This is a genomic window from Actibacterium mucosum KCTC 23349, from assembly GCF_000647975.1.
Lineage (GTDB): Bacteria > Pseudomonadota > Alphaproteobacteria > Rhodobacterales > Rhodobacteraceae > Actibacterium > Actibacterium mucosum.
The window spans coordinates 618,614-674,809 of sequence record NZ_JFKE01000001.1 but is presented as its reverse complement, the minus strand read 5'-3'; the positions used below and the strand labels follow the sequence as shown (position 1 = coordinate 674,809).

The following is a 56,196-nucleotide window of genomic DNA, read 5'->3' as shown; positions in this document are numbered from 1 at the left end:
GAACGGCGTGATCCACGTGATCGACCAAGTGATCCTGCCCTAACCCTGGGCCGCGCGGCCCGCCATACGAGCCGGGCCGCGCACTTCTCTTTCCTCAAAAATTAAAACTATAGGGAGGTTTGACATGGCAAACTTGTCAGAACTGGTGAGCGGATCACCGCAATTTTCAACTTTAAGAACGGTGGTCGTCATCGTTGATGCCCTGATACCAAGCTCGGATTTGGGATCGGCCTTGGCGGATCCTCACTCGGACCTGACGGTATTTGCGCCAACAAACGCAGCTTTTGGTGCTTTGGCCGTGGATCTAGGCTTTGCCGGTGATCCTTCAAACGAAAATGCCGTGATCAATTTCCTTCTTTCCAACGTGCCGGTTACGACATTGGAAGCGGTACTTTTGTATCACCTCTCATCCGGTTCACAGACAAGTTCTGACATCGCGCATGCCGGCAGCGTTCATACGCTTGGTGGTGGCACGATAACCGCGGATCTGCCGACACTTGTTGACGCCGAACCGGACCTGATCGACCCATCGCTGGTCTCTCTGGATATCCCTGCGGATAATGGCATTGTGCATGTCATCGACCGCGTTCTTTTGCCCGTCGACCTGCCCGGCAATGACGCTCCGACCATCGCCGGTATCGTGGCGGCAAGTGGCAGTGGGTTTGACGCCAATGGTGCAGACTTCGACATGCTTCTAGCCGCGGTTCAGGCCGCCGGTTTGGCCAAGACACTGGACGACGCTCATTTGGACTTGACCGCGTTCGCACCCACGGATCAGGCATTCGTCGATCTCGCCAGCGCCCTGGGCTATTCCGGCACCGACGAAGAAGGCGCATTCGGCTATTTGGTTGACGCGTTGACACTGATTGGCGGTGGCGACCCGATTCCGGTTCTAACTGCCATCCTTCAATACCATGTTGCACCCGAGTCGCTGCAAGCCAGCCAAGTGCTTGGCAGCACACAAATCGACACGCTTTTGGGAGCGACAATTGGCGTCGACGGCGCCACGCTGGTCGACAACGACCCTGATGTGCCGGATCCCAATATCATAGGCACCGACATTCAGGCATCTAATGGTGTCGTCCACGTTCTGGACGGTGTCTTGCTGCCTGTCGATGTATTGCAGTCGGATGGCTCAAACGACGTTGATCTTGTGATTGACGGCGATGGGTTCAGCTTTATCGCGACTGGTGCCGACGCCGACCTGATCGACGGCAATGGTGGACGCGACTTCATCTTTGCAGGGGCGGGTGACGACACAATCATCGGCGGCACCCAAAATGACGTTCTGTTTGGCGGTGCGGGTGCTGACCTGTTCATCTTCAACACCGGCGATGGCATCGACACCGTGTATGGGTTCCAAAGCGGGCAGGATCAGATTGACCTGTCGAACACCGGAGCGACGTCGATGCACGACATCGAGGTGACCAGCGGGATGTTCTTCACTCAAATCGAATATGGCGACGAAGACGCGATTTTCGTTATTCACTCTGCGATGGACGCGCCGATGACCGAAGACTTCATCTTCGCCGAGTTCTTTGTCTAAACTCTCAAAGCCCCGCAATTGCGGGGCTTTTTCGCATTGATACGCGGCGCCGCTGTCTGCAGGTTCTTTTTGCCTGATCAACTGGTGCGGAATTGCACCCAGATCGGCCGGTGGTCCGAGATATGGTATCGCATGAAAGCCTCGAATTCCTTGGGCGTGTGACTGTTCCACAAGTTGCTGAACAATGCGCCGTCAAAGTCAAACACCCCGTCGGCCTGATAGGCCTGTCCGGCGCCGCCGGGGAAAAAGGCCAACTGATCGTAATGCTTGCCCTCGGTGATCGTGGTACCAAGGCGCGATTGATGGGGTGGGATGTGAAGGCCGCGTTTGGTCAACGCATCAAAAATCTCGTCCCCGATCTCGGCCTTGGGCATGTTCAGATCACCGATCACAACCACGTTGTCCGAATAGGCCCGTCCGCGCTTGCGCCGAAGGTCCGCCCAACGCCCCAACCCGTAAGTCTCTAACGCGCGGCGGTTTACCGACTGCTTGCTGCCGGACCCGAAATAAAGATGCGCGTTGACCACCGTCACTACGAACCCGTCCTTGTCAAAGGCCACGGCATAGGGGTTGCGATCAAAACCACGAAACTTCTGCTCGATCCCTGGCAGTTTGACATAGCGATGCGAGGCCGGAGGCACGGCCACCTCGCCGGCAAGCCGCAACAGGTCGACCGTGTTGCCATCAAAGATATAGGCCATACGTTCGTCGTTACCGGCCTGGTCCGAGAATATGGCGTCATAGCCCGCTGGCAGCTCGTCAAGGATGCGGTTGAAATCGGTCAGGTCCTCTTTGACCTCTTGCACCGCCACAAGGTCGAACCAGCTGACAATCTCGGCCATCAACTCGATATCGGCATCGTCGCGCTTTTGTTCGGCGTCCCCAAGATTAGCGATGTTCCAACTGCCCAGCAGCAGCCGACCAGCGGTTTTGGCGGGTATCGCGCGTCCCGGTTTTGTGTCGCGCCATTGGCGCAGTGCGGTGATCTCGGTGGCGGGTGTGTATGAGAAATTGAAATTGGGTGCAGGAAATGGGGGCATGGTAAAACTCGGGAAATTGCTTGAAATGAATGCGCAACTATACCGCGAATCGCATGCAATCCCCAAAAAGGAAAAGCCCCGCAAACGCGGGGCTTTAGGTGGCTAGTGGACTACGGCGTCGTTTGGCGGCTCGCGCAGCGACTTGCCGACGCGGTCCCCAACCAGCAGACCATCCGCCCCGGCGCTGACCTGAACATGTGCTCCATCAAGGATATCGCCGCCCAACAGCGCCTCGGCCAATTGGTCCTGCAAGGCGCGCTGGATCACCCGCTTCAGCGGACGCGCGCCAAAGACCGGATCATAGCCTTCATCGGCTAGCCATTTCAGCGCCGCATCGTCCAGATCCAGTGTGATGTTGCGCCCGGCCAGACGTTTCTGCAGGCGCGCCAACTGGATAGCCACAATCCCATCCATATCGGCCCGGCCCAGCCGGTCGAAGATGATGGTTTCGTCCAGGCGGTTCAGGAACTCGGGCCGGAAATGCGCCCGCACCGCATCCATCACGTCGCGCCGCGCCTGCGCGCTGTCGGCGCCATCGGGCAACTGGCTGAGCGCCTGGCTGCCAAGGTTCGACGTCAGGATGATCAGCGTTTGCTTAAAGTCGACCGTGCGGCCCTGACCATCGGTCAGCACCCCGTCATCCAGCACCTGCAAAAGCACGTTGAACACATCCGGGTGCGCCTTTTCGACCTCGTCAAACAGCACAACCTGATAAGGCTTGCGCCGCACCGCCTCGGTCAGCACGCCGCCTTCGTCATAGCCGACATAACCCGGAGGCGCCCCGATCAGACGGGCCACCGCGTGCTTTTCCATAAACTCCGACATATCGATGCGCACCATCGCGCTGTCATCGTCGAACAGGTATTCGGCCACGGCCTTGGTCAGCTCGGTCTTGCCGACACCGGTGGGGCCAAGGAACAGGAAGCTGCCCAGCGGGCGGTTCTCGTCGTTCAGACCCGCGCGCGCCCGGCGCACGGCATTGGCCACGGCGGTCACGGCCTGGCTCTGGCCGATCACCCGCTTGCCGATCTCGTCTTCCATGCGCAACAGCTTCTCGCGTTCGCCTTCCAGCATCTTCGAGGTTGGGATACCCGTCCAGCGTTCCACCACCTGCGCGATCTGTTCGGGCCGCACCGCCTCTTCGACCATCAGGTCGTTTTCGGCTTCCTCTGCCTCGGTCAGCTTTTTCTCCAACTCGGGGATCACGCCGTAAGACAGCTCGCCCGCCTTGGCCAGGTTGCCGTCGCGCTTGGCGGCGTCCAGTTCGGCCCGCGCGCGGTCCAGCTGCTCTTTCAGCTCGCGCCCGCTTTCCAGCTTGTCCCGCTCGGCCTGCCATTTCGCCGTCAGACCTGCCGATTGCTGCTGCAATTCGGACAACTCCTTTTCCAGCTTGGTCAGACGATCCTTGCTGGCCGCGTCATCCTCTTTCTTCAGCGCCTCGGCCTCGATCTGCAGTTGCAGGATCTGGCGGTCCAGCGCGTCCAGCTCTTCGGGTTTGCTGTCTACCTCCATCCGCAAGCGGCTGGCGGCCTCGTCCACAAGGTCGATGGCCTTGTCGGGCAGGAACCGGTCGGTGATATAGCGATGGCTCAGCGTTGAGGCGGCAACCAGCGCGCTGTCGGAGATTCGCACGCCGTGGTGCAGTTCGTATTTCTCCTTGATGCCGCGCAGAATGCTGATCGTGTCCTCAACCGTCGGCTCATCCACCAGCACCGGCTGGAACCGCCGCGCAAGGGCTGCGTCCTTTTCCACGTGCTTGCGGTATTCGTCCAGCGTGGTGGCGCCCACACAGTGCAACTCGCCGCGCGCCAGCGCCGGTTTGATCAAGTTGGCCGCATCCATTGCGCCATCGGTTTTACCGGCGCCCACCAGCGTGTGCATCTCGTCGATGAACAGGATGACTTCGCCCGCGGCGGCCTCGATCTCTTTCAGGATGGATTTCAGGCGTTCCTCGAACTCGCCGCGATATTTCGCACCGGCAATCAGCGCACCCATATCCAGCGCCATCAGCTGCTTGTTGCGCAGGCTTTCGGGCACGTCGCCGTCGATGATGCGCAGGGCCAGCCCCTCGGCAATCGCGGTTTTACCCACGCCGGGTTCGCCGATCAGAACCGGGTTGTTCTTGGTGCGGCGCGACAGCACCTGCATGGCGCGGCGAATCTCCTCGTCACGGCCAATGATCGGGTCAATCTTGCCGTCCCGCGCCGCCTCGGTCAGGTCGCGCGCGTATTTCTTGAGCGCGTCATAGCCTTCCTCGGCGCTGGCGGTATCGGCCGTGCGGCCCTTGCGAATGTCGTTGATCGCGGCGTTCAGTTTCTGCGCCGATACGGCACCGGCCTCCAAGGCCTCGCGGGCCTTCGATTTCACCATGGCCAGCGCGGTCAGAATGCGTTCCACCGGCACAAAACTGTCGCCTGCCTTGGTGGCAACCTTCTCGGCCTCGGCCAGAACCTTGGCGGTTTGCTGATCCAGATAGGTCTGCCCGGCATCGCCCCCCACCTGCGGGATTTTCGACAGTGCCACGTCAACCGCCTCGACCACGCGGTCCGGCGCGCCGCCGGCGCGTTTGATCAGGTTGGCAGCCAGCCCCTGATCGTCATCAAGCAGTGCTTTCAGCAAATGTTCGGGTGCAAGCCGCTGATGGCTTTCCCGCATCGCAATCGTCTGAGCGGCCTGAATGAAACCGCGCGACCGTTCCGTGAACTTTTCCATGTTCATCGGCAATACTCCTCTTTTAAGCCCCCGATCCACTGCCCGCTTGGCGGCGCATGATTGTCGGGTCTTGCCCATGAAATCTGGCCATTGGTCACGAATAATTCAACCGTGCCAAGGCCCTCAAATGGCCACCAGATGACAAAAACCTCGAAATTTGGTACGATTGCGTTGCCGAAACGAGGGCGAATGCCCCGCCGGCCCAAGAGGAGGAGCAGATATGGAGATCATCAATGCGCGCGTCAGGCATGCGCGCCGGGCCCCCGAATTCGACATGGTCGAAGCGATCATAAGACTCAAGGTGCGGGACACGTTGCGCCCCATGCCGTATGACATGGACGTTTTGTCATTTGCGCCTGTCGCGCTGGCCAGAAAACCGGGCGCAATGCGTCAATATTTGATCGAAGCGGCCACTTCGCAGGCGTAACGCGCAAAAACGTCAGATAAGACGCAATTTGCGACAATTTCCCACGTGACGGTCGTTTGGGGGATGTTTATCCGCGTGCTTATGAGTGACGATCGCAAAGTGACCGATGTTCCGGGTCTGGTAGAGCAACCCATGCAAAACGCAAAGCTGAAGGCTTTGCTTGCTGCTCATGACGCCAAGGTGAACGAATGGAAAGAGGCCACCAGCACCCCGGCCAAAGCGCCGCAGGGCAAAGAGTGATTGCGGCCTTCTTGCGTGCGGGTTAGGACAACTCAACCCCAGCGACGGAGCCAACCCGATGACCAATGACCAACTGATCGTGGCACTGGACGTGCCAGATGCGCTTTCCGGCCTGAAACTGGCCAGCGAAATCGGCGACGCGGCGTCATTCTACAAGATTGGTCTGGGCATGCTGACGGGCGGTGGGCTGGCCCTTGCGCAGGAACTGAAAGACGAACACGGCAAGCGTATCTTTCTGGATATGAAGCTGTTCGACATAAGTGCGACGGTGGAAAAGGCGGTGCGCGGGTTGGCACAGTTCGATCTGGATTTCCTGACCGTGCATGGCGACCCGTACGTGGTGCGCGCCGCCAAGGAAGGCGCCGGGGCCAAGGACATGAAGATCTTGGCGGTTACCATCCTGACCTCGCTGGACCGGGCCGACCTGGACAGTGCCCTGATCCGCGACGGCGATATCAGCGAGCTGGTGGCCGAACGCGCCGCCCGCGCGTTAGAGGCCGGTGCTGACGGTGTAATCTGCTCGCCGCGCGAGGCCGCCCGGGTGCGGGCCTTGCCACAGGCAGACGGCAAGCTGATCGTCACGCCCGGCGTGCGCCCCGCCGGGGCCGAGCTGGGCGATCAAAAACGCGTGGCCACCCCGGCCAACGCCATTGCCGCCGGGGCCGACCACGTGGTTGTTGGCCGCCCTGTCTGGCAATCTGCCGATCCGCGCAAAACCGCGCTGGCCATCCAGGCTGAGCTGGCCTCGCCGCAAGCCGCACACCCCAACAGGTAGGGAACGATGATTGCCTATATCACCGTGGGCGCCAACGACATCGCCCTTGCGAAACGGTTCTATACCGCGTTCCTGCCCGCCTTGGGTTATGGCCTGAAAGAAGGCCCCGAGGGGCTGAGCTTTGCCTTGCCCGTCCCGCGCGGCCAAGCACCTGTTCATCCCGAGTTTTACGTCAAACCGCCCTTCGACGGGCAGTGCGCCTCGACCGGAAACGGGGCGATGGTGGCGTTTGAGGCGGACACCCAGCAACAGGTGCGCACGTTACACGCCGCCGCTTTGGCGGCCGGAGGCACCAACGAAGGCAACCCCGGCTTCCGTGACGCCTATAGCCCGAATTTCTTTGTTAGCTACCTGCGCGATCCGCAGGGCAACAAGATCGCCTTGTTTTCCAGCAATCCCAATGAACCGGGACGTGACGGTTAGAAGACTGTACCGTCCCGGATATACGCTTAACCCTCGTTGATGTCTTTATCGAAGGTTTTCACGCTGCCCCCTTTGAGACCGAAAAGGCGGCGCATCACGATCCATGCGGCCAACGAGACCAGTGCGAAGATCAGCAACAGGTAAGGCAGCGACGGCGCCAGACCGATGGCCAGAAGCACGCTGGTCACGCCCGCACCGACGGCGAAGCCCAAGAAGATGAAGCCGGGCGCAAAGACCTCCAGAATGGCCAGCGCAATCCCGGCTGCGGCCCAGATCCACCATTCGTTCCACATCAGCCGCGTCCTTTCAGCATCTTGAAGGCGTCACCAAAGGCCTCGATCGCGTTGGCGGGCACGATGACAACTTGCTTGCCCTCGCCCTGGCCAACGGTTGTCAGCGCCTCAACCTGTTTCAGGGCCACTTGATATTGGGCGGCTTCTATTCCGTTTTCGGCGATGGCCTTGGCCACAACCCCGGTCGCGTAAGCCTCTGCATCGGCAGTGATGCGGCGGGCTTTGGCTTTTTGCTCGGCCTCGTAAAGCTCGGCATCGGCGGCCAGCTCGACCGCCCGCTTTGACCCTTCTGCTTCGGTCACCTGCGCGCGGCGCGCGCGTTCGGCGTTCAATTGCTGCAGCATTGCATCGCGCGTGGCCTGATCAAGGTTCACATCCAGGATTTCGGCGCGCGTCACCTCGATCCCCCAATCGTCGACGGCGCTTTCTACCGAGACCTTGATGGTCGAGATCAGCTGCGCACGGTTCGACTGCACCTCGTCCAGCTCCATCTTGCCGATCTCGGCGCGGACGATCCCGGCCACCGTGGTTGCAATCGCGGCATCCACGTCCCGAATTCGGTACACCGTCTTCTCGGGCTCGGTGATGCGATAAAACACGCTGGTTTCAACCTTGACCAAAACGTTGTCGCTGGTGATGGCATCCTGTTCGGCATTTGGAAGCTGGCGCTCCAGAACCGAGATCTTGTGCGCAACGCGGTCCAGAAACGGCACGATCAGGTTGATCCCCGGCCCAAGCACAGACCGCAACCGGCCAAAGCGTTCCACGACATACTTTTCGGATTGTGGCACAATCCGAACGCCCAAAAGAATACAAAGAACAACAAACGCGGCCAGCAAAAGAACAACAAGGTTGCCGCCAATAAGGGATTCAATATCCATTGGTTACCTCCAATACTGCCGCAAGCATACGCAGTTTCTGTGCAGGCGGAAAACTTCTTTTGCACCACCGATCAGGGGTATATTGAAAGGGCAACCGCAGGATCCCATCATGCCCGCCCTTTGTCGCGACTGCCTGACAACCTTTGACGACGCACAGCGCTGCCCGTCCTGCGGCAGCCCGCGCGTGCTGCGGCACCCAGAGCTGTTTGACCTGACCATCGCGCATATGGATTGCGACGCGTTCTATGCCAGCGTCGAAAAACGCGACAATCCCGAACTGGCCGACAAGCCGGTGATCATCGGCGGCGGCAAGCGCGGCGTGGTCTCGACCGCGTGTTACGTGGCGCGCATCCGCGGGGTCCGCTCGGCCATGCCGATGTTTCAGGCGTTGAAACTGTGCCCCGATGCGGTGGTGATCCGCCCGCGCATGTCGGTTTATGCCGAGGTTTCGAAACAGATCCGCGCGATGATGGACGCGCTGACCCCGGTGGTAGAGCCGCTGTCGCTGGACGAGGCGTTCATGGACCTGACCGGAACCGAGAAACTGCACGGCGCGCCGCCCGCGGTGATGCTGGCTCGGCTGGTCAAGCGCATGAAAGACGAGCTGGGCGTGACCGGGTCGGTCGGGTTAAGCCACAACAAGTTTCTGGCCAAGGTTGCGTCCGACCTGGACAAGCCGCGTGGCTTTTCGGTGATCGGCAAGGCCGAGACCGAGGCGTTTTTGCACGACCAGCCCGTGCGCCTGATCTGGGGCGTGGGCGCGGCGGCGCAGGCGTCGCTGGACAAGGCGGGCATCCGCACCTTCGCTGACCTGAAGCGCTGGGACCGGCGCGATCTTGAGGCGCGGTTTGGCACCTTCGGCTATCGTCTGTGGCACTTGGCACGCGGACAGGATCGTCGGCGAGTTTCACCCAACGCGCCGGTCAAAAGCATCTCGAAAGAGACAACGTTCTTTGAGGACACAGCCAGCACCGAATTGCTGGACGGCCATATCTGGCGGCTGAGCGAACAAGTGGCGGACCGTGCCAAGGCCAAGGGCAAGGCGGGCCGCGTTGTGGTACTGAAACTGAAGCGCGCCGATCATTCGCTGATCTCGCGCCGGGTGTCGCTTAGCGACCCCACCCAGATCGCCGACCGCATCTATCGCACCGCGCGCGGGCTTTACGATCAGGTGGCGGGCCAGGGGCCGTTCCGCCTGATTGGCGTCGGTCTCAGCGAGGTTGTGCCCGACGAGGCCGCCGATATCACTGGCGACCTGCTGGACCCTGGTGCGGGACAACGCGCCAAGGCGGAACGCGCCACAGATGCGATCCGCAAGAAATTTGGAAGCGATGCAATCCTGAAAGGCCGGTCGCTGCGCTGAGGCTTATTCGGCCGCCATCGGCTGATCCTTGCGGCCAATCTCGATCACCTCGGAAATGACCGAGGCAATCAGCCGCCGCACGGTTTGAAAATTGCCGTTGGGCCGCACCATGCGCTCGTTCATGTAAAGCGAGCGGTCGATCTCGATCTGAACGGCGTGCTGGTTGCGCGACGGGCGGCCGTAATGCTGCGTGATATAAGCGCCGGCAAAGGGCGCGTTGCGCACCACGCGCAGACCGGCGGCGCGGAACGCGGTTTCGATGGCTTCTACAATATCGCTGCGGGCCGAGGCGCCAAACCGGTCGCCGATCACCACATCGGCGCGCGGCAAACCGGGCCGCGAGACCGATTCCAGCGCCTCGTGCGGCATGGAATGGCAGTCGATCAGGATCGCCTCGCCGAAGGAGCTGCGCGCCTCGTTCAAAAGGGTCTGCAGCCGCGCGTGATACGGTACCCAGCACGTGTCGAGACGGGCGCGGGCATCCTTGATCGACATCTTGCCCAATTGAATTGCCTTGCCATTGGCCACCACCCGGGGGATGACGCCCAGCCCGGAACTGACGCGCGGATTATGCGCAACCTTGGGCACGTCGCGGATAAGGGCGGGGTCAAGCTCTTCGATAGACCGGTTCAGGTCCACATAGGCGCGCGGCACCTTGGCCAAAAGCAATGGCGCCCCCATGGCGGGGGCGTCGGAAAACAGCAGGTCGACAAACGCATCCTCGGACGACCGGATGGTGCGTTCATCCAGGACCGAGTTGTTCAGGAACTCCCACGGATAGTCACGGCCACTATGCGGCGACGAAAACACCACGCTGGTGTTTCGGACGCCGGGCATGGCAAGACGATAGGGGGATGTGTCCATTGCTGCTCCTCTGCCTCAGTTATAAACCTATTTTTTATCTTGCCAAAAGCTCTTGAACCATTTTCCGACTCCTTTTATAGACCTGCGAACCGACGCGGTCCCGCCGCGTCTTTTTGTTTGGACAAGCGGGGCCCGGTACTTCGGGCGGTTAGCTCAGCGGTAGAGCACTACGTTGACATCGTAGTGGCCACTGGTTCGATCCCAGTACCGCCCACCATCTAATCACTGCCTTAACAGGCGGTTAAGTGAAACTGGCGCCCGGCGCGCCGCGAATAAGGAGAAGACCATGAAGGTCAAGAACTCGCTCCGCTCGCTGAAGCAGCGCCATCGCGACTGCCGCATCGTGCGTCGTAAGGGCCGTGTTTACGTGATCAACAAAACACAGCGCCGGTTCAAAGCCCGCCAGGGCTGAACCAACCGTCTTACAGCAAAAAAGCCCGCCGCGTGATCGCACCCGGCGGGCCTTTTCTTATCTGCTGACCAGCAACGACGCTGCGGTGGCGTTGTCGACATAGCCGGTTGCGGGAATTCCCTTGTCTTGCTGATAAGCTTGGATGGCGCTGCGTGCAGCATTGTCAAAACGCCCATCAACAAAACCGATCTCGTATCCCAAGCTGGCCAAACGCTGTTCGATCAACAACCGCGCCACGCCTGACTTTGCCACGTTCGCTTCGGCCGCTTTCGCGCGCTCGATTTGCTGGGTCCAGCGGTCGTTGGTCGCCGGTGCAATCCTCTCACTCTGAGCTTCTTCCAGCTGTGAGCGGGCGATGTCCGCAAATTCACCATTCGGATAACGTTCCAAATAGGTTGCAAACCCGGCAGGAGTTCCCTTTGCCCCCGTTTGCGCCCAATAATCGCGGTCAGCCTTTTGCTGCTTTGCCCGCTCTTCAGCTTCTGCCTGAAGGATTGGGGCAGCTTGTGTCTGCAACACCGCGATCTGGGCTGCGGTGACATAGCCCGTTGGCGGGAACCCTGCGCTTTCCTGCCACCCGGCAATAGCCGCGCGGGTGCCGCGACCATAAAGGCCATCGATCGCACTATTATAGTGGCCCAACGCCCGCAGATCCGTCTGGATGGCGCGGCGGGCATCGCGCGACAGGTTCAGCGCGGCCTCGGTCGCTTCGGCATCCTCGGCTTTCGAACGCTCCAGCGCGCTGCGCGCTGCACGCGCCGCCTCGGCCTCGGCACCGTTGGGGTAACGGTCCAGATACGCAGTAAAGGCTTCGGGCGTGCCAATGGCTTGTGCGGCTTCATAGAACAGTGCCGACGTCATCTTGGGTGCGGTCGGTGTGGTGTCCTGCATAAAGCTCTGGCCTCGCGGCAGAAAGCCCGAAGCAACAACATCGCTTGCGCGTGCCGCAGCCGCACCTACGGACCGGCGTGGATCCAGCAGATCGCCCCCCACCAGCCGAAACACGTCGGTCGGCGCACCATGGAACAATGTCACGCCTTGTGGCGGCGCATAGTCTGACAATCCTGGTCGCACGCCATTGCCAAGGCGACCTTCCACCGGCTGCGCCGAAAGTGCCAATACCGACCGGCCCGGGGCAATCGACAACAGTTCGGCCACAGGGGCCACGGGGATCGCCCGCGCGCCCAGCGTGAACGCATCCGCCGCCCCTGCTCCGCCGCTGAGCAGCCAGTTCTGCCCGGACACATTGGCCATGGTGCCGTCCAACAGGACCAACACCCGATCCTCAGGGGTGATGGCCTTGGCAAACACGGTCAACGCCTCGGCGATTTCTGCCTGGCTGGCCAACTCCACCGTGGTAACAGAGAACCCTGCCCGGCTTAGCCGGTTAAGCGTGGTCAGGTAGCCATCCGCCCCGCGACTGAACCACTCGGCCCGCTTTGGCGAATTGGAAATGACCAGCGCGAGGTTGTCGGCGGCAACCGAACCGGCCCAAACCACCGCTGAAATCAACGCTGCGGCAAATCTCAATTTCATTGTCTCCCCCCAACTCTTGCTGTGGGAACAGGAAACCAGATTCGCAGGCATCTGTATTGGGGAAATGCGCCGCGACGCTCCCCAGGTTCAGCGTTCCTGCAGGGCCAGGCGAATGCCAAGGCCACAATAGATGCACCCCACAACCTTGCCTTGCCACCGCAGGACTGTCGGATTGCGACGCAGGATATTGCCCAACCCCCCGGCGGCGACGGAGTAAACGATCGTGCTGAAAAAGCCGATCATTGCGAAGACCAGCCCCAGAACCAGAAGCTGACCCACGACACTGCCGTTCTCTGGCGCGACGAACTGCGGCAGAAATGCAAGGAAGAACAGGGCCGTCTTGGGGTTCAGAACCTCTGCAAGGATGGCTTGCCGAAAGGCGAGCCGAGCCGTGATCCTGCCGCGCCCTTGGCCCAGATCGGCGGGGCTGCGGTCTAGTATGGCGCGTATGCCCAGGTAAACGAGGTATCCGGCCCCAATGGATTTCACGATGGCAAACAGCGTCGCAGATGCCGCGATAATGGCCGAAATCCCGATGACCGCCATCAGCGTGTGCAGGAAATCCCCTGCGGTGATCCCCGCCCCGGTGGCGATCCCCACTTTCGTGCCTGACGTCGTGGCACGAGCCAAGGTTAGCAAGGTTGCCGGGCCTGGGATGAAAACGAACCCCAATACGACAAGGCAATAGGTAACGAGGACAGAAGATTCTATGAGCATTTGACCATTCCAGCAAAAGGAATGCCCAGCAATCCACAGGCCCCGAAACGACGCAAGTTTTTTTCGCTAGTCCGCGTGATCAGTCATAGCTGCGCTGATCGTCGATGACCTTGCCGTCGTTAGGCAGCGAGCCGGGCGGCACCAGTTCGATCCGGCCCTTCAGTTTCAGCACATCCGCCACGGTTGAGGCAAAAATCGCCGCATCGGCACCCTGGGTCTCCACCTGCACTGTCATCACGTCCATTTCATCCTCTCGCGTCGCGACAACGCGGGCACGTGAAACATCTGCGTGGCGGGCCACGAAATCGGCCACCTGTTCGGGGCGCACGAACATGCCTTTGATCTTGGTTGTCTGGTCGGCCCGACCCATCCAGCCGCGAATGCGCTGGTTGGTGCGTCCGCAAGGGCTGACACCCGGCATAATCGCGGACAGGTCGCCCGTGGCAAACCGGATCAGCGGATAGTCTGGGTTCAGTGCGGTCACCACAACCTCGCCAACTTCGCCTTCGGCAACGGGGGTGCCTGTGCCGGGCGTGACAATCTCGACAATCACACCTTCGTCCAGGATCATCCCCTCCTGCGCCGGGCTTTCATATGCGATATTTCCAAGATCCGCGGTGGCATAGCATTGCAAGCAAGAAATGCCGCGATCCGCGTACCAGTCCCGCAAAGACGGGAACAGCGCCCCGCCCCCGACGGCCGCACGGGAGATCTTTGTGCTCAGGCCCAGTTCGTCGGCCTTTTCAAGAATGATCTTCAGGTAATCGGGCGTACCGGCATAGGCGGTGATGCCGATGTCATGGGCCGCGCGGGCCTGTAGCTCGGTCTGACCAGTGCCGGCGGGCAGAACGCGGGCACCAACGGCACGGGCGCCATTCTCGAAAATCATGCCTGCCGGGGTCAGGTGATAGCCAAAGCAGTTCTGCACGATGTCCCCGGCGCCGATACCACAGGCATGCAGGAACCGGCCCATGCGCCACCAATCGTGGCTGACCCCACCGGGCTCGTAAATCGGACCGGGTGATTGAAACACATGTGCAACGTCGCCGACCGGAAGCCCGCCAAACGGCGGTGTCGCTGACTGACGCGCAACCAGGTCGGATTTGCGCAGCACGGGCAGGGTCGCGAGATCTGCCATCGTGGCCAGCGTGCTTTGCCCGTGGTCGGACAGGATCTGGTTCAATCCGCGCAGCTGTTCTGCTTCGCGCTGATCGTGGCTACGTGTTTCCAACGCGTCGAAATGGCTCATCGCCCAACTCCAAATTTTCTGGCCGGTAAGGGCCTTGTCGCTCTGACGGTCCGGGCAGAAACCTAGGACAGCCAGCGTTTGCGGCGGCGATAGGATCGCACGTCGCGGAAGCTTTTGCGGCCCTCTTCAGAGACGCCGAGGTAGAATTCTTTTACATCCGGGTTCTCACGCAGTTCATCTGCGGGGCCGTCCATCACGATGCGCCCGCTTTCCAGGATGTACCCGTAATGGGCATAGCGCAGGGCCACGTTGGTGTTCTGTTCGGCCAGCAGGATGGTCACGCCTTCCTGTTCGTTGATGGCTTTCACGATCTCGAAGATCTGTTCCACCAGCTGCGGCGCCAGACCCATCGACGGCTCGTCCAACAGGATCATCTCGGGCCGGCTCATCAGGGCGCGACCAATGGCGCACATCTGCTGCTCGCCGCCCGAGGTATAGCCCGCCTGGCTTTTGCGGCGTTCTTTCAGGCGCGGGAAATAGTTATAGACCATTTCAAGGTCATCGGCGGCCTTACGGCCATCGGTGCGTGTATATGCACCGGTCAGAAGGTTCTCTTCAACGGTCAGGTGTTCGAAACAATGGCGCCCTTCCATCACCTGGATCACGCCACGTTTGACCAGATCGGCCGGGTTCAGCTCGGCGATGGCGTCACCGCGATACGAGATCGATCCCTTGGTAACCTCGCCGCGTTCCGACCTTAACAGGTTCGAGATCGCCTTCAGCGTTGTCGTCTTGCCCGCACCGTTTCCGCCCAGCAACGCGGTGATCCCGCCCTTGGGCACGCTAAGTGACACACCTTTCAGTACAAGGATCACGTGGTTATAGATCACCTCGATATTGTTGACCTCCAACAGGGTCTCTTGGGTCTCGGTCGCGTCCAGCATGGGTCTTACATTCCGTGTCGGTTGGTCCCCGGCCCGCGGTTGGGCCGGGGAGAGTGTCAGATCAGTTGCAACGCTCAGAGATGTTGTTCTCTGCCGCGAAGGCTGCGGAGTCTTCTGCGATCAGCGGGCCAATAACGTCCTTGTCGCTGCCGATGAAATCGGTAATCAGGCTCCAGCTTTGTGCGGATGCATCCCACTGCTGGACCATGCCCAGACCCGGACCGCCGTGGTTCTCGCACGACACCGAGAATTCAGGACCAAAGCCCGGCATGCCGTTTGCTTCCAACGTTTCAGCCGAGATTTCCAGCGCTTCCATCCCGTCGCGCATTTGCGCGGGTGTGATGTCGCCGGTGCCGTGAATGGCCTGCGCCTTCTTCACGGCCTCAGCCGCCAGCATCGCCGCGTACATGCCGCGCGAATACAACACGGTACCGATTTGGTCGCCCGCGCCTGCAGCCTTGCCAGCATCCACAACGAATTTCTGGATATCGGTATAGATCGGATAGTTCGACCCGGTGCCGTGCAGTGCTAGTGACTTATAGCCATTCGCGCCATCGCCGGCCGGCAGAACATCGTTTTCCGAACCCGACCACCAGATGCCGATGAAGTTTTCCATCGGGAAACGAATGTTTGCGGCTTCCTGGATGGCAACCTGATTCATCACGCCCCAGCCCCACATCAGGACATAGTCAGGACGCTCGCGGCGGATTTGCAGCCATTGCGACTTCTGTTCCTGACCAGGGTGGTCCACGGGGATGGCTTTAAAGTCAAATCCGTGCTTCTTGCTCAGCTCTTCAAGGGTGCGGATCGGCTCTTTGCCATAGGCCGAGTTGTGATAGACCAGAGAGATCTTTTTGCCGCCGATATCACCACCGTTCAGATCCAGCAAGTGGTTGACCGCGATCGACGCCCCGTCCCAGTAGTTGGCCGGATAGTTGAACACGTTACCAAACACCTTGCCGTTTGCGGCCGAGGTGCGCCCGTAACCCATCGTGTGCAGCGGAATGCCGTCAGCGGCGGTTTTGGGGATCAACTGATAGGTGATGCCGGTGGACAGCGGCTGATACACTAGGCTGCCTTCGCCTTTGGTGGCTTCGTAGCATTCCACACCTTTTTCGGTGTTATAGCCGGTCTCGCATTCCACCAGACGGGTCGGAACGCCGCCAATGCCGCCGTCGCGTTCGTTCAGCAGCGTGAAATAGTCGGCATAGCCGTCCGCAAACGGAATGCCACCCGCCGCGTAGGGCCCGGTGCGATAGCTGAGCGACGGAAAGACCAGATCGGCCATTGCCGGCGCGGCGGCCATTACGGCGCCCACAGCCAGAGTTGCAATCTTCATCTTCATCGGTGTTCTCCTCCCTTGGTTTTTTCCGATGTGCCGGGGTTGGCCCGGTCGGTTGTCGTATTGGGCCGCCCTAGTGGGGGAACGGCCACAGTCGTAGTTTCTCTTTGGCAATGCGCCAGAGCTGCGCCAGCCCGTGCGGCTCGATGATCAGAAACACCATGATCAACCCGCCCACGATGATCAGTTCGATATGCGCCGCCAGATCGGTGGCCCAGCCAAGCTGACCCACAAGGATGTTCTTCAAAAGCACCGGCAACAGCACAAGGAACGCCGCACCGGCGAAAGAGCCAAAGATGGATCCCAATCCGCCAAGAATGATCATGAACAGCACCAGGAACGACTTGTTGATGCCGAACACCTCGCCCACCTCAACTGCACCTAGGTAGACAGAAAAGAACAATGCCCCCGCGATGCCCACAAAGAACGAGCTGATGGCAAAAGCTGTCAATTTCGCGCGCAACGGATTCACCCCGATGATCTCGGCCGCGATATCCATGTCGCGAATGGCCATCCAGCTGCGCCCTAACGTGCCCCGTGTCAGGTTGCGTGCCAGCCATGCCAATACCACCACAAACACCAGGCAGATCAGGTATTTTGCCCAGGCATCCGTGTTGGCCCCGGTCACCGGCACGCCAAAGACCGTACGTTCCGGCGCAGAGATCTGACCTGAGGCCGAATTGTTGTAAAACCACGGCACTTTGTTGAACAGCCAGACCAAAAAGAACTGCGCCGCCAGCGTGGCCACAGCCAGGTAAAACCCCTTGATCCGCAAACTGGGCAACCCGAACAGCACCCCGACGCCTGCCGTGACAAAACCCGCACCCAAAATGTGAAGGACAATGCTGATTTCGGGAAACCCGGTCATCAGCTTGTAACAGGCATAAGCCCCTACGGCCATGAACCCACCCGTGCCCAGCGACACCTGCCCGCAATACCCTGTCAGGATGTTCAGCCCGATCGCCGCAATGGCATAGATCAGGAACGGCACAAACACCGCGTTGGCCCAGTAATCGTTGATGATGAACGGGATAATCCCAAATGCCACCGCCAATACCACGTAATACCGCACCCGGTCGAACCTGATCGGGAAGGTCTGGTTGTCATCCGCATAGGACGTTTTGAAGTCGCCTGCTTCGCGATAGAACATGCCTCAAACCCTCTCGATGATTTTTTCGCCAAACAGGCCCTGCGGTCGGAAGACCAAAAAGATCAGCGCCAGCACATAGGCGAACCAGTTCTCGGTCGCGCCACCCACCAATGGGCCAATCGAGAACTCGAACAGTTTCTCGCCCACCCCGATGATCAACCCGCCAACGATCGCCCCGGGGATCGAGGTAAACCCGCCCAGCATCAGCACCGGCAGGGCTTTCAGCGCAATCAAGCTCAGCGAGAACTGGACGCCCGATTTTGCCCCCCACATGATGCCCGCGACCAGCGCGACAAACCCGGCAATCGACCAGACCAGCACCCAGATGAACCGCAATGAGATCCCGACGCTCAGCGCCGCCTGGTGGTCGTCGGCCACCGCGCGCATGGCGCGCCCTTGTTTCGTGTATTGCGAAAAGATCACCAACCCGGCCACCAGAATCGCCGCAATCACAGTGGCCACGATATCCAGCTGGTCCAGGAAGAACCCATAGAAGTTCTCGTTCCCGAAACCCAGCCACTGGGTGTTCTCTTCGATCCAGAAGCTGCCCCCTTGCGGCAGGCCCACATCCATCTTCTTGATGTCCGAGCCCCACATCAGGTCGCCGATCCCCTCCATGAAATAGGCCAGCCCGATGGTCGCCATGAACAGGATGATCGGCTCCTGGTTCACCAAGTGTTTAAGCAGATATCGTTCCACCAATATCGCCAGAATAACCATCACCCCGGCTGCCAGCAAAATCGCCAGAACTGCGGGCATGTGCCACCCGAAATGGTGCAGTTTTGTGCCGAAGATTGCATTGATCAGATGGGCAAACGGGATCTGCCCGTTTTGCAATCCCACCAGCGTCAGCGCCGCGAACAAGGCCATCACCCCTTGGGCATAGTTAAAGATCCCCGAGGCCTTGAAGATCAACACAAAGCCCAGCGCCACCAGCGCGTACATCACGCCGGCCATCAGCCCGTTCAGGGTCACTTCGACGGCAAAAAGCAGTTGTTCAGGCATCGAGGCCTCCGGTCATGTCAGGATTCAAGGTCGGTCTCCTCGGCGATCACGGTGTTAGTTTCTGGCATCAGGGTCACCCGCATGCGCGGTTCGCGCCACGTGGTGCTCAGCGCGCTGCCATCCTCGTCGCGAAGAAAGCGGCCTGCGGCTATCTCGCGCTCCAGCCAGGTTTCAAACGCACCGGCAATCTCCGGGCCATTCTCAACCGCGCAGGCTTCGAAATCGCCCAGGATCAATACGTCGCCCCCCGGCAAGGCAAAGCGCCCATCGCCGTCCAAAGCCTGCAGCCCATCGGCATGCGGCGCAAAAATCTGGCTATAGGGAAGCAGGCAGCGTTCCTCGAACGCAGCCCACCCCCCCGCTGATAGCGGCAGAGGGAGAAATGCCGCCACCAAGAAAACGCGTGCCTTAATCATGGCTTACACCAAGATAGGCATCGATCACCGCCTGGTTGCCGCGCACCTCGTCCGGGGTGCCATCGCCAATTTTCTTGCCGTAATCCATCACCACAACGCGGTCCGACAGGTCCATGACCACGCCCATATCGTGCTCGATCAACGCAATCGTGGTGCCAAACTCGTCGTTCACATCCAGGATAAAGCGGCTCATGTCCTCTTTCTCCTCGACATTCATGCCCGCCATCGGCTCGTCCAGCAAAAGCAATTTGGGTTCCGCCGCCAATGCCCGGCCCAACTCAACCCGCTTCTGCAATCCGTATGGCAAGCGGCCTACAGGCGTCTTGCGAATGGCCTGGATCTCCAGGAAATCAATGATCTTCTCCACCGCCTCGCGATGCTCGGTCTCCTCGCGCTCGGCGGCCCCCTTCCAGATCGCCTGCGCCCCGATCGAGGATTTCATCAACGTCATCCGCCCGGTCATAATGTTGTCCAGCGTCGACATGCCATGAAACAGTGCGATGTTCTGAAACGTCCGCGCAATGCCCTGCCGCGCCACCTGATAGGGCTTCAACTGCGGCCGCCTGGCTCCACGAAACCAAACCTCACCCTCGCTGGGCACATAAAACCCCGAGATAACGTTCAGCATCGACGACTTGCCGGCCCCGTTTGGCCCGATAATCGCACGGATCTCACCCTCGCGAATGTCAAAGCTGATGTTTTCAATCGCCGTCACACCGCCAAACTTCAGCGTGATATTGCGCATCTCCATCAACACGCCGCCAATCTGGCGGCCATCCTCGGTCACGTAACCGTCTGCACTTTGATCCAGCATCGTCAGTTCTTCTCTTTCGAAACGTCGCAGCACGAAACCTGCGGGATGGTGGGCGGGGCGATGTCCAAAGGACGAGCGTCGTTCATCATTCCGCCGCCATCGCTTTGCTGCCCGGCGTGACAACCTCGGCGTCACAAACCGTCAGCGTCGCTTTGATCGAGCCTTTGCGACCATCCTCGTAAGTCACCTCGGTCTCTGTCGATACCGTGCGTGACCCGTCATACAGCGCACCCACGAGATCATTGAACTTGTCGCCGATCACCGCGCGGCGCACTTTGCGTGTGCGTGTCAGCTCGCCATCATCCGCGTCCAGCTCCTTGTGCAGCACAACAAACCGATGGATCTGACAGCCCGACAACATCGGGTCCTCGGCAACCGAACGGTTTACTTCGCCGACGTGGTTCGCAATCGTTTCCAACACGCGGGGATGACCGGCCAGCTCTTGATAGCTCGCATAGGCCACATTGTTGCGCTCGGCCCAATTGCCCACCGCGTTCAGGTCGATATTTATGAAGGCCGTGCACATGTCGCGATCCCGGCCAAAGACCACAGCTTCCAGAATGTCCGGGTAGAACTTCAGTTTGTTTTCCACGTATTTGGGCGCAAACAGGGAACCATCGGCCATCTTGCCCACATCCTTGGCGCGGTCGATGATCCGCAAATGCCCGGTTCCTTCTTCAAAGAAGCCAGCATCGCCCGTTGCCACCCATCCTTCGGCATCTTTGGTCGAGGCGGTGCTTTCAGGGTTCTTGTAGTATTCCACGAACACGCCCGGGCTGCGGTAATGCACTTCGCCATCATCGTCGATCTTCACCTCGACGCCGGGGCTTGGCACGCCGACCGTGTCCGAGCGCACCTCGCCATCGGGCTGCTGCGTGATGAACACCCCGGCCTCGGTCTGGCCGTACAGTTGTTTCAGGTTGATCCCCAGCGCACGATAGAAATCAAAGATCTCGGGCCCGATCGCTTCACCTGCCGTGTAACCGACGCGGACATTGGAAAAGCCCAGCGTGTTCTTTAGCGGCCCATAAACGAACAGATGACCCAGCGCATAGGCCAACCGGTCCCACGCGCTGACTTCCTTGCCATCCAGAAGTGCCGGGCCAACCCGGCGCGCCACGGCCATGTACCGGTCGAACAGCCATTTCTTGAACCGCCCGGCATCCTCCATCCGGATCATCACATCGGTCAGCTGCTGTTCAAAAATCCGGGGTGGGGCGAAGTAATAGCTCGGCCCGATTTCGCGCAGATCGGTCATCATCGTATGCGCGCTTTCAGGGCAGCACACACAAAAGCCGCTCCAATAGGCCTGACCGATCGAAAAGATGAAATCCCCCACCCATGCCATTGGCAGATAAGCCAACACGCTGTCGGAGGAGCGCAGGTCATCGAACTCGGACGAGTTGCGCGACGTCTCGATAATATTCTGGTTCGACAAGACCACGCCCTTGGGCTTGCCGGTGGTGCCCGACGTGTAAAGCATCACGCAGGTGCTGTCATAGGTCAGCTCGGCAATGCGCGCGTCCAGCTCGCCTGCCAGGCGGGTTTCGGCGGCGCGGCCCTCGGCCTGCACGTCCTGCATCCAGTTCATCGCGGAATGGTCGTATTTCCGCAGGCCCCGCTTGTCGGTATAAACCACCTGATCAATGTGATCGATGCGCTGCTGCACCTCGATCACCTTGTCCACCTGTTCCTGGTCGCCGCAGATCACGAACCGCGCGCCGGCATGTTCCAGCACATAGGCCATCTCTTCGGCCACCGCGTCCTGGTACAGCGGCACCGGGATCGCCCCGCACATCTGCACCGCTACCATCGACCAGTAATGCGCCGGCCGGTTGCGCCCGATGATCGCCACGTGATCCCCGCGTTTCAGCCCCAGCACCAGCAGGCCAAGCGCCATTTCGCGCACCTCTTGTGCGGTCTGCGCCCAGGTCCAGCTTTGCCAGATCCCGAATTCCTTCTCACGATAGGCCGGGGCACTGCCGAATTGTGACGCATTGCGAAACAGCAGTGCAGGAACAGATACCAGATCGCCCTGGGGCGTTGATTTCGTGGTCACTATGTTTCCTCCCTCCGCCGGTTTTGCCCGGCGGCCTGATCGCCCTAAAGGCGATTCTCTTGTTCTAGCAGCGTGACACTTTTTGTATGCCGGTCAAACTTTTCCTGAGTTTTTCCGAAACCTTACGAATTGTAACAGCGCGAAGCGCCCCCTTGGCGCGCGCGCGTTTTCGGTGCTAGCCATGAAGGTGGAAGGAGACCAGATGACCATCTCGCCGAAGGACCGCGCGCGTATGACCGAGGCCGGTCTGAACCTCATTCAGCAGGCCCTGTCGATTTATGATGCGGATCTAAAACTGGTGGTCTGCAACCAACGTTTCGGCGAGATGTTCTCGTTACCCGACCACTTGTGCGCAGTTGGCAGCGACTTTGCTGAAACCATCCGCTATCTGGTCGATACCGGCGAGTATGGCGCGGTTGAAGACGTGGATCAGTTCGTGCAGGATCGCGTCGATCAGGCCCGCACGTTTCAGCAGCACTACATGGAACGCACGCGGGCCAATGGGCACACCATTTCGGTTGAGGGCTCTCCCTTGCCCAGCGGCGGCTGGGTCACGGTTTATACCGATATCACCGCCATCAAAGAGCAAGAGGCGCTGTTGCGCACCCGGTCGGCCGAACTGTCGACGCAGTTGTTGGACCATGCGGAACGGTTGGCCCAATCCAACCGCGAGTTCGCTGCCATCAACGCCGCACTTGGCGAGGCCGGGCGCCAGCTGACCGAGATGGAGGCCCGCACCCGCACTGTCACCCGAATGATGCCCGCGCATATTGCCCATGTCGGTCCGGACGGTGCCTATACCTATTCCAACCGGCGGTTGGGCGAGGTCATGCCGCATCCGCCGGACCGCATCGAAGGGCGTTATATCGGCGACGTGTTGGGCGACGCAATCTTCGGCTATATCAGCCCCCATCTGGACAATGCCCTGGCAGGTGATGCCAGCGTGTTCGAGTTCAATCATCCTCACAGTGGCCGCCGTGTGCGGTGTTCGTTCACGCCGGATATCGGGGCCGAGGGCACGGTGAACGGTGTCTACATCCTGTCGATGGACGTGACCGAGGAAACACAGGCCCGCGCCGCGTTGGCGCAGACCGCCAAGCGCGAACTGGCCGCGCAATTGTCCAGCGGTCTGGCCCATGATTTCGCCAACCTGCTGACCATCATTTTGGGCCTTCAAGGGCAGTTGGGCCGCAGGGTGACAGACCCGCAAGCGTCCGAGATTATTGCAGCGACCCAAGCCGTTGCGCGCCGGGGTGGCATTCTGTTGGACAAGATCGCCGCAATTTCGGGGCCGCGCCAGGTCTCGCCCGAGCCGACACAGCTGCCGGAATTCCTCGAGAACATCCGTCTCATCGCCGCGCCGTCGCTGCCTGCAGATATCAGCCTTTCGGTTGAGGTGAAGGATGTTTCGCACCCCCTTATGCTGGATGCCGGAGGGGTGCAGGACGCGTTGCTGAACCTGATCTTCAACGCCCGGGACGCCATTGGCGAAGGACCCGGCCAGATCCATATTCGCGCTGCCCCGCAAGGGGTGACTTGGCTGCAGATCACCGTCACTGATACCGGGCCGGGATTCAGCCAAGTCGCGCTGCGCGAGGCACTGAACCCGTTCTTCACAACCAAGGGGCAAGAGGGGTCGGGCCTTGGCCTGTCCATGGTCTATGACATCGCAAAGCTCAGCGGGGGGCAGGTAAATCTGGCCAATACGGCACTTGGTGCGCGGATCGAGTTGCTGCTGCCATTGAAAACGGCCGATGCCCAAGCCACGCCACGCATGGTTTTGTTGGTCGAAGACTCGCCGGATATCCGTGAAACAGTGCGCGACATGCTGACCGATATGAACCACACGGTTATCGAGGCCTCCAGCGTGGAAGAAGCTGCAACCCTGACCGATCTGCCCGGCATCGACGTGGTACTGTCCGACATCTTGCTGGATGGCGACGAAACCGGGATCGACCTGCTGGATGCCCTTGCAAAGCAAAGCCACCCGGCACAGCGGGTGTTGATGACGTCGCTGCCCAAAACCGACCCTCGCCGCGCCCTGGCCGAGGGGCGATATCCGGTGCTATCCAAACCGGTCAGTGCCGCACGTCTTGCGGCCTCGTTACAAGGAGGGGCCGTATGACCGTCGCCCCAATGGTTGCCATTCTGGATGATGAACCGCAGGTGCGGCAATTGCTGTCCGAGGTTCTTTCGGACGCTGGGTTCCGCACCGCCACCTTTGCCCGCGCGGCCGAGTTCGAGGCCGCGCTGGAGCGTACTGCCCCCGACGCCTGTCTGGTCGATCTGGGCCTGCCCGATCGCGACGGGCTGGCGCTGGTGCACCGGTTGGCGCTGGAATCGGGTGCGGCGATCATCATCATCTCGGGTCGGGCGCAGGTGCAGGACCGGGTGACGGGGCTGGAACTGGGGGCGGACGACTACATTATCAAACCGTTTGATCCGGTCGAGGTTGTGGCCCGCGTTCGCGCACGCTTGCGCGGTGGACGGGAATCCGTCGCGCAGGGTGCCTCGAACACCGCGCAATTTGCGGGTTGGACTGCACAGTTGGACCGGTTTGCACTGATCGCTCCTGATGGCCCCGAGATCCCCATTTCCCAAGCCGAAGCCGAGGTTCTGCGCTTGTTTCTGGAGAGCCCAAAACGCCTGATCTCGCGCACGCAGATGCAGGAAACACTGGGCGGTACGGCGGGCGACAGCTTCGACCGCGCCATGGATGTGCGTATCTCGCGCCTGCGCACCAAGCTGGGCGAGGACCCCCGCAATCCCAGATTGATCAAGACAATCTACGGCGCGGGGTATATCTTTCTTGGTGACGTTACATGGAGTTGAGGACGACATGGACCCGATAAGCCTGATCTACTACGCGCTGATCTGCGCAGCGCTCAGCTTTCTTGCCCCCAGCATGCGAACATCCACTGTGCGTTTGGCCGTGGGGGCCTTGGTGGGAATGGCGGCGGCTGGTGTTTTGCCCGTGCTGCAACAAGCCGTCAGCAGCGGCTATTAAATCTCTCCGGTGACAAACTGCGACTGAATCTCGCGGAAATGCGGGATCAGCACGTCCTTGAAGGCGCGCACTTTAGCGGCATCTTTCAGGTCGCGATGCGTTAGCACCAGAATGTCCGTGTAAGGCTGCGGTGGCAGGATCGGCGCACGCACCAGTTCGGGATAGGCGTTGCCTACGAAAATCGGCATGCGCGCGACGCCAAGTCCCGCACGAACAGCGCCCAGCAGCGCGATCATGTCGTTATACCGCAAAAGAATACGCTGATCAGTGTATTCGGGCCGCGTATTGCGTGGCGTTGAGGTCCAGAAATCAAAGCCCAACCAATGAACCGGGGCCGACGGATCGCGCGTCATCGCCTCGACCAAGTCAGACCGGGCGAAGCTGGCGGTTTCCTGTTCGACCAACCGGCGCCCCACAAGATCGTCGCCGGGGTTGCTGCTGATCCGAATGGCCAGGTCCGCTTGCCTGCGCCCCAGATCCAACAGGTCATTGGATGCGCGCACGTTCAGATCAATCCGCGGGTGGTGTTGCAGAAACTTCTCGACCACCGGCGCCATATGGTGGTGCAATAACAATTCCGGCGCTGTGATGGTGAACCGCCCACGCAATTCGTTGTCGCGGCCATCCAGATTGCGGCGCAGCGCTGCCTCGGTCAGCTCCATCTCGGTCGCGTATCGTGCGGCTTCCAGCCCCGCCTCGGTGGCGACATACCCAGTTTGCGTGCGCTCAAACAATTGCGTGCCAAAGCTGTCTTCGGCCGCCGCGATCCGGCGCGATACGGTTGTATAGCTTACACCCAGCGCCTCGGCCGCTGCATTCAACGAACCGGTGCGAACCAGCATCATCACCGTATGAAGATTATCCCAATCGCCGCGCATCGCGTGCATTATTGCACGACGTGAATGCAAAATCACGCACTTTTGCACAGGCGGTCGAGCCCGATATCCCCTTTACCAACCGCATAGGAAAGGCACCGACATGGTTTACGCAACTGTCTATTTAAAAATCACCGACCCCGAAGCGTTTGACGCCTATCGGGGCAAAGCAGCCGATGCGCTGGCCAAACATGGCGGCAGTGCAGTGGTCAGTTCCAAGACACCCACGATGCTGGATACCGGTCTTGAACAACCCTCGGTTGGCGTGCTGCTGAGCTTTCCGACGAAAGAGGCCGCGCTGGCCTGGCGTCAGGACCCCGACCTGCAAGAGGTTCATCAGCTGCGCAACGCCGCCGGGCAGTGCTCGATCCTGTTGCTGGACTAATCTCTTTCGCACCGTCCCGCATTGCTCTAGGCAATGATCCGAACCGACAAAGGAGGCCGGGATGGTGCATCTGTGGGTCCGCGCCGAGCAGCGCGAACATGAAGAACGGGTTGGCCTGACGCCCGAAGGCGCGGGCCAGCTGATCGCGGCGGGCATCAAAGTCAGTGTCGAGGCCAGCGACGTGCGCGCCATTGCAATCGACGGCTATGCGGCGGCTGGGTGCCAGATCGTGGCACAGAACAGCTGGCCCGACGCGCCGCGCGACGCGATCATCTTTGGCCTGAAAGAACTGCCCGAGGATGGCACCCCCCTGCCCCATCGCCACATCATGTTCGGCCATGCCTATAAAGGGCAGCCCGATGGTCAGGTCTTGTTGCGCCGGTTTCAGGCCGGGGGTGGCACGCTTTATGATCTGGAATACCTGGTGGACGAGGCCGGGCGGCGCGTCGCCGCCTTTGGCTATTGGGCCGGGTTTGCCGGGGCCGCTGTTTCGCTGAAATGCTGGGCCGCGCAACAGCACGGCGGCATCGCCGGTCCGGTTGGCGTGTATCCGTCATCCGACGCGTTGGTCGCCGAAATCCGCGCCGATATCGCCGGTTTCGACGCGCCGAACGCCATTGTGATCGGCGCGCTTGGCCGCGTGGGCAGCGGCGCGTCGGACCTGTGCGCGCGCTGTGGTGTCGACGTCACCAAATGGGATATGGCCGAAACCGCCCATGGCGGGCCGTTCCCCGAGGTGTTGCAGCACGCGGTGTTCCTGAACTGCATCCTCGCCCAGCCGGGCGCGCCTGTTTTTGTGCCGCCAGAGGCCGCGCAAAACCCCGGCGCGTTACGGGTGATCGGCGATATTGCCTGCGATCCGACATCCGATTTCTCGCCGATCAAGGTTTATGACCGGGTCACCAGCTGGGACAAACCTGCCTTGCGCGTGGCCGAGAACCCCATGTTGGACGTCACCGCGATCGACAATCTGCCCTCGCTTTTGCCGGTAGAATCCTCGCAGGACTACGCCGCGCAACTGTTGCCATCGCTGCAGACACTCGGCAATCTGGAGGCTGGCGTCTGGGGCCGGGCCAAGGCCAGCTTCGACGCCGCCATCGCGACGCTTTAGGGGAGACACGCGGATGACCATCCATTGGTGCGGCACAGGGTTATCATCGGCGCCGGGGTTGCGGCGGCTGGCCGAAAGCGGCGCAGATCTGGTTGTGTGGAACCGCACCGTGGAAAAGGCGCGCGCGGTGGTTGGCGATCTGTGCAGCGACATCCGCGCCTTTGACGCCGACGCGCTGCGCGATGCGCTGCGGCCCGGTGACGTGGTGGTCTCGATGCTGCCTGGTGACTGGCACATCCCGCTGGCAGAGACGGCCATCGACAAAGGCACGCATTTTGTGTCGTCCAGCTATGTTTCACCCGAGATGGCGGCGCTGGACGGTGCCGCAAAAACCGCCGGCGTGGCCTTGGTGAACGAGGTTGGGCTGGACCCCGGATTGGACCATGTGATGGCGCATTGGCTGATGGCCGATTACCGCGCCTCGGACGCGTTTGACCCGGCCAGTGAACATCGTTTCTTGTCCTATTGCGGCGGCGTGCCGGCGCAGCCCAACGACTTTCGCTACAAATTCAGTTGGTCACCGCTGGGGGTGCTGAAGGCACTGCGCTCGCCCTCGCGCTCGATCCGAGGGGGCGCGGTGACCGATGTGGCGCGGCCCTGGGATGCGCTCAGCAGCTATGCCGCACCACTGCCCAGCCCCGAAAGCTTCGAGGTTTATCCAAACCGCGACAGCCTGCCGTTTTTGGCCGAATACGGGTTCGGCGACGATTGGAACATGCAGGAATTCGTGCGCGGCACGCTGCGGCTGAACGGATGGTCGGACGCCTGGGCCGATGTCTTTGCCGAGATCGAGACGCTGCACGGCCCCGAAGGCGACGCGCGGCTGCAAGAGATGTCTGACGGCTTTTGGGCCGCACATGCCTATGACGCGGGCGAGCCTGACCGCGTGGTGCTGTGCGTTGACCTGATGGTTGGGCCCAAGGACGCGCCCGTTTACCACAAAACCTTTGTGCTGGACGCCACCGGCGACGCGCGCGGCAGCGCGATGGCGCGGCTGGTCTCGGTGCCGGTGTCGCTGGCGGTTGAAGGCGCCGCGGCGGGCCAGATCGCGCCCGGTGTCTCAACCGCGCCGCGCGATGCCGAGGCCGTTGCCAAATGGCTGGACGTGACCCGCGAACAGGCACAGCACGTGGCCGTGGTGGACCACCTTTAGGTGTTGAACACCCGGCTGGGGTGCAACTCGCCCGCCTTATAGACCCCCACCGCCACGGCCTGACCGTTCAGCGAGGCCCAGGCGGTTTCGCCATATTCGGCGTCGCTGACCAACACCATGCCTGGGTTGCCATTGCGCAGACGCGCCGCGCCCTCGGGCGTGCAGGTCAGCTCCGGCAGGTCTACCAGCCCGGTTTCCAGCGGCAGCATCAGCGCGTCGATCTCTTCGGTTCGGGCCAGTTCCTCGATCTGGTCCATGGTCACGCTGTCTTCCAGCTCAAACGGCCCGGCCCAGATCCGCTCCAACCGCAGCACATGACCAAAACATCCCAACGCCGCGCCCAGATCGCGGGCAATGGCGCGCACATAGCCGCCTTTGCCGCAGACCATCTCCAGCGTCACGTGATCGGCATCGGGGCGATCCACAAACGCAAGGCTTTCGACAAAAAGCGGGCGGGCGGCAATCTCGAACGCTTCGTCCTCACGCGCCAGTTTATATGCACGCTGCCCGTCGATCTTTACGGCCGAGAACTTGGGCGGGACTTGCAGGATATCACCCTCGAACCCCGGCAGCGCGGCGCGGATGGCGTCATCATCGGGGCGCAGGTCCGAGCTGTCGGTCACCTCGCCCTCGGCATCATCGGTGTTGGTGGCCTGGCCCAGCCGCACGGTGAACCGGTACGACTTGAGCGCGTCGGTCACGTAGGGAACGGTTTTGGTCGCCTCGCCCAGCGCCACCGCCAGAACGCCCGTCGCCTCGGGGTCCAGCGTGCCCGCATGCCCGGCTTTCTTGGCCTGAAACGCCCAGCGCACCTTGTTGACGATGGCGTTCGAACTGGGCCCGGCGGGTTTGTTCACCACGATCCATCCCGATACATCGCGCCCTTTGCGGCTGCGGCCCATGCCAATTGCTCCGTCAGATTTCCAAGGCCCGCCCGCTATCAAAGCGGCGGCGCGGCGTCAACGGGCTTGGGGCCGGGTCACGGCAATCATCGGGCCCAGCGGCAGGCCAAAATCGCTGCGCCGGATCTCGGGCGCAAACAGGCGCGAGACCTTGCCGTCTAGAAACAGCGCATTGGGGGTTTTCAGCACGTCGCGAAATAACCGCCCGAAACGGTGGAAATTCACACCCCGGTTCGAGATGGCAAAATGCACGCGGCCCTGCGCGTCGACCCCCACGCCGTTGCGGATAAAGAGTGAATCGCTTTGCGGCAAGAACCGCGGATGCAGCGCCCCGTCGATCACCAGCATCGGCCCCGATTGCGTGGCATAGGCGCAGGCCGGCGGGGCCTTGGCAAAGGCGCGGCTTTCGATCACGCGGGCCGTACCAACCAGCACGCAAAAAACTCCGTTGGGCAGCAGCCCGAAATTGCCCGGCCCGTCGCGGGTGACAATGCGCATCTTCTGAACACCATCCTCGATGAACAGACCCACCGGCGCGCGGTCGTCGTGAAACATGCCGCCATTCATTGCAAAGATCAGCTCGCGCCCGTCAGACGCCAGATCGCGGCGCAGGGGCACAAAGCCGCCCAGATTGGCGCCGCTTGCGTCCTTGCGATGCATGGTGATCTGATCCACTGCCGGATCAAAGACGCAATGGGTGATCGGGGTATCTTCGAACGCGGTGTTCTTGCAGGCGCCAAAGGCCAAACCGGGCAACAGCAGCAACGCGCCCAGCAGACCCTTAATCATCAAGATCCGCATCCGGGTCATCCAGATCCTGCTGTACCCGGTCCTGGCCCAGTAGGCGGCGGGTTTCGTCCATCTGGTCGAAGGTCTCGTCGATGGCAAAGCGGATCTCGGGCGAGAACTTCAGTGTCAGCCCCTTGCTGACCGCGCGCCGAATCTCGGCCCGGTTGCGGCGCAGGGCCGACAGCGCCTCGTCCGCGCCCTGCCCACCCAGCGGCAGAACAAAGGCGGTGGCGACCTTCAGGTCGGGCGACGTGCGCACCTCGCCCACGGTGATCGACATGCGGTTCAGCTCGGGGTCATGGATATCACCACGCAACAGAACATCGGAAAGGGTGCGCCGGATCAGTTCCCCCACACGAAGCTGTCGCTGCGACGGCCCACCGCCGGTATCAAAACGAGATTTTGCCATGGCCCGCATCTAAGCCAACGCGCCGCGCCCTGCAAGCGGGGCTTTGCCTCGGCCGCCACAAACGGCTAAAGCATGCCGCAGCATATTGGAGCGAAGGGTCAGAGACATGTCGGAATTGCCGGGGATCGTTGTAACGGGGGCGTCGGGGCGCATGGGGCGCATGCTGATGAAAACCGTGGTCGACAGCGGCAAGGCGCGGCTGGTGGGTGCCGTGGAACGCGCGGGCAACGACTATCTGGGCCAGGATGCGGGGCCCCTGATCGGGGCGGGCGATCTGGGCGTGACGGTGACCGATGATCCGGTGGCGGTTTTCGCCAAGGCGCAGGCGGTTCTGGATTTCACCGCGCCCGCTGCCACGCTGGAATTTGCCGCGCTGGCCGCACAGGCGCGCGCAGTGCACGTGATCGGCACCACAGGGATGAGCGATGACGAGATCGCGGCGCTGGAACCCGCATCGCGCCACGCGGTGATTGTGCGCGCCGGCAATATGAGCCTTGGCGTGAACCTGCTGGTGCAACTGACCCGCAAGGTGGCCGCCGCGCTGGACGAGGATTTCGACATCGAGGTGATCGAGGCGCATCACCACCACAAGGTTGACGCGCCGTCGGGCACCGCGCTGATGCTGGGCGAGGCCGCGGCCGAGGGGCGCGGGCAGGCGTTGGCCGACCTGGCCGACCGGGGCCGCGACGGCATCACTGGCGCCCGCAAGCGCGGCGATATCGGGTTCAGCGCCATTCGCGGCGGCGACATCGTGGGCGAGCATGACGTGCTGTTCGCCGGTCAGGGAGAGCGCATCGTGTTGCGCCATTTGGCCACCGACCGCGGCATCTTTGCGCGCGGCGCGCTGAAGGCGGCGCTGTGGGGGATCGGGCGCGAGCCCGGTCAGTACGATATGGCGGATGTTCTGGGGTTTTGAGGCTTTGCCCCTCAGCCGGTTAACAGCGCCGTAGGCGCCCGGCTGATCGCCAGACCGCCCCGGAGGGCTGGCGATTTTGCGCGGTTCAGCGCGAACACTCCTGAGGGACGTGTTTGGCCGGCATAAAGCGCTTCAACGCTTATGACAGATCGCCACCCCGCGGTCTTTCGCGCCTTACTTGTCACGTTTGCTCAGACCCAGCGTCAGAAATCGACCGCAATCCCCTTCTTCTCCCAATCGCCATAGCGCACGGGTTCGGGACCGTCGCGCCCGCCCAGCTCTTTGGGCAACGGCTTGGCCTTCGCCGCCTCGGCACGCCGTGCTTCGGCCTCGGCCAGGGCGCGTTTTGCCGCCTCGGGCATCTCGTCGGTTTTGCGGTCAGACATCACGGCCCTCCTTGTGAGCGCTTGGTGCTTGATATACGGCAGGGCCCACCCGCTGCAAGTCAGGAGCATTCTATGGCCCTAACCACCGACCCCGCCCGCGCCGCCGCTGCGCAGATGGTGCATGACGTGTTGATCGAGAAATTGCAGCTGTCTGACTCCAGAGCCGATGAAGGATTAGCACCCGAGGACCGCGCACGCGCACTCCGTCTGACCTTGGCGACGCTGCGCAATCTGGATCGGGCCGATACCGTGCTGAAACCACTTCTGCGCAAGCACCCCCCGGTCGAGGTGCGCAACCTGCTGCGCCAAGGCGTGGCAGAAATTCATGCCGAAGGCGCGCCCGCCCATGGTGTGGTGAACGATATCGTCACCCTTTTCCGCGCCCGCCCCGCCACCGGCAGTTTCGCCGGACTGGGAAACGCCGTGCTGCGCAAAGCAGCCGAGGCAGAGGAATGGGACACCCTTCCGCCGCAGAAAATGGCCGGCTGGCTGCGCGGCCGGGTCGAGGGGCAGTTGGGTCGTAAGACCGTGCTGGCCATCGAGGCCGCGCATGACGCCGGCGCGCCGGTGGACCTGACCCCGGCCGATGGCGACGCCGTAAAGCTGGCCGCGGCCACCGGCGGCACGGCGCTGCCCACCGGCAGCGTGCGGCTGGATGGGCGGGTGCAGGTCTCGGCCCTGCCCGGATACGAAGACGGTACATGGTGGGTGCAGGACGCCGCCGCAGCGCTACCGGCCAAACTGCTGAATGCGCAGGCCGGTCAACGCGTGCTGGACCTGTGCGCCGCGCCGGGCGGCAAAACGATGCAACTGGCTGCCAGCGGGGCGGACGTGACGGCGCTGGATATCTCCAAACACCGCCTTGGTCGTCTGCGCGACAACCTGCGCCGCACGGACCTGACCGCCGAAATCGTGGTGGCCGACGCACTGACTTGGCAACCTGACGCGCCGTTCGAGGCCATCCTGCTGGACGCGCCGTGTTCAGCCACGGGTACAATCCGTCGCCACCCCGACCTGCCGCATGTACGCGACGGCAAGGACGTCAAGGCGCTGGTGTCGCTTCAAAGCGCGTTGTTAGACCGCGCGCTGACGATGCTGGTGCCCGGTGGCACCCTGATCTATTGCACCTGCTCATTGTTGCCCGACGAGGGCGAGGCCCAGGTGACCGCGGCCCTCGAACGTCACGACAATCTGCAGCTTGCCCCGCTTGCTGCGCCCTGGATCGAAGGAGATTGGCACAGTGCCGAAGGCGGGTTGCGGCTGCGCCCCGATTTCTGGGCAGATCGCGGTGGCATGGACGGGTTCTATATCGCGAAACTGCACAAATCCGCCTGAGCCGGGATTGGCAAGTGACAGGGTCACGGCCCCAAGCTATGCTTCGCCGAAAACCCACCGTCTCAGAGCAGAAACCCCCGAAAATGGCCGCTGAATCGCGATCCGAAAGCTGGCAGATGCGGCGAAGCCGCTGGATGAACCGAATCCACGCGCGTCGCGCGGTCCGGTCCAATCCTGCCACCGGGTTTACCACCCAGCCCGAACCGCGCACGATCGGGTCTTTTGCACGCGGCCGCCAATTGATCGGCGGGAATTTCCTATTTGCAGGTTTTCTTGTCGAGGCAAAGGAAACCGTAATCTGGGACCTGCCCGTGCCTTCGGTTGGATTCGAGGAAGAGCTGCACGGATTCGGCTGGCTGGATGACCTGGCAGCCGTTGCCGATGGCCCTGCCCGGGAACGCGCGCAAAGCTGGACGATGGAATGGATAGATCGTTTCGGCAAAGGCCATGGCCTTGGTTGGGCGCCGGACCTGACCGGGCGGCGATTGATCCGATGGATCAACCACGCGATTTTCCTTTTGAATGGCCAAACGCCCGAACGATCAGAACAATTCTTCAAACTGCTCGGGCAACAAACAATTTTCCTCAACCGCCGCTGGCGCAGTGCGACGCCCGGTTTGCCGCGGTTTGAAGCCCTGACCGGGCTGATCTATGCCGGGTTGGCGCTTGAAGGCATGGGTGAATTTGTCGGCTCGGCCTCACGCGCGCTGGCCGAGGAATGCGATGCGCAAATTGACACGATGGGCGGCATTCCCACCCGCAACCCCGAAGAATTGCTCGAAGTCTTCACGTTGCTGAATTGGGCCTCGGCGGCTCTTTCCGAGGCGGGCAAGACCCCAAGCAAATCGCATCTGCGCGCGATCGAGCGGATTGCCCCAACCCTTCGCGCCCTGCGGCATGCAGATGGCGGGCTTGCACGGTACCATGGCGGCGGGCGCGGGGCCGAGGGGCGGCTGGACAATGCGTTGGCCAGTTCAGGTGTGCGCGCGGCAGCCAATACCGGCCTGGCGATGGGATTTGCACGGTTGTCCGAAGGACGCACAACAGTGGTGATCGACGCCTCTGTACCTCCGCGTGCCGACAGTTCGTATAACGGCCATGCATCGACACTTGCGTTCGAGCTCACGTCAGGGCGGCGGCCGTTGATTGTGAATTGCGGTTCAGGGGTAACGTTCGGGGCGGATTGGCGGCGCGCCGGTCGCGCCACGCAATCGCATTCTACCCTTGCCATTCAGGGCTATTCCTCTGCCCGCTTGGGTGGTGGTCGCCTGGTAGGTGGACGTCGGCGCGAGTTGCTGGTGGATGCCCCCAAAGAGGTTGGCGCACAGAAAGCGGCGGACAACCAAGGGCAAAGCCTGACTGCGTGGCACGATGGCTATAACGCCACACATGGGTTGATCCACGCCCGCAAGCTGGACCTCAGCTTTGACGGCCGGGCGTTGCAGGGCGAAGACACGCTGGGCGCGTTCTCGGCCAACCAGCGCAAACAATTCGACAAGCGCATGGATCAGGCGCGACTGCAGGGCATCGCATTTGCGCTGCATTTTCACCTGCACCCGGATGTGGACGCGGCATTGGACATGGGTGGTGCAGCCGTGTCCTTGGCTTTGAAAAGCGGCGAGATTTGGGTGTTCCGTCATGACGGCCACGCGCAGATGGAGTTGAAGCCATCAGTCTACCTCGAATCGGGGCGCTTGAAACCACGTGCCAGCAAGCAGATCGTTCTGTCGTCGCGGGTCGGCAACTATGCCGGACAGATCAACTGGACCTTGGCCAAGGCACAGGATACACCGCAGGGCATTCGTGACCTTGTCACCGATGACATACCGCTGCCCGATTGATCAAACCCAAGGACGATCCGACCCGATGACTAACCTCGTGCCTATCCGCCGCGCGCTGCTTTCCGTATCTGACAAAACCGGTCTTGTTGAGTTTGCCACTGCACTGGCCGAACGGGGCGTTGTTCTTTTGTCGACCGGTGGCACGGCCAAGGCCCTGCGCGAAGCGGGGCTGGCTGTCAGCGACGTGGCCGAGGTGACGGGGTTTCCCGAGATGATGGATGGGCGCGTGAAAACACTGCACCCCAAAGTGCATGGTGGGCTGTTGGCCTTGCGCGACAATGCTGATCACAAGTCGGCCTTGGCCACCCACAACATTCCGGAAATCGACCTGCTGGTTGTTAACCTTTACCCGTTTGAGGCCACCGTCGCCAAAGGCGCTGATTACGACGATTGCATCGAGAACATTGATATCGGCGGCCCGGCGATGATCCGTGCGGCTGCCAAGAACCACGGGTTTGTCAACGTGGTGGTCGATGTCGAGGATTACGGTGCGGTGCTGGACGAACTGGCTGCCCATGACGGCGCAACTTCGCTTGCCTTCCGCCAAACCCTGGCCCAGCGCGCCTATGCCCGCACCGCCGCCTATGACGCCGCGGTCAGCACCTGGATGGCCGGCGCCACCGAACAACCCGCCCCGCGCCGCCGCGCCTTTGCCGGGACGCTGGCGCAAACCCTGCGCTATGGCGAAAACCCGCATCAGGTGGCGTCGTTCTACACCGATGGCTCGAACCGCCCGGGCGTGGCCACGGCCAAGCAGTGGCAGGGTAAAGAACTGTCCTACAACAACATCAACGACACCGACGCGGCGTTTGAGCTGGTCGCCGAATTCGGCACCGACGCGCCTGCCTGCGCCATCATCAAACACGCCAACCCCTGCGGCGTGGCCGAGGGCGACAGCCTGTTGAGCGCTTATAAATCGGCCTTTGACTGCGACCGCACATCGGCCTTTGGCGGCATCGTCGCGCTGAACCAGCCGCTGGATGTGGACACTGCAAAAGCCATCACCGAGATCCTTACCGAGGTCGTCATCGCCCCCGGTGCCAGCGACGCAGCACGCGAGGTTTTCGCCGCCAAAAAGAACCTGCGCCTGCTGACCACGGACGGACTGCCCGACATCCACGCGCCGATCACCACATATCGTCAGGTCGCGGGCGGCATGTTGGTGCAGAACAAAGACACCGGCTATGTCGGTCTGGACGATCTGAAGGTTGTCACCAACCGCGCCCCGACCGAGGCCGAGATGGCCGACCTGCTGTTCGCCTGGAAGGTCGCCAAACACGTGAAATCGAACGCCATCGTCTATGCCAAGAACGGCGCAACCGTGGGCGTGGGCGCCGGCCAGATGAGCCGCGTCGACAGCGCCCTGATCGCCGCCAAAAAGGCCGAGCGCATGGCCGAGGCCATCGGCCTGCCGGAACCGCTGACCAAAGGCTCGTCGGTTGCCTCGGACGCGTTCTTCCCCTTTGCCGATGGCCTGCTTGAGGCCGCCGCAGCTGGCGCAACCAGCGTGATCCAACCCGGCGGCTCGATGCGCGACCAAGAGGTCATCGACGCCGCGAACGAGGCCGGCCTTGCCATGGTTCTGACCGGCATGCGGCATTTCCGGCACTGACATGCGCCTGCTTGCCCTCACCGCCCTGATCATCTTCGTTGCCGACCAGTTGTCGAAATACGTGGTGGTCTTTCACATGCGCCTGCACGAACGGCTGACCATCGACGTTTTGCCTCCGTTGCTGACCTTTCGGATGGCATGGAACGAGGGCATTAACTTCGGCCTCTTCGCCAATAGCTCGGGCGCTATGCGGTGGGTTTTGGTGGCCTTGGCATTGGCGGTCTCCGCCGGGGTGCTGTGGTGGCTGCGTGGCCAGACACAGCGGCCCATTGTCTGGGTCGCTGGCGGCTTTCTGATCGGCGGAGCCCTGGGCAACGTTATCGACCGCGTGCTTTATGGCGCAGTAGCCGATTTCCTGAACATGTCATGCTGCGGGATACACAACCCGTTCTCATTCAACATCGCGGATATCGCGATCTTCATCGGTGCTGTCGGGCTGGTTCTTTTCACCTCGGACAACAAGACCACGTGACGCGCCCGCAACCTTGCGGTAAACAGACCCAAGACGAATAAAGGAGTGCCCGATGCGGCGTGCACAAATTCCGGTTCTGATTGCCCTGGTTGCCGCAATGGCCGTTGCCGGCTGTGGGCGAAAGGAAAAGCAACCTTCGCTGCTTAATATCCGCTCGCCCGACGGAACGCCGGACGAATTCACGGTTCTTCCGACCAAACCGATTGAGGTGCCCGAGGATTTGGCGGCGCTGCCTGAGCCCACTCCGGGTGGGGCAAACCGTGTTGATCCAACCCCGGAAGCCGACGCCGTTTTGGCATTGGGTGGCAATGTTTCGCGCATCACAACCGCAGGCGTGCCGCGGACGGACGGCGCATTGGTTTCACAGGCCTCGCGTTTTGGCGTATCCACCAACATCCGGGAAACCCTGGCTGCCGAAGATCTGGAATACCGCCGTCAGAACGATGGCCGCCTGTTGGAACGTCTGTTGAACGTTAACGTGTATTTCGTCGCCTACGAACCGCAATCGCTGGACCAGTATGGCGAGCTTTACCGTTGGCGCCGCGCTGGCGTGAAAACTGTTGGTGCGCCACCCGAATTGTTGGAGTAGCGCGGCATCACATCCGCGTTTGAGCGCTTGATCGCTCCAAGCTTTGGGCTAGCGTAGACCTCAGGACGTTTCAGGGAGGATCGCGAATGCCGCGCCTATTCCATCGGTTATTGTTGGTTTTGCTGTTCGGCGTTGCTGCCGGCACTGCTTCGGCAGCCGATGTTTCCAGTTTCAAACTCGACAATGGTATGGATGTCGTCGTGATCGAAGATCACCGCGCCCCTGTCGTTGTGAACATGGTGTGGTATCGTGTTGGTGCGGCAGACGAGCCGCCCGGCAAATCGGGTGTGGCCCACTATCTTGAGCATCTGATGTTCAAGGGCACCGAAAAGTACCCCAACGGACTGTTCTCGGACATTGTCGAGGCCAATGGCGGCTCGGACAACGCGTTCACATCCTATGATTATACCGGGTATTTTCAGCGCGTTGCCGCCGACCGTCTTCCATTGATGATGGAGATGGAGGCAGACCGCATGACCGGGCTGATCCTGACCGAAGTTGATGCCGTAACCGAACTGGACGTGGTGATCGAAGAACGCAACCAACGGACCGAAAACAGCCCTCAAGCGCTGTTTAATGAACAACGTTCCGCCGCCCAGTACCTGAACCATCCCTACGGAATCCCGATTATCGGCTGGCGTGAAGAGATCCTCGGTTTAACCCGCCAAGATGCGCTGGACTTTTATGCCACCTATTACGCACCAAACAACGCAACCCTTGTGGTCGCCGGCGATGTAGACCCGGCCGAGGTGTTGGAGTTGGCGCAGACCTATTTTGGCCCGATCGCTGCAAATCCCGACCTGCCACCCCGCGTACGCCCGCAAGAGCCGCCACAACGGGCCGAACGTCGACTTTTGTTCGAAGACCCGCGAATTGCCCAGCCTTACGTCGTGCGAACATACTTGGCCCCGGAACGTAATCCCGGCGACCAGAAAGAAGCCGCTGCGCTGGTTTATCTTGCGGAATTGCTGGGAGGTGCCGGCGCAACCTCGGTTCTCGGGGACGAACTGGAGTTCAAACAAAAAACCGCGCTCTATACCACCGCCTTCTACAGCAGCCTTTCGGTTGATCCATCGACCTTTGGCCTGATCGTTCTGCCAGCAGAGGGCACCAGCTTGCAGGAAATCGAAGACGCGATGGACACGGTGATCACCGACTTTCTGAATACCGGCATCGATCAGCGGCAGTTCGAAACCGTCAAGATGCAGCTGCGCGCCTCGGGGATCTATGCCGACGACAATATACAGGGCCTCGCCCGCCGCTACGGCGAGGCATTGACCATGGGTTTGGGGGTTCAGGACGTGCAGGATTGGCCCAAGATCCTGCAAGACGTGCAGCCTTCGGATGTGATGAACGCCGCTAAACGACTATTTGACCGCAAACGCGCGGTGACCGGATGGGTCATGCGCGCCGACGCCTCGGAGGTAAGCCAATGATCCGTGCTGCTCTGATTGCCATCGTCGTCCTTTTCACGCTTCCGGCACGCGCCGATGTGGACATCCAGACGATAACATCACCTGCCGGGATCGGCGCTTGGTTGGTGGAAAGCCACGATATCCCGTTTGTCGCGCTTGAAGTGCGGTTCAAAGGCGGTGCGTCGCTGGACGCTGAGGGAAAACGCGGGGCTATCAACCTGATGACCGCAACGCTGGAAGAGGGCGCCGGTACACTCGATTCGCGGGGCTTCGCCGAAGCACGTGACGCGCTGGCTGCCAGCTACAATTTTGACGTTTACAACGACTCCATGACGATCTCGGCCCAATTCCTGTCGGAAAACCGCGACGAAGCCGTGGAATTGCTGCGTCTCGCTTTGACCGAACCGCGTTTTGACCAAGAGGCCTTGGATCGCGTGCGCAACCAGGTGCTGGCAAATATCCGGGCCGAAGCCAAGGACCCGGATGACATCGCTTCGAACCGGTTCAACGCGCTGGCTTTTGGCGCACATCCCTACGGCACATCGCTGGACGGCACGCCGGAAAGCGTAGCGGCCCTGACGCGCGATGACCTGCTGGAGGCCAAAGACCGCGTCATGGCCCGTGATCGCCTGTTTGTCAGCGCCGTTGGCGACATCACGCCCACAGCGCTGGGTATCCTCTTGGACCGCCTTTTTGCTGATCTGCCCGAAACCGGCGCACCGTTCGTCAACCGCGCCGACTATGCGCTGAGCGGCGGCATCACAGTAGTGCCTTTCGACACGCCACAGTCGGTGGCCCTGTTTGGTCACCAAGGCATCACGCGCGACGATCCCGACTTTTTCCCCGCCTTTGTTCTGAACAGTGTTCTTGGATCAGGCGGGTTTTCCAGCCGCCTGATGGAAGAAGTGCGTGAAAAACGCGGGCTGACCTATGGCGTTTACACCTACCTCTATCCGCTGGACTATGCCGAGCTTGTGCTGGGCCGCGTTGCCTCGGCCAATGACCGGATCGCCGAGGCGATGGATGTCATCCGCGCCGAATGGACCAAGGCGGCGACCCAAGGGATCACGGCGGAAGAGCTGGAGGCCGTCAAAACCTATCTGACGGGCGCCTACCCCTTGCGGTTCGACGGCAACGGCACCATCGCCAACATCCTTGTCGGAATGCAGATGGAGGGGCTGGGCCTCGACTATATCGCCACCCGCAATGACAAGGTGAACGCGGTTACGCTGGACGATGTGCGCCGGGTTGCTGCCCGCATTCTGGACGCCGACGCTCTGCATTTCGTGGTGGTTGGACAGCCCGAAGGGGTGCAAAGCACCACCAACTGACACCGCATTCCCCGGTGGTCGAATCGGGGGCGGGCATGCTACGGATAGTAGGATGAACCGCCCCAACCCCAACATAAGCGCTGAACGGCCCGCAATTCGGCAGCTGGACGAGGCCGCGATCAACCGGATTGCGGCCGGCGAGGTGGTTGAACGCCCGGCCTCGGCGGTGAAAGAGCTGGTGGAAAACGCGCTGGACGCCGGCGCGCGGCGGGTTGAGGTGACCATTGCCGATGGCGGCAAGACCCTGATCCGTGTCGCCGATGACGGGCACGGCATCGCGGCGGGTGACCTGCCCCTTGCCCTGTCGCGGCACGCCACGTCGAAAATCGACGGCACCGACCTGCTGAATATCCATTCATTCGGGTTCCGCGGCGAGGCGCTGCCGTCGCTTGGCGCCGTAGGGCGTCTGACCATCACCTCGCGCGTGGCCGGTGACGCCGCGGCGGAAATCGCCGTCTCCGGCGGCACCATCGCCCCCGTCAAACCTGCCGCCCTGTCCGCCGGCACCGTGGTCGAGCTGCGCGATCTGTTCTATGCCACACCGGCGCGGCTGAAATTCCTGCGCTCAAACCGCGCCGAAACGCAGGCCATCACCGATGTGGTCAAGCGGTTGGCGATGGCCGAACCCGGCGTCGGCTTTACCCTGCGCGACACCTCGGGCGGCGGTGAGGGGCGCGTGACCTTCCGCGCCGAGCCCGAAACCGGCGACATGTTCGACGCGCTGCGCGGCCGGCTGACCCGGATCATGGGCCGCGAGTTCACCGAAAACGCCCTGCCGATTGATGCCACGCGCGAGGGCTTTACCCTGACCGGCTTTGCCGCCCTGCCCACCTATTCGCGCGGCGCGGCGGTGGCGCAGTTCTTCTTTGTCAACGGCCGCCCGGTGCGCGACAAGCAGCTGATCGGCGCGCTGCGCGGTGCCTATGCCGATTTCCTCAGCCGCGACCGGCACCCGGCGGCGGCCCTGTTCCTGACCTGCGACCCGCATCTGGTTGATGTCAACGTGCACCCCGCCAAGTCCGAGGTTCGGTTCCGCGAACCCGGCATCGTGCGCGGGCTGATCGTGTCAACCCTGCGCCATGCGCTGGCCGGGGCCGGGCACCGCGCGTCAACCACGGTTGCGCAGGCCACGCTGGGCGCGATGCAGCCCGAACCCGCCACGCCGCGTGTCTATCAGATGGATCGCCCCGCCCCGCGCACAATCAACACCGCTTATGCCATGCAGGCCCCGCCAGCGGCGCCGGGCTTTGCCGAAGCGGCCCAGCCATCTGCGCGTGTGGAAGAGGTCACCGAAGAACCCGCCGACCTACCGCTTGGTGCCGCCCGGGCGCAGATCCACGAGAACTATATCATCGCGCAGACCGAAACCGGGCTGGTGATCGTTGACCAGCACGCCGCGCATGAGCGGTTGGTTTACGAGAAACTCAAACGCCAGATGGCCGAAAACGGCGTGGCCGCGCAGGCGCTGTTGATCCCCGAGATCGTGCAGCTGTCGCCCGATGACCGGGCCGCGTTGCTGAACGCGGCGGATGCCCTGGCGCAGCTGGGCCTGACCATCGAACCGTTCGGCGGCGACGCGGTGGCCGTGCGCGAAACCCCGGCCCTGCTGGGCGAGGTGAACGCCGCGGCGATGTTGCGCGACATCCTGGACGAGCTGGCCGATCTGGGCACCAGCGACGCGGTGCAATCGCAGCTCGAGGCGATCCTCAGCCGCGTGGCCTGCCACGGCTCAATCCGCTCGGGCCGCCGGATGCGCGCCGACGAGATGAACGCGCTACTGCGCGAGATGGAGGCGACGCCCCATTCCGGCCAATGCAACCACGGCCGCCCCACCTATGTGGAACTGCAACTGAGAGACATCGAAAGGCTGTTCGGCCGCACATGATCACCATTGGCGACATCACCCTGAACCCGCCGGAACTGGCCATGATCCTGGCCGCCGCGCTGGGTCTGCTGATCCTGCTGGCCATCCTGCGCCGCACCGGTCAGGCTGCCCGGGCCAACGAACCGGTGATTTACCAGATGGATCAGCTGGACCGCGCCGTACAATCGCTGGCCGCGGGCCAACAGCAGCTGACCGGCGGTTTAACCCATGTGTCCGAGGCGCAGGCCGCCAGCCAGGCGCAGATGTTGCAACTGATGGAACAGCGCCTGCAGACCGTTACCCAGCAGATGAACGAGAACCTGCACGGCTCGGCCCGCCGCACCGCGCAGTCGCTGGGCGAGCTGCAGCAGCGCCTGCAGACCATCGACAAGGCGCAGGAAAACATCACCAAACTGTCGGGCGACGTGCTGTCGCTGCAAGACATCCTGTCCAACAAGCAGACCCGCGGCGCCTTTGGTGAGATCCAGCTGAACGACATCGTCACCAAGGCCCTGCCGGCCGACAGTTTCACCCTGCAGGCGACGCTGTCGAACGGCAAGCGGGCCGATTGCCTGATCCACCTGCCCAACCCGCCCGGCCCCATCGCCATCGACAGCAAGTTCCCGCTGGAACCCTACGAGGCGATGATGGCCTCGCAGACCGAAGGCGCGTTGAAACAAGCCATTCAGCTGTTCAAAACCGCGGTGCGCAAACACATCACCGACATTTCCGAGAAATACATCCTCGACGGGGAAACCGCCGATGGCGCGCTGATGTTTCTGCCTTCCGAGGCGATCTATGCCGAGCTGCACGCCAAGTTCCCCGACCTTGTGCAGCAAGGGTTTGCGGCCCGCGTCTGGATCGTGTCGCCCACCACCTGCATGGCCACGCTGAACACCATGCGCGCCATCCTGAAAGACGCCCGCATGCGCGAGCAGGCCGGCGCCATCCGCAAGGAACTGGCGCTGCTTTACGCCGATGTGGACCGGCTGGGCACGCGGGTTGATAACCTGGACCGGCATTTTGGCCAGGCCGCCAAGGATATCGCCGACATCAAGATCTCGGCCGACAAGGCCGGGCGGCGGGCGCGGCGTCTGGACAATTTCGATTTCGAGGAGCTGGCCGCCGACGAGGGCGCGCAGGTGGTCACCCTGCAACCGCGCGACGGATGATCACAAGGCAATACACGGCCGACGGCATCGTGTCGCGGGCGAAATACTCCGACTGCGAACACTATCGCTATCTGCTGGAACGTGTCTGGGACGGCGACCGGGGCGTGCTGATGTACGTGATGCTGAACCCCTCGAAAGCAAACGAGCGCGACAACGATCCCACCATCGAACGCTGTCAGCGTCGTGCAGTTCAACTGGGCTATGGTGGTATCTCGATCACTAACCTTTTTGCGTGGCGCGAAACCCATCCTTCCTTGCTTAAGAAATCCTCTGCACCCGTTGGACCAGCCAATGATCGTGTGATGCTGAACGCGGCGCGTGGGGCAAAAACGGTTCTGGCAGCCTGGGGTGTACACGGCACGTGGATGGATCGGAACCGCGTGGTCTTGTTGAAACTGAAAAACGCAAAGCCACCACTGGTTCACCTTGGTCTCACAAAAGAGGGGCACCCGCGGCACCCGCTTTACGTACCCTATGCGCAGCAGCTGCAACCCTGGCAATGACGCCGCTTACTTCTGGTTAACCATCCTGTAGTTTTGTACTTCGCCGCCCCCGTGTTACAACCTAAGATGGCATCGGTGGGGTGCGCCCGCATGGGCAGCTAGCGATGTAGAAAGGGTGCGCAATGTTCGGATTGGCCGGGTTGCTTGGTTTGTTGATGGTTGGGATGTCAGTGGATTTCACTGGCGCCAACGACGACGAAGAACAGGATCAGAACGCGCCCGAACCTGAAGAAGATGACCTGACGGTACCTTCCGACGCGCCCGATCTGCTTTTGGAAGGCACTGATGGCGCCGACACCCTGATTGGCGGTGAAGCGGATGAAACGATCATGGGCTTCATGGGCCATGACGTTCTGCATGGTGGCGATGGCAGCGATACGATCAAAGCTGGTGCGGGCAACGATATCGTCGACGGCGCGGGCGACGACGACACCCTGATTGGTAATGGCGGCGACGACACCTTGAAAGGTGGCGATGGAAGCGACCTGATCCAAGGCGGTCAAGGCAACGATGCGGTGCATGGCCAATCCGGGGATGACACCCTTTTTGGTGAGGGCGGCGACGACGAGATTCTGGGCGCTGACGGCAACGACATGCTGAACGGCGGCGAAGGCAATGACGGGCTGATGGGCGGAGCCGGCGACGACACGCTTGTTGGCGGCGCGGGGGCCGACGTTCTGAACGGGAATGACGGAAACGACACCATTGCCGGTGTGAATATTGATGACGACGGCAATCTGATTGATGACCAGATTCGCGACTATCTGAACGGCAGCGCGGGTCAGGATACCTTGATTGGCGGCTCGGACGACAATCTGCACGGTGGCGACGACGCCGACACGTTTGTGGTCGGTGACTGGATTCAGGCCGAAAACGCGGCAACAATCGAAGACTTCGATGGTGCCGAAGACACGCTTGTAGTCCTTTACGATGACGCTGCACACCCGGATCCGGTTCTCAGCTTTCAAGCCGATGCCGACAACGGTATTCTGATGCTTGACGGATTACCCTTGGCCGATCTGCCGGGCGTCACCGATCTGAATCTGGACGATGTCTCTCTGGTTGCGCAAAGCACGATCTCGGCGGCGATGGGTCAAGCCGCCTGATCACATCTATTCTTGGAATAACAGCGCGGTTTACCTAGCTTGGTTTTGTTGAACAGCGACGGAACCATCGATGAAACCGACCGACACACCGGACCTTGCAGAGGCAGTTTCCTCTCTCAACCGCGAGCTCGCCCGCTTGAATTCCAGCCGCTACATGCGCGCACACCGTACGTTGGGTGGTATGATCGGCTATAGCGTGGTCCGGGGTTTGGCCGTAGGTCTGGGAACCGTGATGGGGGCAACGATCCTGGTATCCGTTGCGGCCTATTTCCTAACGCAAATCGACTTTATCCCGATCATTGGAGACTGGGCAAAATCGATTGCGCAAGAAATGGAACAGGGCCGCTCGTCCGCCAATTAGGCATAGCTTGTCTCGACCAGAACCAACTGATCCGGGTCCGTTGGGATGGTGCCACGCAAGCTGAGGATCGCATTGCCGTCAAAGAGAACGGTAAAGCTGTTCAGCGAAGTTGGCACGGTCGTCACAACAGGTGACGGACCGTCGACTGCTGGGTCGAAATAGATCTCGATCCGGTCTTCACCGGCATCAAAGTCCTGCACAGAAGCGGGGTTAGACGTGTCCACGAAGCTGCCGGTTGCAAATGTGTCTGCCCCCGACCCGCCATTTGCGAAGTCGCCAGTTCCCAACACCAACGTATCTTCGCCGGCGCCTCCAAACAGGAAATCCGGGTCGTCCGTGTCGGATGCGGGCAGGTCGCCGTCGCCGCCGGTCACCCCGTTCAACGTGTCGTTTCCGATCTCGCCCAGCATCACGTCCACACCAGTACCGCCAACCAGCGTGTCTGCGCCGCTGCCGCCTTCCAGCCGGTCGTTTCCGGCACCACCGTTCAACGCGTCATCACCCTCGCCGCCGGTCAGCGTGTCGTCATTGCCGCCACCAGACAGCAGGTCATTCCCGGCGTCGCCGTTCAGGGTGTCTTGCCCGGCCCCTCCGACAAGCTCGTCGTCGCCATCGTTGCCGTTCAGCAGATCACCACCGTCGCCACCGTCCAGAAAATCATTTCCGTCGCGGCCCGAGATACGGTCCATGTTTTTGCCGCCGTTGACGGTATCGTCGCCGCCACCGGCGTCGATTTCATCGTCACCCGGCCCGCCTTCGATCACGTCCTTTCCAAAGAATCCGGCAATGAAATCATTACCTTCGCCGCCTTGCAGAGTATCGGCGCCTTCGGCACCATCGATGGTGTCATTGCCAGCACCACCCAAAATCGTGTCATTGCCGCGACCGCCAACCAGTTCGTCATCGCCGCCCTTGCCGTCAATGAAGTCACCGCCATCCAGCGCATTGAGAAGATCGTTGTCCTCTGTACCGATCAGCCGGTCTGGCCCATCGCTGGGTTCGGTGCTGACAGAGTCATTTGGCATATCATCGCCACCAAACGCGCCGATGGCCAGGCCGGCTGACATAAGGCCAAGAAGTGCAAACAGACCAATCATTATCGAGTCTCCCTGTGGTTACCCGAATTACGCGCAATTAACCTTAACAAGAGGTGCACAACCCTTAGAAACCAGGTGATTGGCGATGGAAAGCATTTGCCGCCCCCGGAAAAGGTTCGGGAAACAATGCAGCGCGGCCTTGCCCTATTGTATTGAATCTAAACCCAATTTAGCGAGCAGCAAGCAACCCCTTTTCAAGAGCGTCCAAATCCCGTATACGCCCGCAATCGTCGGAGGAAATATCCAACGATGCTCCATGGGCCCTGCTGGACGACATCCCGGCTTGCGCCATTCACCCTTAACTAAGGAGACCCCGATGTCGATTACTGCTGAAGAAAAGAATCGCCTGATCAAGGAATTCGCGACCAAGGAAGGCGACACCGGTTCGCCCGAAGTGCAGATCGCAATCCTGACCAGCCGGATCAACACCCTGACCGAGCACTTCAAGTCCCACAAGAAGGACAACCACTCGCGTCGTGGCCTGCTGAAGATGGTTGCCCAGCGTCGTAAGCTGCTGGACTATACCCGCGGCAATGACGAGGCCCGTTACCAGGACCTGATCCAACGTTTGGGCATCCGCCGTTAAGGCAGAAGTTTAACGTAGTGTTTGAAGAACCCGCCTTGTCCGAGGCGGGTTTTTTAATGTTTTGCGCCGCTCAGAACTGCGCACGCAGGGCGTCGATGTTTTGCCGCAACACCGCAAGATCGATCCCAACGGCGACAAAACCGACCCCGGCAGCGAGATAGCGTTTGGCGGCCTCGGGATCCAACGAGATGATGCCGGTGGGCACGCCCATCGCGTGAAGCCGGGCGAACGCGGTGTCGATGGTAGCCTGCACGTCGGGGTGCCCCGGATTGCCCGGATGCCCCATACTGGCCGACAGGTCCGACGGGCCGATGAACACCGCATCCACGCCGGGCGTCGCGGCGATGGCATCAAGATTGTTCAGGGCGGTTACCGACTCGACCTGTACGATCACGCAGATCTCGGTGGCGGCGGCCTGAACATAATTCGCCACCCGGCCAAACCCGGCCGCCCGCGTGGTCAGCCCCATGCCGCGCACCCCCTCGGGGGGATAACGCGTGGCGGCAACGGCGGCGGCGGCCTGTTCGGGCGTGTCGACCATGGGCACCAGCAATGTCTGCGCCCCGACATCCAGCAGCCGTTTGATCACCACCGGATCATTGGCCACCGGCCGCACCAACGCCGAAACATTCGGGTATTGCCCAATGGCCTGCAGGGCGGTCACAATCTCGGCCATGTCCACCGGCGTATGCTCGGTATCGATCAACACCCAGTCAAACCCGGCCCCGGCCAGCATCTCGGGCACGGCAAGACCCGGAATGGTATTCCACATGCCCAGCTGCTGCGTGCCGGATTTCAGCGCCGCCTTGAACAGGTTCTTGTGCATTTCCATAACTGCCCCCCTTTTTCTCGCCTCGCAGTAGAGGGCGACGCCCGAACAATGTCCAGCCAAGTGCGCCTGTTTGCGCAGCAGTGAAAAAACTTCCCTGTTCCCAACCGCCGGATTTTCCTATATGGCCCTGCCATCTGAGACGTGCTGCCCCTGACCCCGGGCACATGAAAAGGATTTGGGGTCGGCGGCAATGGGGCCGCCATGCAAACCGGAGACCCGGATAGGCCGGGAGTGCTCCGTTACAGGATACGCTGATGTTTAACGTAACAAAGAAATCAATCCAGTGGGGCGAAGACACCCTGACACTGGAAACCGGCAAGGTTGCCCGTCAGGCCGATGGGTCGGTCATTGCGACGCTGGGCGAGACCTCGGTCATGGCCAACGTGACCTTCGCCAAGGAACCCAAGCCCGGTCAGGACTTTTTCCCGCTGACCGTTCATTACCAAGAGAAATACTATGCCGCTGGTAAAGTGCCCGGCGGCTTTTTTAAGCGCGAGGCCCGTCCTTCCGAGAAGGAAACCCTGACCGCGCGTCTGATCGACCGTCCGATCCGCCCGCTGTTTGTGCCCGGCTTCAAGAACGAAGTTCTGGTAATGTGCACGGTGCTGAGCCACGATCTGGTGAATGACCCTGACATCGTCGCAATGATCGCTGCCAGCGCCGCGCTGACCATTTCGGGCGCGCCGTTCCGTGGCCCGATCGGCGGTGCCCGCGTGGGGTATGTCGATGGCGAATACGTGCTGAACCCGGCCGTGGACGACATGGACGAGCTGCGCACCAAGCCCGAACAGCGTCTGGACCTGGTTGTTGCAGGCACCAAAGACGCCGTGATGATGGTGGAATCGGAAGCCTACGAGCTGTCCGAGGCCGAGATGCTGGGCGCGGTGAACTTTGCGCATGAGCAGATCCAGCCGGTGATCGACCTGATCATCTCGTTGGCCGAAGAAAGCGCGAAAGAGCCGTTTGACTTCTCGCCCCCGGATTACAGCGACCTGTACGAGGCCGTGAAAGCCGCCGGCGAAGACAAGATGCGCGACGCCTATGCCATCAGCGACAAGCAGGAACGCGTGGCTGCTGTTGCGGCTGTGAAGGAAGCCATCATCGAAGGCCTGACCGAGGAACAGCAGGAAGACGCGAACCTTGGCTCGGCCCTGAAGAAACTGGAAAGCGGCGTTCTGCGTGGTGACGTGGTCAAGAACGGCCGCCGCATCGACGGCCGCGCGCTGGACGAGGTGCGCCCGATCGTGTGCGAAACCGGCATGCTGCCGCGGACCCACGGTTCGGCCCTGTTCACCCGTGGCGAGACGCAAGGCCTGGTTGTGACCACGCTGGGCACCGGCGACGATGAACAGATCATCGACGCGCTGCACGCAAACTTCCGGTCGAACTTCCTGCTGCATTACAACTTCCCGCCCTATTCGGTTGGTGAAGCCGGTCGCGTGGGCCCTCCGGGCCGTCGTGAGATCGGTCACGGCAAGCTGGCTTGGCGCGCGTTGCAGGCGGTTCTGCCCGCGGCAACCGACTTCCCCTATACGGTGCGCGTGGTCTCGGAAATCACCGAATCCAACGGCTCGTCGTCGATGGCGTCGGTCTGCGGTGGCTCGCTCAGCATGATGGATGCGGGTGTGCCGCTGAAATCGCCGGTGGCCGGTGTGGCCATGGGTCTGGTGCTGGAAGATGACGGCAGCTATGGCATCCTGACCGACATCCTGGGGGACGAAGACCACCTGGGCGACATGGACTTCAAAGTGGCCGGCACCGCCGATGGCATCACCAGCCTGCAGATGGACATCAAGGTTGCGGGCATCACGCCCGAGATCATGGAGAAAGCCCTGGCCCAGGCCAAGGAAGGCCGGATGCACATCCTGGGCGAGATGTCCAAATCGCTGACCGAGGCGGCCGAGTTCTCGGTCCACGCGCCGCGCATCGAGACCATGCAGGTGCCCACCGACAAGATCCGCGAAGTGATCGGCTCGGGCGGCAAGGTGATCCGCGAGATCGTGGAAGTGTCTGGCGCCAAGGTCGACATCAACGACGATGGCATCATCAAGATCGCCTCGCCCAACGGTGAGGCCATCCAGAAGGCTTACGACATGATCCACTCGATCGTGGCCGAGCCGGAAGAAGGCAAGATCTATAAGGGCAAGGTTGTGAAGATCGTCGATTTCGGCGCCTTCGTGAACTTCTTTGGCAAGCGCGACGGTCTGGTGCATGTCAGCCAGATCGAGAACCGCCGCCTGAACCACCCCTCGGACGTCCTGAAAGAGGGCCAGGAAGTGTGGGTCAAGCTGCTGGGCTTTGACGACCGCGGCAAGGTACGCCTGTCGATGAAAGTGGTCGATCAGGAAACCGGCGAGGAAGCCAAGAAGGAAGAGGCCGAATAACCCGGCCCACGCATTAGAATGCAAAAGCCCCGGTCAATCGGCCGGGGCTTTTTTATACGAAGGGCTGTTTTGAGCCCAACTTGCAATTCTTCTGCGACGCAGCGAATGTCAACTACGTGTTTTCTAGAGAGAGGACTTCGAGGGTGCGCCTAACTGTATACAGCACAATTGCATTGATTGCCGGTTCACCAGCTTTGGCAGAGGTCTGTGACAAGGTACGGCCTAGTTGGGACCCAAGCAGTGGTAGCGTGAATCGTTTTGAAGAACTGTATTTCTTCTTCACATCTCCACTGGGCGTTGGCTTAGTTTGTCTCATTGCAGTGACGCTGTACCTCAATCAACGATGGCTTTCGATCCTGTGCGCAGGAGTATTCCTTTTGACAGGTGTCTTGACTGCTGCAGTCTGGTTCTGGGTGGGAGAGGGCATCATTTATGCAGCGTTTGAAGAAGGTTGTCGTGCAGAACCCTACGTTACGATAGGTGTGCTGGGACTCTTGTCGCTTTGGCTGTTTCAGTATAGCAGGCCGCGCATCACACAGCGCCTCAATACCATTGATCTTGGTGATGATTTAGATGACGTCGAGATGCTAATGGCCATCGAAGAAGTTTTTGGCATCGAAATTGAAGACAGCGAAGCTGGGACGCTAGTATCGATGGGTGATCTCTACGAACTTGTGATTAATAAACTGAAGCTCAAGACGAATTTTGATCCAGTTTGGGCACTGGTCTGTCAAATCGCACGTGAACACTCAGGGTCGCGAGACCCAATAGACAAGCAAACTACTTTCTTTCCCAAGTTCGCGAAAGAGCGCATTGGACCTTCCAAAAACCTAGATGTTCCTAAAAACAGCGATTAGCACATCTTAGAACTCTGTTTGTTGCGAGCTCAAGTAAGCAGACCTTTAGCTCTAGGCAACGAACGACAGCTTCGTCCCGCAAACCGACCTTTCTATACACTCTCCGCGACCTGCATCAATACCGCCCACCACCCGCCTTTGACCGCGCCGGGGGGTTGGGGAAGGTTCGCCAAACCGCCGGGCTTGGGCAAGGTGGGCGTGTCGGTGAAAGGGATCAACCCGAAAACCGGGGCGTTCGGCCCGCGCTATGGAATGCGCAAGCCCCGGTCAATCGACCGGGGCTTATTTGTGCGAGGGGCTGATTTGTGTCCGTTTTGACCGATGCTGCAACGTGCGCAAATGTCTGTTGTTGAGCATCGCGCGAGATGATGTTCAGTATAAAAGGGGCAGAGCTATTAGATTGAGCGCAAATTTATGCAATGGTTACTCCAAGATTTTGAGGACACTCGAAAATTGGCTGATGCGCTTGATCGGCTTGGAATTCCGTACACTTGGCACAAATTGGTGCCATTTGTCGGCGACCTGACACCGCCTCCGGCTATCAAAGACCCGAACACGGTCGTCATGTTCGGTTCCTATACCCTATGGCGATACCCACAAGTTAACGACCTTAAGCCCGGCGTCTTCAAGATAAGACCTTTTGTCCATGAGAAGCCCTGGCATCCGTTCCTCCTGAATGGAGTGGACGCTCTTTTCCTGACGCTGCGAGAGGTTCCGGAACAACTCCCCGATGACGGGCAAAGCTGGTTTTTGCGCCCAGTTGAAGACAGCAAAGAAGAACCGGGAAAGGTTAGAATTTCAAGTGAAATCATTGACTTGGCCAACAAGATTCTCGCGCTTGAAGAGCACGAGATACCCAAGGGATCGCTTCGCCACGATACAGAATTGATGTTCACGAAACCCGTTCGCATTCTCAAAGAATGGCGGCTGTAGGTAGTCAGAGATGAGGTTGTGACTTTCTCGCTCTACAAGGAGGGATCACGCACCGTTTATCGACGTGAAATTGATGAGGATGCCTTAGAGTTTGCCAAGGAGCTGGTGATGGCAAACCCGGACTATTCTCCCGCCTACGTTATTGATGTTTGCCGAACAGACGATGGACTTAAGATGCTCGAAACGAATTGCATCAATGCAGCCGGATTCTACGAGGCCGACCTGTTAAAACTTGTGTTGTCAATCGATGCGGTTTCGCAGGGCCGCGAAAAAAGCTGACATTGGCGTCCTTGCAGCGAAATGGTACTTCGTACGCATACCAACATTTCGATGCACTCTCCGCGACCTGCACCAATACCGTCCTCCCCCCTTATTGACCGCGCCGGGGGCGGGAAAATTTGCCCAAACTGCCGGGCTTGGGAAAGGTACGTTTGTTAGTGACAGGGATCGATCCGAAAACCGGGTTGTTCGGTCCGCGCTTTGCACTGCAAAACTCCGATCAATTCGCCGGATCTTTTGTCGGAATGTCCGTGTTGCGTCCGAAGTTTCGTGTGCTGCAATCCTTGGGCTGCATGATATACACTTGAGGTTGAACTCAGCGGTATTCGTCGGAGGTTGCTTTGACGGCCAACCAAATAACTTTGCTTGTCTTGCCGGTGATCGTCTGCTTTCTGGCCCCCGGTTTCTTTCTGCACCTTAGAAGGCTCAAGAAAAGGCAGCCACCAAAAACCCACGGGCCCCACACCCCGGGTACGGGGTATGATGCAAAAGAAATTGCGCGAAGCAAGGGCAATGGCATGGCAGACGGCGGCATAGGCTGAACGGCACAGAGACCGTGGAGCGCCCCAGCGAAAGCGCGTCGTCCCATGGCGTGGGAATAGGGAGGCGTATCCAACCTGAACCAGTTCCCAAGGATTGATCGGCAACGCTGGGTGGTTTTTGTTGACGCTTTGCAATCACTATGCGCCATCTGTCATTCCATTCGTACAGCAACAAACGGATATCGAAGATCCAGACTTCATTGCTGTACGCATCGTTTCAGGGGATGCGGTAGGGCGCTATGTCGTGGAAACCTACGCAATTTCTGACGGACAATGTGGAAGCGTTCTGTAACCGCGCTTGCCGTGGTAAATCGGCCATTGGTGCGCGTGCAGAGGACTTTGGCAACCACCTGCCATGTCGCGCATGAACTCAGGCGGAGAAGTTTGCCATGAACGAAACACTTGATAGCGTGCTTGGCGCAATTGGGAACACGCCGTTGGTGCGGCTGGATCGCCTGGTGCGGCACCATGGGTGCGCGGGGACAATTTTGGCCAAGCTTGACCATCTGAACCCCGGGTTTTCAAAGAAGGACCGCGCCGCGCTGGGGGTTGTCGAGGCGGCGGAACGGGAGGGCGCTTTGCAGCCGGGGCAAACGGTTGTCGAGCTGACCAGTGGCAACATGGGCACCGGGCTTGCCATCGTTTGTGGCATCAAGGGCTATCCGTTTGTTGCCGTCATGTCGAAAGGCAACTCGCCTGAACGGGCGCGGATGATGGCGGCACTGGGGGCCGAGGTGGTCTTGGTTGATCAGTTGCCCGACAGCCGCCCCGGCGAAGTGTCCGGCGCCGATCTTGCAGAGGTTGACCGCGTTGCAACGCAGCTGACCGCCGACAAAGCGGCGTTTCGTGCTGATCAGTTCCGGCGGCGGGGCAACCCCGACGCGCATGAACACATGACCGGCCCTGAGATCTGGCGGCAGTGCGGCGGAAATCTGGACGCGTTTTGTGACTTTGTCGGATCGGGGGGAACCCTTGCCGGAACATCCAAGTTTCTTCGCGCGCAAAACCCGCAGATCAAATGCTATCCGGTTGAACCGGCGGGGGCTGCTGTTCTGGCCGGGCAGAAGGTGACGCGGGCAGAGCACCCGATTCAGGGCGGGGGCTATGTGATGGATGACCTCGACTTTCTTCGCGGTCTCGAGTGGGACGGGTTTTTGCAGATTGACGGCGACACAGCGCGCGAGATCACGCGTGATTTGGCCCGGTTGGAAGGTATCTTTGCGGGGTTCTCGGCCGGGGCCAATGTCGCGGGGGCGCTTGAACTGCTGAAAGGTCCGCACAGGGGGCAGACCGTTGCGGTTGTGATCTGCGACTCCGGTTTGAAGTACCTTTCCACCGACCTGTTTCCGTGAACCGGCGCAAACGAGTTTGTCGCAAGTGGCTGACAAAACGCGGCTGCCCTATGAGGCTTTAACGCGGTTGTGACCTGCAGATGCTTTGGTCACTGCGCATTTGCGCCTAAGCTGCCAAGCTGAACAGAGAATCGTGATCTTGGGGAGGGTTGAAATGGATTGGGATGCAATGGCGCAGCCTTGGTTGGAGGCTGCCCCCGATCTTGAGGCGTCTTTCACCGAGGTTTTCGCGGCCCTGTTTGACGCGGCAAAATTGAGACCCGGAGAAACGGTTCTGGATGTTGGCTGCGGCACCGGGCCGACATTGGCAAAGGCGGCCGCGGCCGTGGGTGAGACCGGGCGCATTGTCGGGATCGACGTGGCGCCGCCTTTGATCGCCCACGCGGCGGAACGCGTACCGGGCAACGTGGAACTGATCGTGGGCGATGCGGGAACGCATGACTATGAAACAGGCGTTTTCGACGCATTGATCGCGAATTTCGGGATCATGTTTTTCGAAGACAACGACGCTGCGTTTCGAAACTTGCGAAGGGCGATGAAACCAAACGGGCGGATGGCCGCGACCTTTTGGGCGACCCCGCCAGAGAACCCGTGGTTCTCGATGCCGCGCGGGATATTGGAGCAGAGGATCACCGACCTGCCACGCCCCGATCCGGCGGGCCCGGGCCCGATGCGGTTTGGCAACCCTTCCGGCCTTGAAGCAATTCTGGAACGGAGCGGATGGCGGCCCAGCATTCAAACGCTTGACGTGAACCTGACGCCACCCGGGCCTGCGGACCGCGTGGCGGCGCTTCATATGAAAGTGACCGTGGGCATGATGTTGAAGGGCGTAGAGGTCGACGAAAGCCAACTGGCAGAGATCAAGGGGGCGGTTGCAAAGGCCTGCGCGGCGTATCAGGGTGACGACGGAGTGCGGGTTCCGGCGCGTGTTCACGTTGTCGAGGCTGTCGCCGTTTAGGATTGGCAAATCATCCTGCCGACCTATCGTGGCACCGGCTGCAAGGTGACCGGAAACGCCATGAATACAGGAGGTTCGATGCCCGATTTTCATCTTTTTGCCAAAGGCCCTCGTCCGGTTGCCCCGTTTTCCCATGCGGTCGAGGCCGACGGATGGGTGATTTTGACCGGCCAGATGCCAACCGACCCCAACGCCCCGGACGCGCCATTACCCGACGGGGTGCAGGCACAGACCGTTCGCGTGATGGAGAACCTCGCGATCATCTTGTCCGAACTGGGCCTTGGGTTGGAACATGTCGTACAATGCCGCGCTTTTCTGACCGAGTTCGAGCGCGACTATGCCGCGTTCAACGACACGTATCAGACGTTTTTCCCCGAAGATCGCCGCCCCGCCCGCACGACGGTTGGGGTTACGGCGCTGGCTGTTGGGGCCTTGGTCGAAATCGACTGCGTCGCCAAGCGGCCCGGTTAGAATTTGCAGGTGACTTTGCCCGGGCTTCGAGGCTGGGACCGTGCAGAAATCCGCGCGGCCCTTCCAGAAAACCAATCGGTCTTTGTGTTTTGCAAGCTGCGCGTAATTGTCGAAGCGATCGCAATTTGAAGAGAGTACTCAAAGCCATGTTTGTTTGTCAGTTCAGCTCGTCCATGGGTTGGTTCCGGTTGAAAGCTCTGGCTGTTGCCATCGCGATGCTGCC

Annotated in this window: 58 protein-coding genes and 1 tRNA gene (2 of these 59 only partly in view); 37 read left to right on the top strand and 22 right to left on the bottom strand. The window is 60.9% G+C overall.

From position 1 onward, the window contains the following. Both ACMU_RS03305 and ACMU_RS03300 read left to right on the top strand, forming a co-directional pair. Positions 1-43 carry the 3' portion of a fasciclin domain-containing protein gene (locus ACMU_RS03305; RefSeq protein WP_035255937.1) on the top strand. 440 nt of this gene lie to the left of the window's left edge, so only the last 43 of its 483 coding nucleotides appear in the window; its start codon lies off the left edge, out of view; the stop codon is at positions 41-43. An 81-nt stretch (positions 44-124) separates the two neighbouring features. Then, positions 125-1,546, top strand: coding sequence for a fasciclin domain-containing protein (locus ACMU_RS03300; protein ID WP_081805365.1), 1,422 nt, complete (start codon positions 125-127; stop codon positions 1,544-1,546). Positions 1,547-1,623: 77 nt separating this feature from the next. On the opposite strand, the gene ACMU_RS03295 is transcribed toward ACMU_RS03300, so the two are convergent. Both ACMU_RS03295 and clpB read right to left on the bottom strand, forming a co-directional pair. Beyond that, positions 1,624-2,586: an endonuclease/exonuclease/phosphatase family protein gene (locus ACMU_RS03295; protein WP_035255935.1), complete on the bottom strand. Its 963-nt coding sequence runs from the start codon at positions 2,584-2,586 to the stop codon at positions 1,624-1,626. A gap of 102 nt (positions 2,587-2,688) precedes the next feature. Then, positions 2,689-5,304, bottom strand: coding sequence for an ATP-dependent chaperone ClpB (gene clpB, locus ACMU_RS03290; protein WP_035255934.1), 2,616 nt, complete (start codon positions 5,302-5,304; stop codon positions 2,689-2,691). Positions 5,305-5,518: 214 nt separating this feature from the next. Between clpB and ACMU_RS03285 the strand changes: the two genes are divergently transcribed. The 4 genes from ACMU_RS03285 (at position 5,519) to ACMU_RS03275 (ending at position 7,163) form a co-directional block, all read left to right on the top strand. Next, positions 5,519-5,725, top strand: a complete 207-nt coding sequence (locus tag ACMU_RS03285) for a hypothetical protein (protein ID WP_035255933.1) — start codon at positions 5,519-5,521, stop codon at positions 5,723-5,725. 63 nt (positions 5,726-5,788) lie between these two features. Then, the gene (locus ACMU_RS19410; protein ID WP_161635615.1) at positions 5,789-5,965 is read left to right on the top strand and encodes a hypothetical protein; all 177 of its coding nucleotides are present in this window, start codon (positions 5,789-5,791) and stop codon (positions 5,963-5,965) included. Positions 5,966-6,023: 58 nt separating this feature from the next. After that, positions 6,024-6,740, top strand: coding sequence for an orotidine-5'-phosphate decarboxylase (pyrF, locus tag ACMU_RS03280; RefSeq protein ID WP_035255932.1), 717 nt, complete (start codon positions 6,024-6,026; stop codon positions 6,738-6,740). A gap of 6 nt (positions 6,741-6,746) precedes the next feature. Beyond that, on the top strand, positions 6,747-7,163 hold the full coding sequence (locus ACMU_RS03275) for a VOC family protein (RefSeq protein WP_035255931.1): 417 nt from the start codon (positions 6,747-6,749) through the stop codon (positions 7,161-7,163). Positions 7,164-7,189: 26 nt separating this feature from the next. On the opposite strand, the gene ACMU_RS03270 is transcribed toward ACMU_RS03275, so the two are convergent. Beyond that, positions 7,190-7,456 carry an NfeD family protein gene (locus ACMU_RS03270; protein ID WP_152544488.1) on the bottom strand — a complete coding sequence of 89 codons (267 nt, stop codon included), beginning with the start codon at positions 7,454-7,456 and terminating at the stop codon, positions 7,190-7,192. Beyond that, on the bottom strand, positions 7,456-8,337 hold the full coding sequence (locus tag ACMU_RS03265; RefSeq protein ID WP_035255929.1) for an SPFH domain-containing protein: 882 nt from the start codon (positions 8,335-8,337) through the stop codon (positions 7,456-7,458). The genes ACMU_RS03270 and ACMU_RS03265 overlap by 1 nt, the downstream gene beginning before the upstream one ends. 109 nt (positions 8,338-8,446) lie before the next feature. On the opposite strand from ACMU_RS03265, the gene ACMU_RS03260 reads away from it, so the two are divergent. Further along, entirely contained in the window at positions 8,447-9,700 is a 1,254-nt protein-coding gene (locus ACMU_RS03260) for a DNA polymerase IV (protein WP_035256152.1), read from the top strand. 3 nt (positions 9,701-9,703) lie between these two features. Here ACMU_RS03260 and ACMU_RS03255 read toward each other — a convergent pair whose 3' ends face one another. Further along, positions 9,704-10,564: an N-formylglutamate amidohydrolase gene (locus ACMU_RS03255; RefSeq protein WP_035255928.1), complete on the bottom strand. Its 861-nt coding sequence runs from the start codon at positions 10,562-10,564 to the stop codon at positions 9,704-9,706. A 142-nt stretch (positions 10,565-10,706) separates the two neighbouring features. Here ACMU_RS03255 and ACMU_RS03250 point away from each other — a divergent pair. Then, positions 10,707-10,781 (top strand) — tRNA-Val (locus ACMU_RS03250). A gap of 69 nt (positions 10,782-10,850) precedes the next feature. Continuing rightward, on the top strand, positions 10,851-10,976 hold the full coding sequence (gene ykgO, locus ACMU_RS03245; RefSeq protein WP_035255927.1) for a type B 50S ribosomal protein L36: 126 nt from the start codon (positions 10,851-10,853) through the stop codon (positions 10,974-10,976). Between the two features lie 57 nt (positions 10,977-11,033). On the opposite strand, the gene ACMU_RS03240 is transcribed toward ykgO, so the two are convergent. From ACMU_RS03240 to ACMU_RS03195, 10 genes are all read right to left on the bottom strand, one after another. Beyond that, positions 11,034-12,512: a peptidoglycan-binding domain-containing protein gene (locus ACMU_RS03240; protein ID WP_035255926.1), complete on the bottom strand. Its 1,479-nt coding sequence runs from the start codon at positions 12,510-12,512 to the stop codon at positions 11,034-11,036. An 87-nt stretch (positions 12,513-12,599) separates the two neighbouring features. Next, on the bottom strand, positions 12,600-13,229 hold the full coding sequence (locus tag ACMU_RS03235) for a LysE family translocator (protein WP_035255925.1): 630 nt from the start codon (positions 13,227-13,229) through the stop codon (positions 12,600-12,602). 79 nt (positions 13,230-13,308) lie between these two features. Further along, a complete protein-coding gene (locus ACMU_RS03230; protein WP_035255924.1) occupies positions 13,309-14,478 on the bottom strand; it encodes a phenylacetate--CoA ligase family protein in 1,170 nt (389 codons plus the stop codon). Between the two features lie 62 nt (positions 14,479-14,540). After that, positions 14,541-15,362, bottom strand: coding sequence for an ABC transporter ATP-binding protein (locus ACMU_RS03225; protein ID WP_035255923.1), 822 nt, complete (start codon positions 15,360-15,362; stop codon positions 14,541-14,543). Between the two features lie 61 nt (positions 15,363-15,423). Next, positions 15,424-16,707 (bottom strand): ABC transporter substrate-binding protein, encoded by a 1,284-nt coding sequence (locus tag ACMU_RS03220; protein WP_035255922.1) that lies wholly within the window; start codon positions 16,705-16,707, stop codon positions 15,424-15,426. 70 nt (positions 16,708-16,777) lie between these two features. Then, positions 16,778-17,854 carry a branched-chain amino acid ABC transporter permease gene (locus tag ACMU_RS03215; protein ID WP_035255921.1) on the bottom strand — a complete coding sequence of 359 codons (1,077 nt, stop codon included), beginning with the start codon at positions 17,852-17,854 and terminating at the stop codon, positions 16,778-16,780. A 3-nt stretch (positions 17,855-17,857) separates the two neighbouring features. After that, positions 17,858-18,859, bottom strand: a complete 1,002-nt coding sequence (locus ACMU_RS03210; protein WP_035255920.1) for a branched-chain amino acid ABC transporter permease — start codon at positions 18,857-18,859, stop codon at positions 17,858-17,860. 17 nt (positions 18,860-18,876) lie between these two features. Beyond that, positions 18,877-19,251 (bottom strand): hypothetical protein, encoded by a 375-nt coding sequence (locus tag ACMU_RS03205; RefSeq protein ID WP_152544487.1) that lies wholly within the window; start codon positions 19,249-19,251, stop codon positions 18,877-18,879. Between the two features lie 16 nt (positions 19,252-19,267). Continuing rightward, positions 19,268-20,089, bottom strand: coding sequence for an ABC transporter ATP-binding protein (locus tag ACMU_RS03200; protein WP_035255918.1), 822 nt, complete (start codon positions 20,087-20,089; stop codon positions 19,268-19,270). 85 nt (positions 20,090-20,174) lie between these two features. Next, a complete protein-coding gene (locus tag ACMU_RS03195) occupies positions 20,175-22,151 on the bottom strand; it encodes an AMP-binding protein (RefSeq protein WP_152544486.1) in 1,977 nt (658 codons plus the stop codon). A gap of 199 nt (positions 22,152-22,350) precedes the next feature. Here ACMU_RS03195 and ACMU_RS03190 point away from each other — a divergent pair, with 199 nt between their 5' ends. Genes ACMU_RS03190 through ACMU_RS19405 form a run of 3 tightly spaced genes read left to right on the top strand, consistent with a single transcriptional unit; the run spans position 22,351 to position 25,155 of the window. Further along, positions 22,351-24,273, top strand: a complete 1,923-nt coding sequence (locus ACMU_RS03190) for a hybrid sensor histidine kinase/response regulator (protein WP_035256150.1) — start codon at positions 22,351-22,353, stop codon at positions 24,271-24,273. Continuing rightward, positions 24,270-24,980 carry a response regulator transcription factor gene (locus tag ACMU_RS03185; RefSeq protein ID WP_035255916.1) on the top strand — a complete coding sequence of 237 codons (711 nt, stop codon included), beginning with the start codon at positions 24,270-24,272 and terminating at the stop codon, positions 24,978-24,980. The genes ACMU_RS03190 and ACMU_RS03185 overlap by 4 nt, the downstream gene beginning before the upstream one ends. Positions 24,981-24,987: 7 nt before the next feature. Beyond that, on the top strand, positions 24,988-25,155 hold the full coding sequence (locus ACMU_RS19405; RefSeq protein ID WP_161635614.1) for a hypothetical protein: 168 nt from the start codon (positions 24,988-24,990) through the stop codon (positions 25,153-25,155). Here ACMU_RS19405 and ACMU_RS03180 read toward each other — a convergent pair. Continuing rightward, positions 25,152-26,033, bottom strand: coding sequence for a LysR family transcriptional regulator (locus ACMU_RS03180; RefSeq protein WP_035256148.1), 882 nt, complete (start codon positions 26,031-26,033; stop codon positions 25,152-25,154). The genes ACMU_RS19405 and ACMU_RS03180 overlap by 4 nt on opposite strands. A 100-nt stretch (positions 26,034-26,133) precedes the next feature. Between ACMU_RS03180 and ACMU_RS03175 the strand changes: the two genes are divergently transcribed. From ACMU_RS03175 to ACMU_RS03165, 3 genes are all read left to right on the top strand, one after another. Further along, positions 26,134-26,415: a DUF1330 domain-containing protein gene (locus tag ACMU_RS03175; protein WP_035255915.1), complete on the top strand. Its 282-nt coding sequence runs from the start codon at positions 26,134-26,136 to the stop codon at positions 26,413-26,415. 61 nt (positions 26,416-26,476) lie between these two features. After that, positions 26,477-27,526, top strand: coding sequence for a saccharopine dehydrogenase (locus ACMU_RS03170; RefSeq protein ID WP_035255914.1), 1,050 nt, complete (start codon positions 26,477-26,479; stop codon positions 27,524-27,526). Between the two features lie 13 nt (positions 27,527-27,539). Then, complete coding sequence (locus ACMU_RS03165) at positions 27,540-28,679, top strand: saccharopine dehydrogenase family protein (protein WP_035255913.1); 1,140 nt, start codon at positions 27,540-27,542, stop codon at positions 28,677-28,679. Here ACMU_RS03165 and truB read toward each other — a convergent pair. The 3 genes from truB to rbfA are packed head-to-tail and all read right to left on the bottom strand — an operon-like array spanning position 28,676 to position 30,779. Then, a complete protein-coding gene (gene truB, locus ACMU_RS03160; RefSeq protein WP_035255912.1) occupies positions 28,676-29,581 on the bottom strand; it encodes a tRNA pseudouridine(55) synthase TruB in 906 nt (301 codons plus the stop codon). The two genes, ACMU_RS03165 and truB, sit on opposite strands and share 4 nt — an antisense overlap. A 57-nt stretch (positions 29,582-29,638) precedes the next feature. Beyond that, positions 29,639-30,382 (bottom strand): phosphodiester glycosidase family protein, encoded by a 744-nt coding sequence (locus ACMU_RS03155; protein WP_236626178.1) that lies wholly within the window; start codon positions 30,380-30,382, stop codon positions 29,639-29,641. Beyond that, a complete protein-coding gene (gene rbfA / locus ACMU_RS03150) occupies positions 30,363-30,779 on the bottom strand; it encodes a 30S ribosome-binding factor RbfA (RefSeq protein ID WP_035255910.1) in 417 nt (138 codons plus the stop codon). The genes ACMU_RS03155 and rbfA overlap by 20 nt, the downstream gene beginning before the upstream one ends. Positions 30,780-30,885: 106 nt before the next feature. Here rbfA and dapB point away from each other — a divergent pair, with 106 nt between their 5' ends. Further along, the gene (dapB, locus tag ACMU_RS03145) at positions 30,886-31,695 is read left to right on the top strand and encodes a 4-hydroxy-tetrahydrodipicolinate reductase (RefSeq protein WP_035255909.1); all 810 of its coding nucleotides are present in this window, start codon (positions 30,886-30,888) and stop codon (positions 31,693-31,695) included. A 203-nt stretch (positions 31,696-31,898) separates the two neighbouring features. On the opposite strand, the gene ACMU_RS03140 is transcribed toward dapB, so the two are convergent. Next, positions 31,899-32,081: a DUF1674 domain-containing protein gene (locus ACMU_RS03140; protein WP_035255908.1), complete on the bottom strand. Its 183-nt coding sequence runs from the start codon at positions 32,079-32,081 to the stop codon at positions 31,899-31,901. A 72-nt stretch (positions 32,082-32,153) separates the two neighbouring features. Between ACMU_RS03140 and ACMU_RS03135 the strand changes: the two genes are divergently transcribed. From ACMU_RS03135 to ACMU_RS03080, 12 genes are all read left to right on the top strand, one after another. Further along, positions 32,154-33,416, top strand: coding sequence for an RsmB/NOP family class I SAM-dependent RNA methyltransferase (locus ACMU_RS03135; RefSeq protein WP_035255907.1), 1,263 nt, complete (start codon positions 32,154-32,156; stop codon positions 33,414-33,416). Positions 33,417-33,550: 134 nt separating this feature from the next. Next, entirely contained in the window at positions 33,551-35,257 is a 1,707-nt protein-coding gene (locus tag ACMU_RS03130; RefSeq protein ID WP_051587886.1) for a heparinase II/III family protein, read from the top strand. Between the two features lie 25 nt (positions 35,258-35,282). Continuing rightward, a complete protein-coding gene (gene purH, locus ACMU_RS03125) occupies positions 35,283-36,869 on the top strand; it encodes a bifunctional phosphoribosylaminoimidazolecarboxamide formyltransferase/IMP cyclohydrolase (RefSeq protein ID WP_035255906.1) in 1,587 nt (528 codons plus the stop codon). A 1-nt stretch (position 36,870) separates the two neighbouring features. Continuing rightward, positions 36,871-37,341: a signal peptidase II gene (gene lspA, locus ACMU_RS03120; RefSeq protein WP_035255905.1), complete on the top strand. Its 471-nt coding sequence runs from the start codon at positions 36,871-36,873 to the stop codon at positions 37,339-37,341. 52 nt (positions 37,342-37,393) lie between these two features. Continuing rightward, positions 37,394-37,930, top strand: a complete 537-nt coding sequence (locus ACMU_RS03115) for a DUF3035 domain-containing protein (protein ID WP_035255904.1) — start codon at positions 37,394-37,396, stop codon at positions 37,928-37,930. A gap of 86 nt (positions 37,931-38,016) precedes the next feature. Then, a complete protein-coding gene (locus ACMU_RS03110; RefSeq protein ID WP_081805363.1) occupies positions 38,017-39,366 on the top strand; it encodes a M16 family metallopeptidase in 1,350 nt (449 codons plus the stop codon). Continuing rightward, positions 39,363-40,676, top strand: a complete 1,314-nt coding sequence (locus ACMU_RS03105) for a M16 family metallopeptidase (protein ID WP_035255903.1) — start codon at positions 39,363-39,365, stop codon at positions 40,674-40,676. The genes ACMU_RS03110 and ACMU_RS03105 overlap by 4 nt, the downstream gene beginning before the upstream one ends. 52 nt (positions 40,677-40,728) lie before the next feature. Beyond that, positions 40,729-42,561: a DNA mismatch repair endonuclease MutL gene (gene mutL, locus ACMU_RS03100; RefSeq protein ID WP_035255902.1), complete on the top strand. Its 1,833-nt coding sequence runs from the start codon at positions 40,729-40,731 to the stop codon at positions 42,559-42,561. Then, positions 42,558-43,712 carry a DNA recombination protein RmuC gene (locus ACMU_RS03095; protein WP_035255901.1) on the top strand — a complete coding sequence of 385 codons (1,155 nt, stop codon included), beginning with the start codon at positions 42,558-42,560 and terminating at the stop codon, positions 43,710-43,712. Before mutL ends, ACMU_RS03095 begins: the two co-directional genes overlap by 4 nt. Continuing rightward, the gene (locus ACMU_RS03090) at positions 43,709-44,215 is read left to right on the top strand and encodes a DUF1643 domain-containing protein (protein WP_035255899.1); all 507 of its coding nucleotides are present in this window, start codon (positions 43,709-43,711) and stop codon (positions 44,213-44,215) included. The genes ACMU_RS03095 and ACMU_RS03090 overlap by 4 nt, the downstream gene beginning before the upstream one ends. Positions 44,216-44,370: 155 nt before the next feature. Continuing rightward, positions 44,371-45,321, top strand: coding sequence for a calcium-binding protein (locus ACMU_RS03085; protein WP_161635612.1), 951 nt, complete (start codon positions 44,371-44,373; stop codon positions 45,319-45,321). A 70-nt stretch (positions 45,322-45,391) separates the two neighbouring features. Next, entirely contained in the window at positions 45,392-45,682 is a 291-nt protein-coding gene (locus ACMU_RS03080; RefSeq protein ID WP_035255895.1) for a DUF5665 domain-containing protein, read from the top strand. Here the strand turns inward: ACMU_RS03080 and ACMU_RS03075 are convergent. After that, positions 45,679-46,779 carry a calcium-binding protein gene (locus tag ACMU_RS03075; protein ID WP_051587844.1) on the bottom strand — a complete coding sequence of 367 codons (1,101 nt, stop codon included), beginning with the start codon at positions 46,777-46,779 and terminating at the stop codon, positions 45,679-45,681. The two genes, ACMU_RS03080 and ACMU_RS03075, sit on opposite strands and share 4 nt — an antisense overlap. Before the next feature lie 316 nt (positions 46,780-47,095). On the opposite strand from ACMU_RS03075, the gene rpsO reads away from it, so the two are divergent. Continuing rightward, positions 47,096-47,365 carry a 30S ribosomal protein S15 gene (rpsO, locus tag ACMU_RS03070; protein ID WP_035255889.1) on the top strand — a complete coding sequence of 90 codons (270 nt, stop codon included), beginning with the start codon at positions 47,096-47,098 and terminating at the stop codon, positions 47,363-47,365. A gap of 70 nt (positions 47,366-47,435) precedes the next feature. Here the strand turns inward: rpsO and ACMU_RS03065 are convergent, their stop codons facing one another. Further along, positions 47,436-48,197: an HpcH/HpaI aldolase family protein gene (locus ACMU_RS03065; protein WP_035255887.1), complete on the bottom strand. Its 762-nt coding sequence runs from the start codon at positions 48,195-48,197 to the stop codon at positions 47,436-47,438. Positions 48,198-48,451: 254 nt separating this feature from the next. On the opposite strand from ACMU_RS03065, the gene pnp reads away from it, so the two are divergent. The 8 genes from pnp to ACMU_RS03030 form a co-directional block, all read left to right on the top strand. After that, on the top strand, positions 48,452-50,581 hold the full coding sequence (gene pnp, locus ACMU_RS03060; protein WP_035255886.1) for a polyribonucleotide nucleotidyltransferase: 2,130 nt from the start codon (positions 48,452-48,454) through the stop codon (positions 50,579-50,581). Positions 50,582-50,724: 143 nt separating this feature from the next. Further along, entirely contained in the window at positions 50,725-51,438 is a 714-nt protein-coding gene (locus ACMU_RS03055) for an acyl carrier protein (protein ID WP_152544485.1), read from the top strand. 453 nt (positions 51,439-51,891) lie between these two features. Next, positions 51,892-52,371, top strand: coding sequence for a hypothetical protein (locus ACMU_RS19680; protein WP_236626177.1), 480 nt, complete (start codon positions 51,892-51,894; stop codon positions 52,369-52,371). An 18-nt stretch (positions 52,372-52,389) separates the two neighbouring features. After that, complete coding sequence (locus tag ACMU_RS19675) at positions 52,390-52,650, top strand: ATP-grasp domain-containing protein (protein ID WP_236626176.1); 261 nt, start codon at positions 52,390-52,392, stop codon at positions 52,648-52,650. A gap of 931 nt (positions 52,651-53,581) precedes the next feature. Beyond that, on the top strand, positions 53,582-54,544 hold the full coding sequence (locus tag ACMU_RS03045; RefSeq protein WP_035255883.1) for a PLP-dependent cysteine synthase family protein: 963 nt from the start codon (positions 53,582-53,584) through the stop codon (positions 54,542-54,544). 154 nt (positions 54,545-54,698) lie between these two features. Next, positions 54,699-55,502 (top strand): class I SAM-dependent methyltransferase, encoded by an 804-nt coding sequence (locus tag ACMU_RS03040; protein ID WP_051587842.1) that lies wholly within the window; start codon positions 54,699-54,701, stop codon positions 55,500-55,502. A gap of 78 nt (positions 55,503-55,580) precedes the next feature. Next, positions 55,581-55,973 (top strand): RidA family protein, encoded by a 393-nt coding sequence (locus ACMU_RS03035; RefSeq protein WP_035255881.1) that lies wholly within the window; start codon positions 55,581-55,583, stop codon positions 55,971-55,973. A gap of 89 nt (positions 55,974-56,062) precedes the next feature. Then, positions 56,063-56,196: the 5' end (the start) of a hypothetical protein gene (locus ACMU_RS03030; RefSeq protein WP_152544484.1), read on the top strand. Its footprint extends 856 nt past the window's final position; only the first 134 of its 990 coding nucleotides appear in the window; its start codon is at positions 56,063-56,065; its stop codon lies beyond the right edge, outside the window.

Coding starts and splice junctions, on each gene's coding strand:
- ACMU_RS03300 (WP_081805365.1), top strand. CDS start 125: ATGGCAAACTTGTCAGAACTGGTGAGCGGATCACCGCAATTTTCAACT.
- ACMU_RS03295 (WP_035255935.1), bottom strand. CDS start 2,586: ATGCCCCCATTTCCTGCACCCAATTTCAATTTCTCATACACACCCGCC.
- clpB (WP_035255934.1), bottom strand. CDS start 5,304: ATGAACATGGAAAAGTTCACGGAACGGTCGCGCGGTTTCATTCAGGCC.
- ACMU_RS03285 (WP_035255933.1), top strand. CDS start 5,519: ATGGAGATCATCAATGCGCGCGTCAGGCATGCGCGCCGGGCCCCCGAA.
- ACMU_RS19410 (WP_161635615.1), top strand. CDS start 5,789: ATGTTTATCCGCGTGCTTATGAGTGACGATCGCAAAGTGACCGATGTT.
- pyrF (WP_035255932.1), top strand. CDS start 6,024: ATGACCAATGACCAACTGATCGTGGCACTGGACGTGCCAGATGCGCTT.
- ACMU_RS03275 (WP_035255931.1), top strand. CDS start 6,747: ATGATTGCCTATATCACCGTGGGCGCCAACGACATCGCCCTTGCGAAA.
- ACMU_RS03270 (WP_152544488.1), bottom strand. CDS start 7,456: ATGTGGAACGAATGGTGGATCTGGGCCGCAGCCGGGATTGCGCTGGCC.
- ACMU_RS03265 (WP_035255929.1), bottom strand. CDS start 8,337: ATGGATATTGAATCCCTTATTGGCGGCAACCTTGTTGTTCTTTTGCTG.
- ACMU_RS03260 (WP_035256152.1), top strand. CDS start 8,447: ATGCCCGCCCTTTGTCGCGACTGCCTGACAACCTTTGACGACGCACAG.
- ACMU_RS03255 (WP_035255928.1), bottom strand. CDS start 10,564: ATGGACACATCCCCCTATCGTCTTGCCATGCCCGGCGTCCGAAACACC.
- ykgO (WP_035255927.1), top strand. CDS start 10,851: ATGAAGGTCAAGAACTCGCTCCGCTCGCTGAAGCAGCGCCATCGCGAC.
- ACMU_RS03240 (WP_035255926.1), bottom strand. CDS start 12,512: ATGAAATTGAGATTTGCCGCAGCGTTGATTTCAGCGGTGGTTTGGGCC.
- ACMU_RS03235 (WP_035255925.1), bottom strand. CDS start 13,229: ATGCTCATAGAATCTTCTGTCCTCGTTACCTATTGCCTTGTCGTATTG.
- ACMU_RS03230 (WP_035255924.1), bottom strand. CDS start 14,478: ATGAGCCATTTCGACGCGTTGGAAACACGTAGCCACGATCAGCGCGAA.
- ACMU_RS03225 (WP_035255923.1), bottom strand. CDS start 15,362: ATGCTGGACGCGACCGAGACCCAAGAGACCCTGTTGGAGGTCAACAAT.
- ACMU_RS03220 (WP_035255922.1), bottom strand. CDS start 16,707: ATGAAGATGAAGATTGCAACTCTGGCTGTGGGCGCCGTAATGGCCGCC.
- ACMU_RS03215 (WP_035255921.1), bottom strand. CDS start 17,854: ATGTTCTATCGCGAAGCAGGCGACTTCAAAACGTCCTATGCGGATGAC.
- ACMU_RS03210 (WP_035255920.1), bottom strand. CDS start 18,859: ATGCCTGAACAACTGCTTTTTGCCGTCGAAGTGACCCTGAACGGGCTG.
- ACMU_RS03200 (WP_035255918.1), bottom strand. CDS start 20,089: ATGCTGGATCAAAGTGCAGACGGTTACGTGACCGAGGATGGCCGCCAG.
- ACMU_RS03190 (WP_035256150.1), top strand. CDS start 22,351: ATGACCATCTCGCCGAAGGACCGCGCGCGTATGACCGAGGCCGGTCTG.
- ACMU_RS03185 (WP_035255916.1), top strand. CDS start 24,270: ATGACCGTCGCCCCAATGGTTGCCATTCTGGATGATGAACCGCAGGTG.
- ACMU_RS19405 (WP_161635614.1), top strand. CDS start 24,988: ATGGACCCGATAAGCCTGATCTACTACGCGCTGATCTGCGCAGCGCTC.
- ACMU_RS03180 (WP_035256148.1), bottom strand. CDS start 26,033: ATGCGCGGCGATTGGGATAATCTTCATACGGTGATGATGCTGGTTCGC.
- ACMU_RS03175 (WP_035255915.1), top strand. CDS start 26,134: ATGGTTTACGCAACTGTCTATTTAAAAATCACCGACCCCGAAGCGTTT.
- ACMU_RS03170 (WP_035255914.1), top strand. CDS start 26,477: ATGGTGCATCTGTGGGTCCGCGCCGAGCAGCGCGAACATGAAGAACGG.
- ACMU_RS03165 (WP_035255913.1), top strand. CDS start 27,540: ATGACCATCCATTGGTGCGGCACAGGGTTATCATCGGCGCCGGGGTTG.
- truB (WP_035255912.1), bottom strand. CDS start 29,581: ATGGGCCGCAGCCGCAAAGGGCGCGATGTATCGGGATGGATCGTGGTG.
- ACMU_RS03155 (WP_236626178.1), bottom strand. CDS start 30,382: ATGCGGATCTTGATGATTAAGGGTCTGCTGGGCGCGTTGCTGCTGTTG.
- rbfA (WP_035255910.1), bottom strand. CDS start 30,779: ATGGCAAAATCTCGTTTTGATACCGGCGGTGGGCCGTCGCAGCGACAG.
- dapB (WP_035255909.1), top strand. CDS start 30,886: ATGTCGGAATTGCCGGGGATCGTTGTAACGGGGGCGTCGGGGCGCATG.
- ACMU_RS03140 (WP_035255908.1), bottom strand. CDS start 32,081: ATGTCTGACCGCAAAACCGACGAGATGCCCGAGGCGGCAAAACGCGCC.
- ACMU_RS03135 (WP_035255907.1), top strand. CDS start 32,154: ATGGCCCTAACCACCGACCCCGCCCGCGCCGCCGCTGCGCAGATGGTG.
- ACMU_RS03130 (WP_051587886.1), top strand. CDS start 33,551: ATGAACCGAATCCACGCGCGTCGCGCGGTCCGGTCCAATCCTGCCACC.
- purH (WP_035255906.1), top strand. CDS start 35,283: ATGACTAACCTCGTGCCTATCCGCCGCGCGCTGCTTTCCGTATCTGAC.
- lspA (WP_035255905.1), top strand. CDS start 36,871: ATGCGCCTGCTTGCCCTCACCGCCCTGATCATCTTCGTTGCCGACCAG.
- ACMU_RS03115 (WP_035255904.1), top strand. CDS start 37,394: ATGCGGCGTGCACAAATTCCGGTTCTGATTGCCCTGGTTGCCGCAATG.
- ACMU_RS03110 (WP_081805363.1), top strand. CDS start 38,017: ATGCCGCGCCTATTCCATCGGTTATTGTTGGTTTTGCTGTTCGGCGTT.
- ACMU_RS03105 (WP_035255903.1), top strand. CDS start 39,363: ATGATCCGTGCTGCTCTGATTGCCATCGTCGTCCTTTTCACGCTTCCG.
- mutL (WP_035255902.1), top strand. CDS start 40,729: ATGAACCGCCCCAACCCCAACATAAGCGCTGAACGGCCCGCAATTCGG.
- ACMU_RS03095 (WP_035255901.1), top strand. CDS start 42,558: ATGATCACCATTGGCGACATCACCCTGAACCCGCCGGAACTGGCCATG.
- ACMU_RS03090 (WP_035255899.1), top strand. CDS start 43,709: ATGATCACAAGGCAATACACGGCCGACGGCATCGTGTCGCGGGCGAAA.
- ACMU_RS03085 (WP_161635612.1), top strand. CDS start 44,371: ATGGTTGGGATGTCAGTGGATTTCACTGGCGCCAACGACGACGAAGAA.
- ACMU_RS03080 (WP_035255895.1), top strand. CDS start 45,392: ATGAAACCGACCGACACACCGGACCTTGCAGAGGCAGTTTCCTCTCTC.
- ACMU_RS03075 (WP_051587844.1), bottom strand. CDS start 46,779: ATGATTGGTCTGTTTGCACTTCTTGGCCTTATGTCAGCCGGCCTGGCC.
- rpsO (WP_035255889.1), top strand. CDS start 47,096: ATGTCGATTACTGCTGAAGAAAAGAATCGCCTGATCAAGGAATTCGCG.
- ACMU_RS03065 (WP_035255887.1), bottom strand. CDS start 48,197: ATGGAAATGCACAAGAACCTGTTCAAGGCGGCGCTGAAATCCGGCACG.
- pnp (WP_035255886.1), top strand. CDS start 48,452: ATGTTTAACGTAACAAAGAAATCAATCCAGTGGGGCGAAGACACCCTG.
- ACMU_RS03045 (WP_035255883.1), top strand. CDS start 53,582: ATGAACGAAACACTTGATAGCGTGCTTGGCGCAATTGGGAACACGCCG.
- ACMU_RS03040 (WP_051587842.1), top strand. CDS start 54,699: ATGGATTGGGATGCAATGGCGCAGCCTTGGTTGGAGGCTGCCCCCGAT.
- ACMU_RS03035 (WP_035255881.1), top strand. CDS start 55,581: ATGCCCGATTTTCATCTTTTTGCCAAAGGCCCTCGTCCGGTTGCCCCG.